This window comes from Nocardioides sp. Root682 (assembly GCF_001427795.1).
GTDB lineage: Bacteria > Actinomycetota > Actinomycetes > Propionibacteriales > Nocardioidaceae > Nocardioides.
The window spans coordinates 172,920-228,893 of record NZ_LMHJ01000005.1 but is presented as its reverse complement, the minus strand read 5'-3'; the positions used below and the strand labels follow the sequence as shown (position 1 = coordinate 228,893).

Genomic DNA, 55,974 nt, shown 5'->3' with positions numbered 1-55,974 from the left:
TTCGACTCGGTGGCCAACGAGCGCGCGAACCGGATGCGCTGGCCGAAGGGCCAGATGCGCTACAACCTCGCCACGATGGCGGAGCTGCGGGTCTTCGAGCCGCTGCACTACGTGCTCGACCTCGACGGCGAGGAGCGCCAGGTCGACGCCATGCTGGTAGCCGTCGGGAACGGGCCGTCGTACGGCGGCGGACTGCGGATCACGCACGGTGCGGTGCTCGACGACGGCCTCCTCGACGTCGTCCTGATCAAGCCGATGGGCCGCATCGAGCTGGCTCGCACCTTCCCCAAGCTCTTCAACGGGACCCACGTCACCCACCCCCAGTACGAACGGCACCGGGTGCGCCGGGTGACCGTGGCGAGCACCGGAATCGTCGGCTACGCCGACGGCGAAAGGTTCGGTCCGCTACCCCTGACCGTCGAGTGCGTTCCCGGAGCAGTCAAGGTATGGGTATGAGCAGCCATCCCGTGTTCGACCAGTTCTCGGGCACCTTCCCCTTCCCGCTGGACGAATTCCAGGTCGAGGGCTGCAAGGCGGTCGAGGACGGCGACGGCGTCCTGGTGGCCGCGCCGACGGGTGCGGGCAAGACGGTCGTGGGGGAGTTCGCGGTCCACCTGGCGCTCGAGACCGGTCGCAAGTGCTTCTACACGACGCCGATCAAGGCCTTGTCGAACCAGAAGTACCACGACCTCGTCGCCCGTCACGGTGCTGACAACGTCGGCCTGCTGACCGGCGACACCTCTGTCAACGGGGAGGCGCCCGTCGTCGTGATGACGACCGAGGTGCTGCGCAACATGCTCTACGCCCGCTCGCGCACCCTCGTCGGGCTCGGGTTCGTGGTCATGGACGAGGTGCACTACCTCGCCGACCGCGCCCGCGGCGCGGTGTGGGAAGAGGTGATCATCCACCTCCCTGAGTCGGTGTCGGTCGTGTCGCTGTCGGCGACCGTCTCCAACGCCGAGGAATTCGGTGAGTGGCTCGAGACAGTGCGCGGCTCGACCCGCACCATCGTCGCCGAACGGCGCCCCGTACCGCTGTTCCAGCACGTGATGGCCGGGCGACAGCTGCACGACCTGTTCGCCTCGTCCGACGTCGACGCAGCAGCCGGTTTCGTCCGCGAGGGCGCGCCGGTCAACGAGGAGCTGGTCAAGCTCGCACGCGACGACTGGGCCTCGACCCGCCTGAAGGGTCATCGCACCCCGAAGTCCGGCGGCAAGGGTGGGCGGCCCGGTGGTCCGGGGAGCCGATCCGTCGGCAACGGTCGCCGGATCTGGATTCCCGGTCGCCTCGACGTCCTGGAGCAGCTCCAGCGCAAGAACCTGCTGCCCGCCATCGACTTCATCTTCAGCCGGGCCGGGTGCGACGCCGCTGTCCAGCAGTGCCTCGATGCGAACGTCCGCCTCACGACGTCGGAGGAGCGTGACGAGGCGATCGCCTACGTCAAGGCCACCCTCGGCACGATGCCGCCCGACGACCTCGAGGTCCTCGGCTACGCCGACTTCCTCGACGCGGCCTCGCGCGGCGTCGCGTGCCACCACGCCGGCATGCTGCCGGCGTTCAAGGAGTGCGTCGAGGAGCTCTACCTGCGCGGACTGGTGAAGATCGTCTTCGCGACCGAGACCCTCGCCCTCGGCATCAACATGCCCGCCCGCACGGTGGTCCTCGAGAAGTTGAGCAAGTGGAACGGCGAGACGCACGCCGACATCACGCCGGGGGAGTACACCCAGCTGACCGGCCGGGCCGGCCGTCGCGGCCTCGACATCGAGGGCCACGCCGTCGTGCTCTGGCAGCCCGGCATGAACCCACGCGACCTGGCGGGTCTGGCGTCGACGCGGACCTATCCACTGCGTTCGTCGTTCCGGCCGTCGTACAACATGGCCGTGAACCTGGTGCACGCCTTCGGCCGGCACCGCGCTCGCGAGCTCCTCGAGATGTCCTTCGCCCAGTTCCAGGCCGACCGCGCCGTCGTCGGACTCGCCCGCCAGCTGCGCAAGGCCGAGGACGCGCTGGAGGGGTACGCCGAGTCCGCGCACTGTCACCTGGGCGACTACATGGAGTACGCCGGCCTGCGTCAGAAGATCTCCGAGCTGGAGAAGGAGTCCAGCAAGGTACGACGACAGGACCGCCGCGGCGAGGCGGCCGCGTCGCTCGAACAGCTCGTCCCCGGTGACGTGATCGTGGTGCCGGTCGGGAAGTTCGCCGGCCCCGCGGTGATCGTCGAGCCCGGGCTGTCCGAGCAGGGCCACCGACCGCTGGTGGTGACCGCCGAGCGCCAGGGCCGCCGGCTCGCGATGATCGACTTCCCGGTGCCGGTCGAGCCCGTCGCGAAGATCCGGCTGCCCAAGCGGGTCGACACCCGCAACCCCCAGCAGCGCAAGGACATCGCGCAGGCGGTTCGCGCCGCCGTACGCGCTCTTCCTGCGTCGGTGACCCGGCCTCGGCCCGAGCGCGGGCCGGTCGACGAGGGGGTCGCCCGACAGATCGCCGACCTGCGCGAGCAGGTCCGGGCGCATCCGTGTCACCGGTGCGACGACCGCGAGGACCACGCACGCTGGGCCGAGCGGCACAACAAGCTCGGCAAGGACGCCCAGATCCTGGCAGAGCGGATCGAACGGCGCACCAACACGGTCGCCCGGACCTTCGACCGTGTCTGCGAGGTGCTGACCGCACTGGGCTATCTCGACGAGGACACCGTCACCGAGCGCGGCCGGGCGCTCATGCGGATCTACTCCGACCTCGACCTGGTCGCCGCCGAGGCCCTGCGCCTCGGCTTGTGGGACGGGCTGACGCCCCAGCAGCTCGGTGCCGTGCTGTCGTCGCTGGTCTACGAGGCTCGTCGCCCCGAGGACGGTCCGGGGAACGTCCCCGGCGGCGCCATCTCGGAGACGATCGACGCGATGACCCGGCTGTGGTCCGAGCTCGAGCAGCTCGAACGCACCCACCGGCTGGACTTCCTGCGCAAGCCGGACCCGGGCTTCGCCTGGACCGCCTACCGCTGGGCGGGTGGCCAGGAGCTCGATGAGGTGATCACCCGCAACGACCAGACCGCGGGCGACTTCGTGCGCCAGATGAAGCAGCTGATCGACTTCGCCGGCCAGATCGCCAACGCAGCAGCCGGGACCCCCGTCCGGGACACCGCGCGTGACCTGGTCAAGCTGCTGCGCCGCGGCATCGTCGCCGGCGGCTGACAGGCGCATGGCAGTGCACGCGCTTTCGGCACAGGCGTCCGACGCCCTTCGGGCCGCTCCCTTCACCTACGAGGAAGTGGGCGCGACCGCCTCCGGACCGCAGCCCGGATACGGCTGGTTGGAGCGGTCGGCACCGTTGATCCGTCGAGACTTCGAGGGAGCGGCCAACGACCTCTTCATGTGGCGCCTGCACGAGCGGTCCGGCCTCCGGGTGCAGGCATCGGAGTCGCCGCTCGAACATGGCACCGTCGTACTCATGCGACTCGGCCTCGGCCCAGTTGCCCTCAGCATTCCCTGCCGTGTCGTCGACGTGATCAACGAACCCACGCGGCGCGGGTTCGCCTACGGAACGCTCGATGGTCACCCGGAGTGCGGCGAAGAGCGATTCGTGCTGGAACGTGGTGCCGACGGGACCATCACCCTCACCATCACCGCGTTCTCACGCCCGGCGTCCCACCTCGCCAGGCTTGGTGGACCTCTCAGCCGCAGGGTGCAGCAGGCGATGACCACGCGCTACCTGCGCGCGCTGGATCGTCCCTGAACAACAACGGACCTGCCTTGCGCGTTCGCGGACAGCGGCGTGACAGTGCCCCTGGGAGCGAGCGATGCGATCCCCTGTGATCGGGGTGGTTTGCTGTCACTCAGTGGCAGCAAACCACCCCGATGACGGACGATCACGGGGACCGACGCTCGGCTGGAACTGCGCCGGGCCTCGGCCTGAAAAGTTGGCGGGGTCGTTCAGGTGCCCAGGGGCTCGGGCACGTTGACGGTGCGCTCGACGTCCCTGACGCGGGCGGCATAGGTCTGGCCGCGCGGAGACAGCGCCACGACCGCTCGCCGGCCGTCCTCGGGATCGGCGCGCCGCACGACGAGGCCGCGTTCCACCAGCCGGTCCATGTGGCGGGTGAGGCTGGCAGCAGGGACGACCGCAGCGACCGCGACCTCACTCATCCCGAGTCCGGGCTCGTCATCGATCACGGCGATGATGCGCCAGTGCTCGAGCGTGAGGCCGTGCTCGTCGAGGAGCGGCTGGAGTGCTTCGCGGACGGCCGCTTCGGCCTGGCGGATCCGGACCGCAACGCTGGAGGAGACGCGGTGCTGGGTGGTGGTGTTGCCCACTGCGATCTCCTTCGGGCCAGTGCCTTCGGACAGTTTCGTGACAATCGCGTTAACGCCGGGGCCGTGCCGCGGAGTCGGCTCTATCGTAGGCATTGCCCCACCAGATCTGGTTGCACCGCGTGCCCGCAGCGTCGCTGGCCGAGACAGCCCATGTCCCGCACGGAGGTCCCGTGCCCGAGCTGCCCAGCGAAACAGGAATCGGCGCGGGAGCCGAGGACGTCCTGTCGATCGCCTTCGTCGTCCCGCTCCAGGGACCGACCGGCATCTATGGACCGTCCTGCCTGGCCTGCGGCGAGCTCGCCGTGGAGCAGCTCAATGCGCGCCAAGGGATCGCAGGGCGCCAGGTCGAGCTCGTGGTGGTCGACGGCGGCCGTGAACCGGCTCTGGTCGCGGACGAGGTCGGTCGCCTGGTCGACAGTGGCCGCGTCCAGGCGGTCGCGGGCTGGCACATCTCGGCCGTCCGCCAGGCGATCACGGCCCGGGTCGGCGGCCGCGTCGTCTACGCCTTCGCGGCGATGCACGAGGGTGGCGATGCCACACCTGGGGTGTTCATGCTGGGCGAGCGGCCGATCAACCAGCTGTTGCCTGCAGCGCGCTGGATGCGCGAAGAGCTCGGCATCGGTCGGTGGGCGATCGTGGGCAACGACTACGTCTTCCCCCGCGTCACCGGCACCACAGCCCGACTGGCGCTGCAGGACACGCCGTCGCAGATCGTCAGCGAGACCTACGTGCCCCTCGGGACGAGTGACTTCAGCACCGTCCTGACCGACCTCGCGCGGCAACCCATCGACGGCGTGATCATGCTGCTGATGGGGCAGGACGCGGTGCACTTCAACCGTCAGTTCGCCCGCTCCGGCCTGTCGGTGGAGCTGCCCCGGCTCAGCCCGGCGGTCGAGGAGAACACCCTGCTCGCCGGCGGAGCGGCCGCCAACGAGAAGCTCTACGCCGCTGCGGCGTACTTCGACGGACTCGGCACGTCGGAGAGCACCGAGCTGGCGCGTGCCTACTACGCCCGCTGGGGCCGCTGGGCGCCTGCGCTCAACGCCGTGGGCGAGTCCTGCTACGAAGCCCTGAGCTTCCTGGCCCGGGTGGGTGAAGTGTGCGGCTCGCTCGACGTCCGCGCCCTGTCCAGCCTGGAGACCGGCCACTTCTATGCCAGCCCCCGTGGCCTGATGCGGCTGGACGGCAACCTGCTCGACCAGGACGTCTACCTGGCCGCCGCCGACGGCCTCGGCTTCCGGGTCGAGCAACAGATCGCCCGCGCCCACTAGGAGCCCGCTCCCCACGCGGCCGTCAGACCGGCTTCGTGAGCATGCACCCCGAGCCGACGCCACAACGTGCCGCCGCCATCCAGGTCGTACCGGTCCTCGGCAGGCCCGTCCGCGGGCCCGTCGCCGCCGACAGCAAGCACCGACGAGACCACCCGGTGCCCGCCCAGCAACGCAGGCGTCGTCGTCGGATCCAGGGGCAGGTCCTCGACCAGGACCGGATTCCGGTCCACGCTGACCTCCGTCCGCTGGCGCACGGTTCCGGGGAGCTCGCCGTACCGGCCCAGGACGAGGGACTCCCGCAGGTGCAGCCGTGCGCCGCCGGCCAGCCTGGCAACGGTACGGCGCTGCACGTCGCCTCCGGCCGAGACGACGAACGGCTCACCGGCCCAGGTCAGGGTCGCTCCGGGCCCCAGGGTGATCAGCACCGACCACGAGGCTGATGCGCCCCGCATGTCGAAGGCAACCGTGCCGCCGGGCTCGATCAAGTCGAGTCGGGCGCCGGCGTCGACAGCGACGTCGATCTCGATGGCGTCGCCAGCGAGCAGGAGCGCGCCTTCGGGCACCAACGACACCCGTGCTCCGGTCCGGCTGTGGTCGACGAGCATGGGCCTGATCGACGCCGCCGTGGGATCGGACAGCGTCACCGCGCTGCGCACGCTGCAGCGCGCGAGACCGTCGCCCCGGCTGACCCGGATCCGGGTCCGCGCCAAGCGCTCAGTGCTCGTGAGCATGCCCGTGCGCATGTGCGTGGGAGTGGGCGGCCATCGGGCCCGGGTCGACCGGGATCAGGGCGCCGGACAGGTGGTGGTCACGGACTCCGTCCAGCCAGCCCACGAGCGCATCGATGCTGGACCGGTCGCTTCGCGACAGCCCGATCACGGGTCGTTCCCCGCGGGCTGCGGTCGCGTCGGCCACCATCCGGACCACGTCGACGCCGACGTACGGCGCCAGGTCGGTCTTGTTCACCACGAGCAGGTCCGCACGCTCGATGCCCGGTCCACCCTTGCGGGCCACGTCGCCACCGCCGGCGACGTCGAGCACGAAGATCTGCACGTCGACGAGAGCGGGGGAGAAGGTGGCCGTCAGGTTGTCGCCCCCCGACTCGATCAGCACGACGTCCAGCTCCGGGTAGTCGAATTCGAGGTCCTCCACCATCATCAGGTTCGCACTGATGTCGTCCCGGATCGCCGTGTGCGGGCAGGCACCGGTCTCGACGGCGCGGATCCGGTCGGACGCCAGCACTCCGGCCGACCGGAGGAAGCGGGCGTCCTCGTCGGTGTAGATGTCGTTCGTGACCACTGCGAGCTCGAGGCGCTCGGCCAGCTCCCGGCACAGCAGCGCGATCAGGGAGCTCTTGCCGGTGCCCACGGGACCGCAGACGCCGAGCCGCAACGGCCGGTGCGGCCCGACTGGTTGGGGAAGAGCGGCGAGTTCAGGCACGGAACAACCTCCTTGAGGAACCGGCGTGGGCCTGTGCCCATGCCTCGATCTGGGGTGACGCGACAGCGGGAATCTCGTCGGGGGTCTGCACGTCGGCGACGGCTCGGACCACGTCGTCGACGTGGTCGAGCGCGTCGTGCACCCATCCCGTCACGACGACGGGATCGAGCGGCACCAGCTTGAGCGCCGCCGCGCAGACCGTCTGCACGTCGTCGTACGCGACGAGGCGGGCGAGCGAGGCGGCGCCGATGTCGAGGTGGCCCGCGAGCGTGCCGAGAACCGTCGACCGGCTGGGCCGGGTGACGACCTCCAGCGCGCCGACGGCTCCTGGCCAGACGCGCACCGCCAACCGCAGGAGTGCTTGTCCCTGCAGCCGGGCGGCGTCGCGCAGGGCGGGGGAGACCGTGCGCGCTGCCCAGGCACGGTCGACCCCCGCCAGGTCCGCCCCACCCCGCGCTGCATGGCGCGCGGCGACGGCGGTGCCCGCCTCCACCCGAATCGCCCCCCACAGGCGACTGCGGAGGTAGGCCGGCACATCGGCGGGATCCAGCCCGTTCGCCAGCGCGCCCTCGAGGGTGCCCGACTGGGTGTGGCCGGCAACGGGAAGCCGTGCGTCGGCCAGCATCAGCATCAGCAGCTCGGGATGGGGCACGGGCGCTCAGAACATCGAGTAGAGCTGCGCGAGCGGCAGCTCCTCGGCCGGGGCGGGGACGACTCGTTCGCCGTCGACGTCGATGGCGAAGGTCTCCGGGTCGATGTCGATCCGCGGCAGCGCCGAGTTGTTGACCATCGACGTCTTGGTCACCTCCCTGGTCGGGAGTACGGCGGCCAGCCGGCGTCGTAGCCCGAGCCGGTCCGCGAGCCCGTCGGCCAGCGCTGCCGGAGCCACGAAGCTCACTCCGTAGGGACTCCCGTCGTCGACGAGCGTGGGCCGCATCAGGACGGGCTGCGGGGTCGGGATCGAGGCGTTCGGATCGCCGAGCGCGCCCCACACGAGCGCGCCCGACTTCATCACCACGTCCGGCCTGATCCCGAAGAAGCGCGGGTCCCACAGCACGAGGTCGGCGAGCTTCCCGGGTTCGATCGAGCCGACCTCGTGGTCGATGCCGTGGGCGATCGCCGGGTTGATCGTGTACTTCGCGACGTACCGCTTGGCCCGGATGTTGTCGGCTGCCCCGCCGCCGAGGTCGGCGTGGTTGCCGAACTGGCGCTTCATGACGTGGGCGACCTGCCAGGTCCGGCAGATCACCTCCCCGATGCGGCCCATGGCCTGCGCGTCGGAGGAGGTGATCGACAGCGCGCCGATGTCGTGCAGGAGGTCCTCGGCAGCAATCGTGGTGGCCCGGATCCGCGACTCGGCGAAGGCGAGGTCCTCGGGCACCTGCGGATTCAAGTGGTGGCAGACCATCAGCATGTCGAGGTGCTCGGCGACGGTGTTGACGGTGTGCGGCAGCGTCGGGTTCGTGGATCCGGGGATGATGTGGGGGAGCGAGGCCACCGTGAGGATGTCCGGGGCATGGCCGCCTCCGGCGCCTTCCGCGTGGAACGCGTGGATGCCACGCCCGGCGATCGCCCCGACGGTGGACTCGACATAGCCCGCCTCGTTGAGGCTGTCCGAGTGCAGCGCCACCTGCAGGCCGAACTCGTCGGCCGCCCGGAGCGAGGCGTCGATGGCCGCCGGCGTCGAACCCCAGTCCTCGTGCACCTTGTAGCCGGCTGCGCCGCCCAACGCCTGCTCGGCCAGTCCTGCCGCGCTGACCGTGTTGCCCTTGCCGAAGAGCAGGACGTTGATGGGCACCGTGTCGAGGGCTCGGTGGACGGCGGCGAGGTGCCAGGCGCCGGGTGTCACGGTCGTGGCCTTGGAACCCTCGGATGGCCCGGTGCCACCGCCGGCAACGGTGGTGATGCCGGTGGCCAGTGCCTCGACCAGCTGAGAGCGCGACAGGAGGTGCACGTGGACGTCGATGGCTCCCGCCGTCAGGATCCGCCCCTCGCCGGCGATCACGTCCGTGCCCGGGCCGATCACGAGGTCCGGGTGCACCCCGTCGGCGATGTCCGGATTGCCGGACCGACCCAGCGCGACGATCCGGCCGGCCCGGATGCCGACGTCCGCCTTGACGATGCCCCAGTGGTCGAGCACGAGGGCGTTGGTGATGACGGTGTCGAGCGCACCCTCGGCGGACGACCGGATGGACTGGGCCATCGACTCACGGATCGACTTGCCGCCACCGAACACGGCTTCCTCACCCCCGACGACGTGGTCGCGTTCGACCTCGATCCAGAGGTCGGTGTCGCCCAGGCGGACCTGGTCACCGACGGTCGGACCGTAGAGCGCTGCGTACGACGCCCGGCTGATCTCAACCATCGAGGGATCCACCTTCGGGCTTGATCTGGATGCCCGGCACGAGCCGGAGCCCGCCCAGCGCGACGATCGCGACCTCCTGGGAGGCTCCCGGCTCGAAGCGCCGCGACGTGCCCGAGGCGATGTCGAGCCGGAAGCCGAGTGCTGCCGTCCGATCGAACGACAGCGCACTGTTCACGTCCGGCAGGTGCACGTGCGACCCGATCTGGATCGGGCGGTCGCCGGTGTTGGTGAACACGACGACCGACCGCTGGTCCGGCGCGCGGTAGCCGTTGAGCACCACGGTCCCGGCGCCGGTCCGGGTGGCGCCGGGTCCTTCGGTCACGATCCCCACGGCAGTCTCCTCACGCGATCGGGTGGTGCAGGGTGACGAGCTTGCGCCCGTCCGGGAAGGTGGCCTCGACCTGGACGTCGCGAATCATCTCGGCGACGCCGGTCATGACCTGGTCGCGGGCCAGCACCTCGCGTCCGCGTTCCATCAGGTCCGCGACCCGGGCCCCGGCGCGGGCCTCCTCGATCACCCAGCACGAGAGCAGGGCCACCGACTCGGGGTAGTTGAGACGGACACCGCGGGACAACCGGTCGCGGGCAACCATCCCGGCAACGCTGAGCAGGAGCTTCTCCGTGTCGGCCGGAGTCAGATGCATCTCTCAGACCGCCATCGCCGCACGGACGGCTTCCAGGGCACCCGCGCCACCGGTGCCGTTGGACGTGATCCGACCCGACTCGAGGACGTAGTAGGACCCCGTGCTCCGCAGCGCGAAGCCGACGTGCTGCTCGACCAGGAGCACTGACAGGTCCCCCCGGGTCGTCAACGCAGCGATCACCGCCTCGATCTCGGCGACCACGTTGGGCTGGATCCCCTCGGTCGGTTCGTCGAGGATCAGCAGCCGCGGCTTGGTGAGCAGGGTCCGGGCGATCGCCAGCTGCTGGCGCTGGCCGCCGGACAACAGACCCGCACGCCGGGAGAGCAGCTCGACGAGGGCCGGGAAGGTGCCCAGGACCCCGTCGATCTCGACTCGGTCGGTGCTGACCAGCTGCAGGTTCTCCAGGGTCGTCATCTGCGGGAAGCACAGCTGACCCTGCGGCACGTAGCCCACACCGCGTCGTACCCGCTTGTTCGGACGCAGCCTCGTCACGTCCTCACCGTCGAGCAGCACCTGGCCGCTCATCACCGGCAGCAGACCGACGGCCACCCTCAGGAGAGTGGTCTTGCCCGCACCGTTGTGGCCCATGATGGCCACGGCGCCCCCTTCGGGCACCTCGATCGACACGTTCTCCAGCACTCTGGTCCGGCCGTAGCCGGCCGTGACGTCACGCAGCTCAAGCACGGTTGGCCTCTGCTTCCACGGTGCGGCCCAGGTAGACCTCCTGGACCCTGGCGTTGGCCTGGATCTCGGCCACGCTGCCCTCGGCGAGGACCTTGCCTGCGTGCATCACCGTGACCAGCTGGGCGTAGTTGCGCACGAAGTCCATGTCGTGCTCGATGACGACGATGGTGCGCTCGGTACCGATCCTGAGGAGAAGCTCGCCGGTGGCGTCCCGCTCCTCGGCACTCATGCCTGCGACGGGCTCGTCGAGCAGCATCACCCGGGCGTCCTGGACCAGCAGCATGCCGATCTCGAGCCACTGCTTCTGGCCGTGGGCGAGAACGCCCGCCGGCTTGTCGCGCAGCGCAGTCAGGCCGATCGTCTCGAGTGCCTCCTCGACGTACGACGGCGTGCCGCGCCGCGCGCGCAACATGCCCCATGCCGAGCGGTGGATGCCGCCCGCGATGTCGAGGTTCTGCAGCACCGAGAGCCCCTCGAAGACCGACGCCGTCTGGAACGTGCGTCCGATGCCTGCTCGCACGATCCGGTGCGACTTCATCCGCAACAGGTCCTGGTGGCGGTACCGGGCAAGACCGGTGCCCGCGACGAGGCCGGTCACCGCGTCGACCAGCGTGGTCTTGCCGGCGCCGTTCGGGCCGATCAGGAAGTGCAGCTGTCCCTGGATGAGGGTCAGGTCGACGCCGTCGATGGCCTTGAAGCCGTCGAAGTCGACCGTAAGTCCGCGGATCTCCAGATAGTCGTCGTTCATGAGACCGCCTCGCTCCTTCGGAACCGGGTGGTGACCTGCGACCAGGCGTTGCCGAGGCCCGCGGGGAAGCACAGGATCACGATGATGAACAGCAGGCCGAGGCCGTAGGTCCACTGGTCGGGGAAGGACTCCGACAGCGTGGTCTGGCCGAAACCGACGGCGATCGCGCCGAGCGCTGGCCCCAGGAGCAGTGCCCTGCCACCCAGAGCGACGCCCGCGATCAGGAAGATCGAGGCCGTGGCGTCCACGTCGGACGGCGAGATGATGCCGGTGATCGGGGTGAACAGTGCCCCGCCGATGCTCGCCATCACGGCAGCCACCACGAACGCCGCGAGCTTGATGTTCGCCGGGTCGTGGCCGAGGAACCGCACCCGCTCCTCGGCGTCGCGGGTCGCGACCAACAGCTCGCCGAACCTGCTGCGGTACAGCTGCCACACGACCACGAGGCACACGACCAGCACCGCCGCGGCGATCGAGTAGATCATCTTCTTGTTCACCGGGTCGTACAGGTTGTAGCCGAAGAACAGGGTGAACTGGTTGAGCCCGTTGAAGCCCCCGGTCTGCTGGATGGTGGCGATCAGCAAGGTGGCGAAGGCCACCGCCAGGGCCTGGGTGAGGATCGCGAAGTAGGCGCCCTTCACCCGCCGCTTGAAGATGGCGAACCCGAGGATCGCGGCCACGACGGCAGGGACGACCACGATCGCGAACAGCGTGAACGGTCCGCTGCGGAAGGGCTCCCACCAACCCGGCATCGTCCCGTCGCCGTACAGCACCATGAAGTCCGGTACGGCGTCCGGCCCGCCCGTCGCCATGGAGGCCTCGAGCTTCAGGTGCATCGCCATCGCGTAGCCACCGAGCCCGAAGAAGACGCCCTGGCCCATCACGAGCATGCCGCCACGACCCCACGCCAGCCCGATGCCGACACCGGCGATCGCCCAGCAGACGTACTTGCCGAGGTTGTTGAGCCGGAACGGGCTGAGCACGGCGGGCGCGACGACCAGGAGGGCGATGGCGACCAGCGCGATGGCCAGCAGCGGACCCCACGTCCGCCCCCACTTCTGCACGTTCTTCATGCCAGCCCCCTCGTCCGCACGGTGAACAGGCCCTGGGGCTTGAGCTGGAGGAAGATCACGACCAGCGCGAAGGTGAACACCTGCGCCATGCTCGAGCTGAACCAGTCGGTGAAGAACGCCGTGACGATGCCGACGGCGAAGGCGGCGATCACGGTGCCCTTGAGCTGTCCCAGGCCTCCGGCGACGACGACGAGGAACGCCGAGATGATGTACGTCGTCCCGAGGTTCGGGTTCGTACCGGAGATCAGCGAGACCGCGACCCCGCCCACTCCTGCGAGGCCGGATCCGACGAAGAACGTGACCCGGTCGATCGTGCGGGTCGAGACCCCCATCGTCTCTGCGAGGTCGCGGTTCTGGACCGTGGCGCGGATCTGCCGGCCGTAGGCGGTGTACTTCAGCAGGAGACCGAGCCCGACAAGTGCCGCGACGGCCAGCAGGATCGTGAACATCTGCCGGTACGGCCAGTGGTACCCGAAGACGTCGATGAAGCCGTCGAGCCAGCCCGGCGTCTGCACGGGGTCGCCCTGGGCGCCGAAGACGTCCTTGGCCAGCTGCTGGAGCAGCAGGCTCACGCCGACGGTGACCAGCAGCGTGTCGAGCGGTCGGCGGTACATCCAGGAGATGATCGCGACCTCGAGCAGGAGGCCGAGGCTGCCGGCCACCAGGAAGGCGGCCGGAAGCGCCACGAGGATCGAGACATCGGTGTTGGTGACGACCTGCTGCGTGAGATAGGTCGTGTAGGCCCCGGCCATGAGGAACTCGCCGTGCGCCATGTTGATGACGCCCATCTGGCCGAACGTGAGGGCGAGGCCGAGAGCGGCGATGAGGAGGAGCGCGCCGGTCGCTGTGCCGGCGAGCAGGGGAGTGGTGAACGCGTCCAAGACGAGGTCTCCTGGCTGGGGGGAGAGCCCCGGGGCGCCGTACCGCGTAGGCACGACACCCCGGGTGGTGAGGGATGAGCTGGTCGGGCTGAGCCCCTCAGGTCACTTCTTGCTCGGGTCCCACCAGGCGTAGCCCTTGAGGAACGGGTCGGGCTCGATCGGCGTCTCCGACGACCAGACCACGTCGAACTGGTTGTCGGAGTTGATCTGGCCGATCAGTCCGGTCTTGGCGATGTGGTGGTTCTCCCCGTCGATCGTGACGGTGCCTTCAGGGGCGTCGAACGACACTCCGTCAGCAGCGTCGTTGATCTTGTCCACGTCGAAGGACTCGGCCTTCTCAACCAGGTTCTTGTAGAGGTACAGCGAGGTGTACGCCGCCTCCATCGGGTCCGAGGTCGGGCGGTCCTTGCCGTACTTGTCCTGGAACGCCTTGATGAAGGTGTCGTTGACCGGCGACTTCACCGACTGGAAGTAGTTCCACGCGGCGTACTGGCCGGTGACGTCCTTGCCCATCGCCGGCGCCTCCTCCTCGGCGATCGAGACCGAGATGATCGGCGTCTCAGCAGCCGTCAGTCCCTGCTCGTAGTAGGCCTTGATGAAGCCCACGTTGGAGGATCCGTTGATCGTGTTGAACACGAAGTCGGGCTTGGCGGCCACGATCTTGGCCACCTGGGTGGTCCAGTCGTCGTCATCGAGCGGGACGTACTCCTCGCCGACGATCTTGATCCCGAGCTCCGCGGCGTACTGCTTGATGATCTTGTTCGCCGTACGCGGGAACACGTAGTCCGAGCCCGCCAGGAACAGCGTCTTCACGCCCTTGGTCTTGAGGAAGTCCATGGCCGGGATGATCTGCTGGTTGGTCGTGGCGCCGGTGTAGTAGATGTTCTTCGACGCCTCCAGGCCCTCGTACTGGACCGGGTAGAACAACAGGCCGTTGTTGGCCTCGACCACCGGGAGCATCGCCTTGCGCGAGGCCGAGGTCCAGCCGCCGAAGACGGCGGCGACACAGTCACCCGTCAGCAGCTTCTCGATCTTCTCGGCGAAGATGGCGGGATCGCTCGCGCCGTCCTCCTCGACGAACTTGATCTCCTTGCCGAGGATGCCGCCGTCGGCGTTGATCTCCTCGGCGGCCATCGAGAGCGAGTCGCGAACGGTCTGCTCGCTGATCGCCATCGCGCCGGAGGTGGAGTTGAGGAACCCGAGCTCGATGGAGTCACCGGAGGTGTCGACGCAGCTCTCGACTGCGCTCTTCTCTCCGGACTTGGTGCCACCACAGGCGCTCAGGCTGAGCGCTGCGGTGAGCGCGAGGACGGTGCCTGTCGCAAGGCGGGTGCGGGAATGCAACACGTGGGTGAACCCTCTCGGTCATCGGCCTGCAGTCTCGGGCTGCGGGCTCGGAGCCATGGGGCACGGCATCGTGCCCCGGTGCGATGAACCTAGGAAGGGCTGATTTCGAACTACTACCAAATGGAATGAAATCGGTGTTACGAAGTGCTCCCGGAAAGAACATTCGTGAGTCGGGTGACCGGAGACGCAAGCGACCACCGCTCCGCGAGCTCCACCAGCGCGTCGGGATCGACGGGCGTACGGGGGAGGGCCAGCGCGTCGCCGCGGGGGAGATCGATGTCGCGAGCAACGGCGACGACCTTCGGCGCCACGTCGAGGTACGACGCCGCTTCCCGGATCTTCAGCCGCGGCCCCGGGCCCAGGTCGCTGCCCGGGTCCTCGACTGCCGCCCGGACACCCGCGATGTCGTCGTACTTCTGCAACAGGGAGGCCGCCGTCTTGTCGCCCACGCCCTTCACGCCGGGGAGGCCGTCGGAGGCGTCCCCGCGCAGGGTGGCGAAGTCGGCGTACTGGTCGGCGCGCACGCCGTACTTCTCGAGCACCCAGGCCTCGTCGACGCGCTCGTGCCGCCCGACGCCCTTGCCGATGTACAGGATCCGGACACCAGCCGCGTCGTCGACGAGCTGGAACAGGTCGCGGTCGCCGGTCACTGCGTCAACGGGCATGCCGGCGCCGGTGGCCAGCGTGCCGATGACGTCGTCGGCCTCGTAGCCCGGCGCACCGATCACCGCGATACCGAAGGCCGCGAGCACCTCGCGGATGATCGGCACCTGCACCTCCAGCGGGTCGGGCACCTCCTCGACATCGGGGGCGCCCGCGACCTCGACGACGACCCGGTGCGCCTTGTAGGTCGGGATCAGGTCGACCCGCCACTGCGGACGCCAGTCGTCGTCCCAGCAGCAGACCAGGTGCGTCGGTTCGTACTGCTCGACAAGGCTCGAGATGTAGCCCAGCAGGCCACGGACGGCATTCACGTTGGTCCCGTCGGGCGCCAGGATCTCGGGCGCACCGAAGTACGCGCGGAAGTACATGCTGGCGGTGTCGAGGAGCATCAGTCGATCGGTCATCGCGGGCAAGCCTAGGGCCGTGACGACGTGCGGGACGAGGTGTGGGACGAGATGTGGCCGGTTCGGCGGCGGATCTGCCCTAGTCTGGGCCCGTGAGCCAGAGCATCAATCCAGCGGTCGAGGTCATCGATCGGCAGATCCTGGAGCTCCTGGCCAAGGACGGGCGGATGTCCTACACCGATCTCGGGCGGACCACGGGCCTCTCCACCTCGGCCGTGCACCAGCGCGTCAAGCGCCTCGAACAGCGCGGTCTGATCCTCGGCTACGGCGCGACGGTCAACTACGCCGAGATCGGCCTGCCCCTCACGGCGTTCATCGCGATCCGCCCGATCGACCCCTCCCAGCCCGACGACTGCCCCGAGCGCCTCGTCGGCATGCCGGAGATCGAGTCGTGCTGGTCGGTTGCCGGCGAGGAGTCCTACATCCTCAAGGTGCGGACCACGTCGCCCGCTCAGATGGAGGGTCTCCTCGGTCGGATCCGGACCGTGGCGAACGTCTCGACGCACACCACGATCGTGCTCTCGACCTACTACGAGAACCGTCCCGTTTCCGGCTGACATCCCGCTGACAGGTCGTCGCCGCGCACCGCTCTCGGCGTGCCGTCTGCGACACGCCGGTGCTTCCGATGTTTTCTCGAGTTTTTTCCGGGGGATTGAGCCCGCCCTGACCTGCGAGAACACGTATCAGTGCAGGTCAGCGGGCGGTTGACAGGCGCGGCGCGGCTGACCAGAGTACGGATTCGTTCGCTCGTGCAGGTCGTGGCAGGCGGACCGACGTCCGAGTGGCCGCGCGTCGGGGGAGTAGCACCAACTCCGTCCGACATCGGTTCGCGGAGGTCGGTTCGCTCCTCGAGAGCGAACCGGAAGGGTCCGGGCCTCCCTAGACAACGTCGCGCACGTCGGCCGCCAGTCGAAAGTCGCGATGGCCCGACGGTGACCCGGCCCCTTCCGTACCTGATTGCCCGAGCGTGTCTCCGGCGACGCTGCGGGCGAGCAAGCTCGCCGGAGTACGCCTCTCGCCACGCTGCCGGGCGTACCTGATTGCCCGAGCGTGTCTCCGGCGACGCTGCGGGCGAGCAAGCTCGCCGGAGTACGCCTCTCGCCACGCTGCCGGGCGTCCTGACAGCCCGCTCCGGGCTGCTCGGACATGCCGACTAGGCTCACCGGGTGCTGCAGCGCTCCTTCTTCGCGGTGTTCGGCGGGGTCCTGCTGGCCGCGTCGTTCGAGCCCATCGCGCTCGCCTGGCTGCTGCCCTTCGCCGTGGCCGGCTTCTCCGTCGTGACGAGGGACGTCACCGTGCGCCGTTCCGGCGTGCTCGGCCTGCTGTTCGGTGTCGGCTTCATGTTCAGCCACCTCGCGTGGATGCGCACCTCCGTCGGTCCCGACGCCTGGTTGGTGCTGTCCGCGTTCGAGGCCCTGTTCTACGGGCTCCTCGGCCTCGGCGTGCCGGTCCTGCGCCGCCTCCCGGCGAGTCCGCTGTGGCTCGCGGCAGCGTGGACGACGATGGAGACCTTCCGCGGGGGCTGGCCCTTCAGCGGCCTTCCGTGGGGACGGTTGGCCTTCGCGGCGATCGACACCCCCGCTGCTCCTGTGGTCGCGTACGTCGGCATGACCGGACTGACCTTCCTGCTCGCGCTGAGCGGCTTCCTGCTGGCCCATCTCGTCGAGCCCGGGGCAGGACAGCGCCGCGTGCGTGCCAGCGCTCTGGTCGGCGTCCTCGCACTCCTGGTCACCCCTGCTGTCCTGTCGTACGACGTCAGCCGGACCGGCACCACGACGGTGGCCGTGGTCCAGGGCAATGTCCCCGGCCCGGGCAACGACATCCTGTTCGACCCGCGAGGAGTCACCGAGAACCACGTCGACGCCACCCTGCAGCTGGCGGCCGATGTCGCTGACGGGTCACAGCCTGCACCTGACTTCGTGCTCTGGCCGGAGAACTCCACGGCTGTCGACCCGTTCCTCGACGCGCCCGTCAACCGGGGGATCCATGACGCCGTGACGACCATCGGGGTGCCGGTGATCGTCGGCGGGATCGTCGACGACGGGGAGGAGCACATCCTCAACCAGGGCATCGTGTGGGACCCGGTGAGCGGCCCGGGCGATCGGTACACCAAGCAGCACCCGGTTCCCTACGGCGAGTACATCCCGCTGCGCCGCTACTGGGACCCGAAGTTCGGTCAGCTCGCCCTGGTCTCGCGGGACATGAAGAGCGGGACCCGGACCGAACCCCTGCACGTCGCAGGCGTCGAGCTCGCCGACGCGATCTGCTTCGACGTCGCGTACGACGACGTGCTGCCGGAACAGGTCCGTGACGGCGCCGAGCTGCTGACGGTCCAGACGAGCAACGCCAGCTTCATCTTCACCAACCAGATCGAGCAGCAGTTCGCGATCACCCGGTTGCGGGCCATCGAGGCCGGACGCTGGCTCGCCGTCGCCTCGACGAACGGGCGCAGCGGCGTGATCGCACCCGACGGCGCAGTCGTCGCCTCCGCGGAGCCGCGCACCACGACCGTCCTCGTCCAGGAGGTCGGTCTGGGCACCGACCTGACCCCCGCGATGCGCCTGGGGCCGTGGCCGTCCCGGTTGTTCACCGTGATGACCCTTGCTGCTCTCGTGGCTGGCGTCTTCGCGTACCGTCGTAGGCAAGAGTCGGCCGGGTCCACGGAGGAGGAAACCGTTGCCTGATCACATCCCAGACCTGGGCCGCACCGTCATGGTCGTACCGACGTTCAACGAGGCAGAGAACCTCGCCTGGATCGTCGGACGAGTTCGTCAGGCGCAGCCGGGCGTCGACGTCCTGGTCGTCGACGACGGGTCACCCGACGGCACCGGCCGGATCGCGGACGAGCTGTCTGCTGACGACCCGCAGGTCCACGTCCTGCACCGCACCGCCAAGGGCGGGCTGGGCGCGGCGTACCTCGCCGGCTTCGGCTGGGCCATCACCCAGGGCTACGACGTCATCGGCGAGATGGACGCCGACGGGTCGCACCAACCCGAGCAGCTCCACCGCCTGCTCGACGCGCTGCACGACGCCGACCTGGTCATCGGGTCTCGCTGGATCCCCGGCGGCTCCGTCGTCAACTGGCCGTGGCAGCGCGAGGCGCTGTCGCGCGGAGGGAACCTCTACGTCCGGGTCCTGCTCGGCATCTCCGTGCGCGACGCGACGGCGGGCTACCGCCTCTTCCGGCGCGCCACCCTGGAGAAGATCCGCCTCCAGGAGGTCAGGTCGACCGGCTACGTCTTCCAGACCGACATGGTGACCCGCACCCTGCGCGGCGGGATGACCGTGCGCGAGGTTCCGATCGAGTTCGTCGAGCGTGTGCGCGGCGAGTCGAAGATGAGTGGCCAGGTCGCGATCGAGTCCCTCAAGCGGATCACCGCCTGGGGCTTCCGGGAGCGCTGGCACAACCTCAAGGCCCGGCTGCGTCGATGAGGTGCCCGTGAGGTGGTCATGGTGAGGCGACGCGGACGTCGGGCAGCGTTGCTGCTGTTCCTGGCGTTCGTCGTGATGCCGATCCTGGAGATCTTCGTCCTCATCCAGGTCGGTCAGGCGATCGGCCCCTGGTGGACGATCCTGCTGCTGGTGCTCGACAGCATCATCGGGGCCTGGCTCATCAAGCGGGAGGGCCGGCGCGCCTGGCAGGCGCTCCAGGCGAGGCTGCAGACCGGTCAGATGCCGGCCCGCGAGCTCGCCGACGGCGTCCTGGTGGTCCTGGGCGGCGTGTTCATGCTGAGCCCGGGGTTCGTCACCGACATCCTCGGCATCGTGCTCATCCTGCCAATCACCCGACCGGTGTTCCGCGGCCTGCTGACGTCGTACGCCGTGAACCGGGTGGTGACACGAACAAGCCCCGGATCACCGCCGCAGGGCGACGTGGTCCGGGGCGAGGTCATCGATCCCGAATAGGGCCCGATGGCACGTCCGTCAGGCCTTGGCGGCCTTCCGCTTGCGGGCGTTGGCCCGGTGCAGGTGCGCCGGACCGATCTCGCCGCCGCGCAGCAGTTCGAGCCGCTCGGTCAGGATCTCCTCGAGCTCCTTCTCCGAACGCCGCTCCAGCAGCATGTCCCAGTGCGTGCGCTGGGGCTTCTCGACCTTCACCTCACGCTCGATGCCTGAGGTGCTCTCGCCCTCGGCGCCACAGCGCGGGCACTCCCACACCGCGGGCACGTCGGCCTCGATCGACATGGTGATCTCGAACTCGTGTCCCTGCGTGCAGCGGTAACCGACTTGCTGGCGAGCCGCAAACTCGATTCCGCGCTCGTCCTCGAACGACTGGCCCCCCAGTCGGGCGCCGCGCAATGTCCGCTCAGCCATGAGAACTCCACCTCCCGTGTTTCGTCTCTGATCTGTCAACGCTACCCGCCGGTAAAAAGTTCCAACCCTCTCGCGGGCCGACGGTGTCCGCCGTCACGTCAGATCACGGGCGGTGGGGTGTTGCCAGCCTCTCGGATGCCTCGCTCGGTGTCCACCCGCAGGAGCAACAGACCGCCGATCAGGAAGAACGCGATCAGCGCGAAGATCGCCGGGCGGTACGAGCCGGAGAACTGGTGGACGAGGCCGAAGGTCAGCGTCCCGAGCCACGACGTACCCCGGTCCATGGCGTGGTAGAGGCTGAAGTACTCCGCCTCCCTGCCCCTGGGGATGAACAGCGAGAAGTACGACCGGGCGAGCGCCTGGGTGCCGCCGAGGACGACACCGATCGCGACGGCGAGCACCAGGAAGGGCACGAGGGTCTTCTCCGGGACGAAGACAGCCGCGGTGACGATGAGCATCCACACGACGAGTCCGACCAGGATGACGTTCTTGGCACCACGCTTGCGGGCCATCCGGCCGAAGCCGATCGCGCCGAACACCGCCACGAACTGCACGACCAGGTAGATGCCGAGCACCACACCCGGGTCGAAACCCAGCTCCTTCTCCCCGTAGATCGCCGCCGACGAGATGACCGTCTGGATGCCGTCGTTGAAGAACAGGAAGGCCAGCAGGAAGGTCAGCGTGACGGGGTAGTTCCGCAGGTCCTTCAGCGTCGCCCACAGCTGTCCGAAGGACCGCGCGAAGACGCCGCCCTCGACGTGCTCGACCGCCACGGGCGGATGGTTGCTGATCCCGCGCCAGGGGATGATCGTCCAGGCCGCCCACCATGCGGCGCCCGACAGCATGCACAGCCGGACCGCCGTCCCCTTGTCCAGTCCGAGGGTGTCGTGGAAGTTGACCACCGCGAAGTTGGCCGCGAGCAGGAGTCCGCCCCCGGCGTAGCCGTAGGCCCACCCGATCGACGAGACGCGGTCTCGTTCGGACTCGTCCGAGATCGTCGGCAGGATCGCATCGTTGATCACCAGCGACGCTCCGAAGGCCAGGTTGGCGACCAGGAACACGACGCTGCCGAACAACCAGTGGTCGTCGACCAGGAAGAACAACAGGCCTGCAGTGGCCGCACCCGACCACGCGAAGCCGGCCAGGAGGGCCGGCTTGCGGGCCGTCCGGTCGGCAAGAGCTCCGATCAACGGGTACAGCAGCGCGCCGAGCAGCGTCGAGAGCGTGATGACGTACAACGGAAGCGATCCGGGGGCGATCGCCAGTCCGAGTACGTCGAGACTCTCCCGGCACTTGCGGTCCTCGTCGCCGACGAACCCACAGGCCGCCTCGTCGGCGATCGAGATGAGGTACGGCGCGAACAGCACGCCGGCGATCGTGGTGGCGAAGGCCGAGTTGGCCCAGTCGTAGAAGAACCAGGCGCGCTGTTCCTTCGCGCGGTTCAGTGGCGCCAGATCGGCGATGCTCATGTGGTTGTCCCTCCCCGGACGTTCAGTCGGGCGCGGACAGCCATTGGCCGCGCCCCTGGAGCACATCCTTGAGCACGTCGGTGCGGTCCGTGAAGAGGCCGTCGACTCCGCGGTCCAGGAGGTCGTTCATCTCCGCCCGATCATCGATCGTCCACACGTGCACCTGGTGCCCCGCAGCATGGGCCCGACGCACGAACCCGGGCGTCACCACTACGAAGCGCCGTCGCCGGTGCGGCACCTGGAAGGCAGCGAACTCACCACCAGCGAGGCGATGGGCGATCGCGGCACTGGGGGAGAAGCGGAACGCGACGATCTGCCACAGGCCTGCAGCGGTCGGCACCCGCCCGTCGGTCAACCTGCGGAATCGGCTGGTGCGCCGCCGCGAGAAGGATCCGACCAGCACCCGGTCCCAGAGGTCGCGCTCGCGGACCAGCGCAGCGAGCGGCTCGACGGCACCGTCCGCCTTGATGTCGATGTTGAACCGTGCGGTGGGGAAGGCGTCGAGCAGGTCGACGAGGGTCGGCACCTGCTCACGCCCGCCGATCCGTGCTTCGCGGATCTTGGTCAGGGAGAGCTCGCAGACCGCGCCCGTCCGGTCCGTGACCCGCTCCAGGACGTCGTCGTGGAACGCGAGCAGCACCCCGTCGGCGGTCAGGTGGACGTCGGTCTCGAGGTACTCGTAACCCAGGGCAGCAGCGTGCCGGAACGCTGCCATCGTGTTCTCGAGGCCCTCGATCTCGGGGTGGTAGGCCCCGCCCCGGTGGGCGAAGGCCAGCACCCGACCCGGCTGCAGGTAGGTCTCGACAGGCTCGACCATCGGGGCCTCAGATGTCTCGGAAGGTCTCGATGTCCGCGCCGAGTGAGCTCAACCGCTCCGCGAGGTCCTCGTAGCCACGGTGGATGACGTAGGTGCCGCGCAGGACCGACGTGCCCTTGCTCGCGAGCATGGCCAGCAGCACCACCACCGCGGGACGCAGGGCGGGCGGGCAGATCAGCTCGGCGCCGGTCCAGGAGGTCGGTCCCTCGATCTGAACGCGGTGGGGGTCCAGGAGCGTCACCCGGCCACCGAGCTTGTTGAGCTCGGTGAGGTAGATCGCGCGGTTGTCGTAGACCCAGTCGTGCAGATAGGTCTGGCCCTCGGCCACGGCACCGATCACCGCGAAGAAGGGCAGGTTGTCGATGTTGAGGCCCGGGAACGGCATCGGGTGGATCTTGTCGCGCGGTGCGACCAGGTCCGAGGGATGCGTGGTGATGTCGACCAGCCGGGTGCGACCGTTGGCCGCGAGGTACTCCTCGGTCAGGGTGTAGCGGAACCCCATCTCCTCGAGCACGGCCAGCTCGATCTCGAGGAACTCGATCGGTGCGCGTTCGATGGTGATCTCCGAGCGGGTGACGATCGCCGCGGCGAGCAGCGACATCGCCTCGATCGGGTCCTCGCTGGGGGAGTAGTCGACGTCGACGTCGATGGACTCGCAACCCGTCACGGTCAGGGTCGTCGTACCGATGCCGTCGACCTGGACCCCGAGGGCCTGCAGGAAGAAGCAGAGGTCCTGGACCATGTAGTTGGACGATGCGTTGCGGATGACGGTGGTGCCGGGGTGGAGCGCGGCTGCCATCAACGCGTTCTCGGTGACCGTGTCGCCTCGTTCGGTGAGCACGATCGGGCGCGTCGGGACGATCGCGCGGTTGATCTGGGCGTGGTACCAGCCGTCGGTGGCCTTGACCTCGAGGCCGAAGGGCCGCAGCGCCGACATGTGCGGTTCCACCGTGCGGGTGCCGAGGTTGCAGCCACCGGCGTACGGCAGGTCGAAGTCGTCGGAACGGTGCATCAGCGGGCCGAGGAACATGATGACCGACCGGGTGCGGCGGGCCGCCTCCTCATCGATCTTGGTGAGGTCGAGGTCCTTGGGCGGGATGATCTCGAGGTCGTTCTCCGCGTTGATCCAGCGGGTCTGCACGCCGAGGCTGTCGAGCACCTCGAGCAGCCGGTTGACCTCCTCGATCCGGGCGACCTTGCGCAACGTGGTCCGGCCACGGTTGAGCAGGGAGGCGCAGAGCAGCGCCACACCGGCGTTCTTGGACGTCTTCACGTCGATGCTGCCGACGAGGGTCGTGGGTCCCTTGACCCGCAGGTGCGTGGGCCCGGCACCGACCGCGACGATCTCGGAGTCGACGGCACTGCCGATCCGGGCCAGCATCTCGAGGGAGAGGTTCTGGTGGCCCTTCTCGATGCGGTTGATCGCACTCTGGCTGGTCCCGAGCCGGTCGGCGAGCTGGGCCTGGGTCAGGCCGCGGTGCTTGCGTGCGTCACGGATCAGGTTGCCGATGCGACCCTTGTAGTCGTCGCCGGAGTCCTCGGAAGTCATACGAACGACGGTAACTCATATATGAGATAACCGGTACCCGCGACGCACGGTCGCACCTCACTGGTTCGGGAGCCATGACAGGATCACGCCATGCGTGCGACGACGATTCACGGTAGCGGGGACATCAGGGTCGAAGAAGTTCCGGACCCGGTCCTGAGGAAGCCCACCGACGCGATCATCAAGGTCACCGCCGGCTGCATCTGCGGCTCGGACCTGTGGCCCTACCGCGGCGAGAACCCGATCCGGCCCGGCTCGACCATCGGCCACGAGTGCATCGGCGTCGTCGAGGAGGTCGGCAGCGAGGTCGCCTCCTTCAAGGCGGGGGACTTCGTGGTCGTCCCGTTCTGCCACTGTGACAACACCTGCGCGCACTGTGTCGCGGGCGTGCAGTCAGCCTGCGTGAACCTCGGCATGACCTCCAGCGGGCAGGCGGAGTACGCCCGGGTGGTCCAGGCTGACGGCAGCCTGGTCTCGACCAACGGAGTGCCGGACGCCGACCTGGTCGCCTCGATCCTCGCGCTCAGTGACGTGATGCCGACCGGATGGCACGCCGCGGTGGCTGCGGGGGTCAAGGCGGGCGACACGGTCGTCGTCGTGGGTGACGGCGCGGTGGGACTGTGCGGGGTGCTCGCTGCGTCCGTCCTCGGCGCCGAGAAGATCATCGCGATGTCGCGCCACGAGCCTCGGCAGGCGATCGCTCGCGCGTTCGGCGCGACCCACGTCGTCGCGGCCCGCGGCAAGGAGGGCGTGGCCGAGGTGCTGGAGATCTCCGGAGGCATCGGGGTGGATGCGGCCCTGGAGTGCGTCGGCACCAACGACGCGATGTCCACCGCGATCAACGTGACCCGGCCCGGCGGCGGTGTCGGCTTCGTCGGCGTCCCGCACGGTGTCGACCTCCCCGTGGGCACCCTGTTCGCCAAGAACGTCGGTGTTCGGGGCGGCATCGCCCCGGTCCGCAAGTACCTGCCCCACCTCCTCGACCTCGTCGTCGAGCGGACGATCGACCCCGGCCAGGTCTTCGACCTGACGCTGCCGCTGGACCAGTCACCCGACGGCTACCGGGCGATGGACGAGCGTCGCGCGGTGAAGGTGCTGCTGCAGCCGTAGACCGGGATGCGGTTCTTCAGGGGCGCTGCTGGGCCTTGCGGCCGGACTTGCCGGCGAAGAAGACCACGCCGAAGAGCACGGCGATGAACGCGATGACTGCAAGGACGGACGCGAGAAGGATCACCAGTGCCAGGCCGCTCATGGGCACAGCGTGGCATGACCTGAGTCACAAATCACGGATGTCCTGTCCGTGGAACAGGCGGGTCAGGGTTTCTCGGCGACCAGCTGCCACATGCCGCCCATGCGCAGGAACGGCTCCCGGTCACACAGCGCCAGCTCGAGTCGAACCAGGTCCGCGAAGTACGCCGGATCGTGCTTCGGCCGGTCGTCGGCCAGGCAGTCGTTCGCGATCCGGGCGCCGTAGCGATGGACGACGCGGAGACCCGCAGCGATGAGCTCCTGGCCCATCTCCTCGGCAGCGACCTTGCGGGCCGTCTGGTCGAAGGTGTTCGACGGCATCGTGTCCGCATCGAGCTCGGCCAGGGCTGCGGCCGGACCCTTGCGGGTCAGCGCCATCACGACGCGGCCGTGCGGGTTCGGCGCCATCACCGACACCCGGCCACCGGGACGGACCAGGGCGGCGAGCCGCGCCGCATCGGCGGGGCCGGGGGAGCGGTAGTGCACCACGTTGTGGCACAACACGAGGTCGAAGTCGCGGGCGAGGCCGTCGACCGCGTCCAGCCCGTCCAGTGATCCGGTCCGGGTCGCGATCCCGTCGCCGACACCCGCCGCTTCCGCACGGTGTCGCGCCTCCTCGAGCCACTGGGGCGCTGGATCGACGATCGTCACGTGGTGCCCCGCCGTGGCGAGCGGTACGGCGTCCCGCCCGTCCCCGCCGCCCACGTCGAGGACGCGCAGCGGCCCTCCACCGAGCTCCAGGACCTGGCGCCGCAGCGTCTCCTCGACGACGGCGAACCGGATCCGCCCCCAGGGCGCCTCGGCCCACGCTCGCCAGTCGGCGAGCTTGTCGTCGAACACGTCGGCAGCGCTGTGACCCGTCACTCCTTCGAGGCTAGCCCCGGGCTCAACACTCGATGACGTTCACGGCGAGGCCGCCGCGCGAGGTCTCCTTGTACTTGGTGTGCATGTCGCGGCCGGTGTCGCGCATCGTCTTGATGGCGCGGTCGAGGCTCACCGTGTGGAGTCCCGTGCCGACCAGCGCCAGTCGGGCGGCGTTGATGGCCTTCACGGAAGCGATCGCGTTCCGCTCGATGCACGGGATCTGGACCAGCCCGCCGACCGGGTCACAGGTCAGGCCGAGGTTGTGCTCGATCCCGATCTCGGCAGCGTTCTCCACCTGCTGCGGGCTGCCACCGATCACCTCGCAGAACGCACCGGCCGCCATCGAGCAGGCCGAGCCGACCTCACCCTGGCAGCCGACCTCGGCTCCGGAGATCGAGGCGTTCTGCTTGAACAGGGCACCGATCGCGCCGGCCGTCAGCAGGAACCGCACGATCCCGTCATCGGTGGCACCCGGGACGAAGCGGACGTAGTAGTGCAGGACCGCGGGGATGATCCCGGCCGCGCCATTGGTCGGCGCAGTCACCATCCGGCCCCCGGCCGCATTCTCCTCGTTGACGGCCAGCGCGAAGAGGTTCACCCAGTCCATCGCCCGCAGCGGGTCGTGGTCGTCGGGTGACTCGGTGAGCCGAGCCAGCAGCGCAGGCGCCCGCCGGGGCACCTTGAGCCCACCGGGCAGCACCCCCTCGCTCGCACAGCCCGCGCGCACGCACGCGGCCATCGCCTCCCAGATCTCGAGCAGCCCGGCCCGCACCTCGTCCTCGGTCCGCCACGAGAGCTCGTTGGCCAGCATCACGTCGCTGATCCGCAGCCCGTTCTCCGCGCAGGCCGCCAGCAGCTCACCCGCGTTGTTGAACGGGAAGCGGACCGGTGTCTCGTCGGCCACCACCCGGTCGGCTCCGATCGCGTTCTCGTCGACCACGAACCCGCCACCGACCGAGTAGTAGATCCGCTCACGAAGAACGGCCCCGCTGGCGTCGTACGCCGTGAAGAGCATGCCGTTGGGGTGGCCGGGCAGGGACCGGCGCCGGTGCATGACCAGGTCGTCCTCACCGAAGTCGACCTCGTGGACACCCGCCAGGGACAACCGCTTCGCTGTCCGTACGGCGGCCGCCCGGTCGTCGTACGTCGCGATGTCCACGGTCGCCGGCTCGGCACCCTCGAGGCCCAGGACGACCGCCTTCTCCGACCCGTGCCCGTGTCCGGTGGCGCCGAGGGAGCCGTACAGCTCGGCCCGCACCCGGCCCACGGACGCGATCGACGCGTCGGCGACGAGCCCGTCCGCGAACTGCTTCGCCGCCCGCATGGGACCGACGGTGTGCGACGAGGACGGGCCGATGCCGACCGAGTAGAGATCAAAGACGCTCAGCGCCATACGGCCACCCTAGGCCGGTCACCCCAAGGGCATGTAGGACTTGACGGTGTCGGCGAGCCGGATGACCGGGTTCCTCTTGCCGGGAGGCGCCTCGCCGAGCTGCGGCCACGGCGCGAAGACGCGCTCGACGTCGCCGACCACCGTCTCCAGCTCCGGGTAGTGGCGCAGCATGACGTCCTTCATGCTCGTGTTGTTGACCCAGTCGAGCCCGACCTGCGTGTAGACCTCGGGGCGGTAGTCCTCGGTGAAGAACCGGTCGCTCTTCAGCCGACGCGACGCCATCAGGATGAAGATCCGGAACGCCGTGTCGGAGAAGCCGAAACCCTTCGGCGGCTTCTCGGCCTGCATGCCGATCTGCAGGTCGACGGCGTTGACGTCACCCTTGTAGATCTCGGCGAGCTCCTTGGCCCAGGCCTTGTTCGGGGTGATGTCGTCGAACGACTTGCGTCGCGGCATCCGCAGCACCTCACGGAAGTCGTTGTAACGCGGGATGCCACGCTCGCGGTCACGGACGATGTCGAGCGTGGCCAGGTCGGTGACCTGGCCGTCGACCCGGGTCAGCTTCCGCAGCGCGTTGGGGTAGTTCTTCAGGCACACGGCGCCCGCTGAAGCGAGACCGAAGGAGTACCACATGTCTCCCATCTCCATGGTGTCCATGAAGTCGCGGGTGTACATGCCCTGCAGCTCGGTGAAGTCGCGGTGCTCGAGGAACTCGCCGGACTCGAGGGAGTAGAAGTCCCAGTCGTCGGCGATGAGCGGGTGCATGCGGTAGACCGACACGAACTCCTCGGTCAGCGAGAAGGGCGCGGAGTGGTGGTCCGCGGACGACCCGATGATCCCCGAGAGCGTCTCGCTGTCGCCGATCCGGCCGACCTTGCTGCGGAACGTCTCGCCGAGGGCGCCGTACCAGTTGGCGTACATCCCGATCTGGAGCGCGGGGTGCCGGAGCACGCAGGGCGTCCACTCGACCGTGTGGATCTTCGCGATCAGGGCCGATACGACCAGGACGCCGAGCTCGAACAGGCGCTGGTCGCTCAGCGACGGGTAGGCCTTCTTCAGCTCGTCGCACACCGCGTTGTGCTCACGGGAGAACATCGTGTGCAGCAGGCCGACGCCCACCCAGTAGTTCTCCTTCATACCGGTCAGGTCGATGCCGGGGATGCTGCTCTTGAGCAGGCGCCCGTCGTCGCCGACCTTTATCTTGCCGTCGACGAACGTCCGCATCTCATCCTGGCGGTCCTTGCCGCTGCCGTAGATCTGCGAACCGTCCCACCAGTGGGTCTCCTGGTTCGCGAAGACCGGAGCCGGGCACCCGCTGGCGATCTCCCCACCGTTGATCGGGATCGTCGAGCGGATCCGCATCGGGTTCTCGGGGAAGTCGTCACCCTCCTGGAGCGGGATGTCGATCGTCCGGTCCGGGACACCGTCGCCGTGGAAGAACCAGTTGTGGTTCTCGAACTGCAGCCACGCGGCAGCCAGCCCGTTGATGATCCCCGCGGGCTTGAACTCGTCACGCGCCATCAGCCGCTCGCTGATCACCCGCGGGTCGGGGTCGAGCAGCCGCTTCAGGTCCGGGGAGGTCTTCTCGATCGGCGCGTTGCGGCCGAACCCGGTGCCCTTGGCCCCCATGTGCTTGCAGCCGAGGTCGTTCCAGGTCCCGTCCGCCGTACGCGCACGAACTGCTTCCTCGGGTGGTGCCTCCGTCGCGTCCTCGGGAGGCCTGACCTCATCGGCCTCGAACAGGTTCTTCTCGCGGAGGTCCTTGCGTTCTTCGGCAAGTCCCTTGAGCTGGAGGAGGAGGGAGGGGTTCTGGTGCCACTGGACCATCGGTTCCTGCTTTCTGGAGTACGGCGGCTGTCGTCAGGCGGCTGTGGTGAGGCGGGGTCGTCAGGGAGTGCGCAGCGCGAAGTACCCGATGCGCTCGAAGCGGCCGTCCCCGGTGAGCTTCGGCATCTTGAAGAAGATCTTGCCGAGGTAGACGCCGGGCAGCAGCTCCACCAGCTCGTCCCGGATGCTGCGGATGACGAGCGTCGGGTTGTCCGGGATCCCGGCGTAGTCGATGACCATGACGGTGACGTCGGGATCCTCCACGCCGGGCTCGGGGTAGGTCTCGAAGTCGAAGGCGTTCTTGCCGTCGGCGTCGGTCCGCATCCCGTACAACGGCCAGAGCAGCTTGCCGACCAGGCTCGAGGACTCCGTCATCCGGTTGTCGCCGGAGCCGGCGTCGTTGTCGAAGCGCTTGCCGCGCCAGGGCATCCACACGCTCGTGAGCGCCTTGACTGCCGTGTCGAGCACCCGGTTGGTGGTGGTGGCCACCAGGATCCCCTCGGTGGCACCGTCGAGGCCGCTGGGCGTGCTGCCCTCAGCGAAGAGTGCGTTGAGCTCCGGCTCGGCGGCGGCCGCGTCCTTGCGCGCGACGCCGCGCAGCTCGTCCAGCCAGCCCCAGGCTGCTTCCGCGGCGGCGGCCGCGTCGGTGCCTGTGCGTTCCCTCAGCTCGGCCAGTCGCGCTACGGCCGCTGTTCCTGCGTCCACATCTGACATCGAACCCCCCTACGTCGATGGCCGGGTACCGCTGGTTGGCTGCGCCCGCACCACCCGCTCAAGCGCTCAGTGTGACGAGCAGCACGCACCGGCGTCTATGTGCCGGGCGACACTGATTGGCCCGGAAGACGGTGAGTGAACACATCACGATGGCCGGCCGTCGGCCCTACTATCGGGTCCATGCGCGTCGACGGAGACGGCCGGGCCCACGGTTCGGGAGCAGACGTCCAGTCAGGCGTCGCTGCGCTGGGCCGCGCACTGCTGACCAGGGTCGACGCCCTGGGGGACGATCTCGCCAGGGCCGTCGTGGCGCAGGTGCCGTTCTACGACGAGTCCTCCACGGTGCCGGCCGCCGACCTGCGGGCGAGCTGCGTCGACCATCTCCGCTTCGTCTTCACGGCCCTGGCCGGTGACGAGCACCTGGATCCTTCCGCGGCGGTGACCACCGGTCGCCAGCGCGCGGACGCAGGCGTCCCCCTCGTGTCGCTCCTGGCCGCGTACCGCGTGGGCTTCCGCCACCTGTGGGAACACGTGGTCGCTGAGGGACGCGCAACCCACGTGGACACCGCGACCCTGCTGGCCGCGACCGAGCTCGCGGTCGTCGCGCACGACTCCTTCGCGCACGAGGCGTCGGCGGCACACGGCGCAGTCGTCGCAGCACAGCTCGTCCGGCACGGCGAACGGCGGGCCGCGCTCGTCGACGCGCTGCTCAGCGGACGGGTCGGGGAGCGAACCGCGGTGTGGGAGCTCGCCGGCGCTCTCGGTCTCGGTGTTGCCGGACCGTACGTCGCCGTGTCGATCTCGGTCGCCACCCTCGGCCAGCCCGCGATCGTGGGCATCGAGGAACACCTGCTGTCGCGGGACCTGGCCTCCGTGTGGTTGCTCCGGCCCGAACGCCAGCTCGGCATCGTCGAGCTCCGCCAGTCCGATCGCCTGCCGATGCTCGCCGACCGGCTACGGGGGTTGGCCACCACTCCTGTCGGGGTGAGCGCGCCGTTCGACGACCTGAACGAGGCACGGGAGGCGGTGGTGATGGCCGAGATCGCCCTGCAGAGCGCCCGCGCGGGGGCCGGCACCCTGGTCCGGGTCTTCGAGGACTCGCCGCTCGCCCTGGCCGCCTCCGGGTCGCCCGAGATGCTGCAACGCGTCGCCCGCACGGTGTTCGCGCGTCTCGACGAGCAGCGTCCCACCGACCGCGACCTGCTCATCGAGACCCTCGGAGCGTGGCTGGACGCCGGCGGTTCGACGGCGCAGACCGCCGAGGCCCTGTTCCTCCACCCGAACACGGTGCGCCAGCGGTTGCGCCGGCTCGAGGAGTACACCGGCCGGTCGATCTCGGACCCGCGCCAGGTGGCCGAGCTCTGTCTTGCTCTGGAGGTACGACGGCGCTGGGCCGTCGACCCGAACGTGAACCAACCGATGAAGGAGCAACACCGTGGGGGACTGTGATGGCTAGGACGACCGAGTTTCCGCGCGCATCGGTGATCGAGGGCGTGCGCTTCACGGCCCAGGTCGGCGTCCCGAACGTGATCCAGGGGTTGTTCCGGAAGCGGGAGCTCCCGACGAAGGTCGCCGGGGTCGCGCGGGCAGACCTGTTCGGCTTCATGCTCATCCAGGGCTTGGTCCGCAAGTACGGACCCGGCCCGTTCTACGTCCGCGTGGCCACGGACGAGACGCTGCTGATCAGCGATCCCGCCGACATCGAGCTCGTCCTCGGCGGATCACCCCAGCCGTTCGCCTCGGACCCGCCGGCGAAGAAGGCCGGCATGACCGCCTTCCAGCCCGATGCGCTGACGCTGTCGCGCGACGACCTCTGGCGCAACCGCCGAGCCTTCGCCGAGAGTGTGCTCCAGACCGGCAAGCCGATGCACTCGCTGGGCGCCCGGATGGTGCAGGTCGCCGGCGAGGAGGCAGCAGTTCTGACCGGCGAGATCGGGTACGCCGAGCTCAACGCCTCCTTCCAGCGACTCACCCGGCGCGTCGTGTTCGGCGACGCCGCCGCAGACGACACCGAGCTCACCGACCTGCTGGGCACGCTGATGTCGGCCGGCAACCGGACGCCCGGCAAGGCCGCGAAGGGGTACGACGAGCTCGTGGAGCGGATCTCGGCGTACGTCGACGCGGGTGAGAAGGGCTCCCTGGCCGCCCTGGTGGCGAAGGCCCCGCACGACGAGGAGACCGCGGTGCCGGGGCAGCTGGTGCACTGGCTGTTCGCGATGGGCGACACCCTTCCGGCCAACCTGGCCCGCACCCTTGCCCTTCTCGGCAGTCATCCGGAACAGCGCCGCGAGGTCTACGCAGAGCTCGAGGGCGTCGACGTCAGCGACGCCAAGGCCGTCGCCGCCCTGGACTACCTCGGCGGGACCATCCAGGAAGCGATGCGGTTGTGGCCGACCACGCCGATGTTCGGGCGCGTCGCGACCACCGACGTCACGTTCCCCGACGGCCGCGTCCTTCCGGCAGGCACCCAGGTGCTGTTGTCGAACCTGTTCAACCACCGCGACCCGGACCGGGTGCCGTATGCCGACCGGTTCGCGCCGGGGGAGTGGGCGAGCGGAGACGCCGCGAAGTCGTGGTCGTTCAACTTCTTCAGCCATGGCCCGCAGGGTTGTCCGGGAGCCGGCATGTCGGTCTTCCTCGGCCAGGCGTTCCTGGCAGCCCTGCTGCGGCGCGCCACGCCCGCGCTGGTCAGCCCCTCGCTCAACCCCACCAAACCGCTCCCGCACGGGCTGGACCTCTTCGCGATCCGGATCGGACTCACCGCATGAACGACCTGACCGGCCGTACCTTCCTGGTCACCGGCGCCAACACCGGCATCGGCAAGGAGACCGTTCGTTCGCTCGCGGGCTGTGGCGCCCGTGTGGTCCTGGCCGGCCGGTCGGAGGAGAAGACGAAGGCGGCGATCGATGAGATCGCAGGGGAGACCGGCAACACCGACCTCGACTTCCTGGCGCTCGACCTGGGTGACCTGACGTCGGTCCGCAAGGCCGCCACCACCTTCCTCGAGTCCGGTGAACCGCTGCACGTGCTGATCAACAACGCCGGGCTCGCCGGCGCGAAGGGCCTGACGGACAGCGGCTTCGAGCTCGCCTTCGGGACCAATCACGTCGGCCCGTTCCTGTTCACGGAGCTGCTGCGTGAGCACCTGATCGAGAGCGGTCCCGGCCGGATCGTCAATGTCGCGAGCACCGGGCACTACCGGGCCAAGGGCATCGACTGGGACGCCGTACGACACCCGGCGGTCTCACGGACGGCGTTCGACGAGTACTGCGTGTCGAAGCTCGCAAACGTGCTCCACGCCCAGGAGCTCGCGCGGCGACTGCACGGCACCGGCGTGACGACCTACTCCCTCCACCCGGGCGCGATCGCGTCGGACGTGTGGCGGGAAGTGCCGATCGGTCTGCGCCAGGTGCTCAAGCTCTTCATGAAGTCGACGGCCGACGGCGCTCGCACCTCGTTGTACTGCGCGACGTCGCCCGACGTCGCCGGCGACTCGGGGCTCTACTACGACAACAGTCGCGAGAAGGCACCGTCGAAGTACGCCACTCCCGAGCTCGCCGACGAGCTGTGGCGCCGCAGTGAAGCCTGGGTCATGGCCTGAGGGGTTCTTGAGCGGCGTGGAATCATGTCGGACGTGAGCAGCGGACCGGACGCCGAGCACCTGCGCCAGCTGGCTCGCCTGCGACGGGTCCGCGACCGGATCGACCGGGAGTACGCCAAGCCGCTGGACGTCGAAGCGCTGGCACGTGACGTCCACATGTCGGCCGGGCACCTGAGCCGCGAGTTCAAGCGCGCCTACGGCGAACCGCCGTACTCCTACCTGATGACACGTCGCATCGAACGGGCGATGGCGCTGCTGCGCCGGGGCGACATCAGCGTCACCGACGTCTGCTTCGAGGTCGGCTTCTCCTCGCTCGGCACCTTCAGCACCCGGTTCAGCGAGCTCGTGGGGATCTCACCGAGTGCCTACCGGGACGAGGCGGCCGCCGAGGCCGCCGGCCAGACACCCACCGAACCCCCCTCCTGCGTGATCAAGAAGGCCACCCGGCCGGTACGCAGGGGAGGGTCGGTGACGTCCTAGAGGATGCCCTGGTACTTCGACCCGGCCAGCAGGTTGCTCGTGCCGGTGAACCGCGCGGTGTAGCCGGAGAGCTGGATCTGGGTGAGCACCAGGCCCGCCACGCTGCACGAGGCCTTGCCGTCAGCTCCGGTCACGGCGGTGCAGGCAGCCGTGTTGGAGGAGCCGATGGTGAAGTTGACCGTCGCGCCCACGACCGGCGTGTTGGCCGCTCCGTAGGTGATCGTCGCCGAGAGCACGCCGCTGGCCTGCTTCTTGGTGGTGATCGTCGCCGGCCCCGTGGTCACCGTGAGCGTGCTCGGGTTGAACCCGGCGAACGAGTAGTTCTGTGCGTCGAGCGTCCCCTTGGCCACGGTCAGCGGGTAGCTGCCCGCGTCCGACGAGACCGTCGCGGTGGTGCTGAACGCCGGAGCGCCGCTGAGCACCGCTGCCGTCTGGCCGTTGCGGAAGCCGGTGAAGGTTGCCGAGTAGGCGGGCGGCTCCGCGCCGAACGCCCTGGTCGCGGGGTCGGCCGACACGATCAGCTGCTGCTTGGTCACGGTGAACGTGCCGGGCTGGTAGCTGAACGTGTAGTTGGCGGCCGTCAACGTGCCCGCGGTCGCGGTGATCGGGTAGGTGCCGACGTTGCTGCTCACTGCTGCCGTCGTCGTCACCGCCGGAGCACCGTTGATGTCCGAAGAGTCGTCGTCGTTGCGGAACCCCGAGAACGTGTAGGCGAGCGGCAGGTTGCCGAACCCGTAGACCCGGCTCGTGTCGCTCGGCGTCACCGTCAGCACGGCCTTGAACACCCAGAACGACTGCGACTTGTAGCCGCCGATCGCGTAGTTGGCGTTCGACAGGACGCCGCCGCTGCACGAGGCGGGATCGATCGCGTACCCGACACCGGCGGCGAGCGTCGGCGCGATCGCGGCATCGGTCAGCGCCGTGCAGGTCACGCCGGAGACGGTCACTCCCGAGACACCGGAGTTGCCGGCGAAGGCGGGCTGGCCGCCGTAGGTCTGCGCACCAGCGACCGACACGGTCACCTGCTTCGGGGTGACGGACAGCGTTCCCGGGGCGAACACGAACCGGTAGTTGGTGGACGTCAGGGTGCCGACGGCCGGGGTGATCGGGTAGCTGCCGACGTTCGAGCTCGCCGTCGCGGTGGTGGACAGCGCGGGCGTACCGCTGATGTCGGAGGCGTCGTCGTCGTTCTGGTAGCCGGTCACCGTGTAGCCGAACGTGGGGTTCGCGGCGCCGTAGCTTCGGCTGGTGTCGGTGCCGGTCACCGTCAGGACGGCCTTGAGCACCCAGAAGGACGTCGACGAGTAGCCGGCGACCTCGTAGTTGGAGCTGGACAGCTGGGCGCCGCTGCAGGTCGCCGGGTCCAGCGCGTAGGAGGTGCCGACGGTCAGGGTCGGCGCGATCGCGACGTCGCCGGTCAGGCCGGTGCAGGTCACGCCCGAGACGGTGACGCCGGCGACTCCGGACTTGCCGGAGAAGGCGGGGGCGCCGCCGTAGTTCTGGGCGCCGGCGACGGCCACGGTGACCTTCTTCGGCGTCACGGCGAGCGCACCGGGCGTGTAGACGAACCGGTAGTTGGTGGACGTCAGGGTGCCTGCGGCCGGGGTTATCGGGTAGCTGCCGACGTTCGAGCTCGCCGTCGCGGTGGTGGACAGCGCGGGCGTGCCGCTGATGTCGGAGGCGTCGTCGTCGTTCTGGTAGCCGGTGATCGTGTAGCCGAGGGACGGGTTCGCGTCGCCGTACTCACGAGTCGCGTCCGAGGCGGTGACGGTGAGGGCCGCCTTGAGCACCCAGAAGTACGACGACTGGTAGGACCCGATCGCGTAGTTCGAGCTCGACAGCACGCCACCGCTGCAGGTGGCGGGGTCGACGCCGTACTCGGTGCCGACGGTCAGGGTGGAGGAGATCGTCGAACCGCCGAGCAGTCCGGTGCAGGTCACGCCCGTCACGGTGACGCCGGCCACGCCGGTCTTGCCGGAGAACGCCGGCTGACCGCCGTAGAACTGGGCGCCGTTGACCGTGACGTCGACGAGCTTCGGGGTGACCGACAGGGCGCCCGACGAGAAGGCGAACGAGTAGTTGTTGCCCGTGGCAGCCAGGGTTCCGACAGCAGCCGTGATCGGGTAGGAGCCGACGTTCGACGACGCGGTGGCGGTCGTCGACAGCGCCGGAGCACCGGTCAGGACGGACGAGTCCTGGCCGTTGACGAAGCCCGTGATGGTGGCGCCGAGCGACGGGTTCGCGTCGCCGTAGACCTTGGTCCGGTCAGCAGCCTTGACGGTCAGCGGTGCCTTGTAGTTGTTGAAGGTCGAGCCGGTGTAGCCGGCCACCGTGTAGTTGGAGTTCGAGAGCGTGCCGCCGCTGCAGCTGGACCCGAGGATCGTGTAGGCGCCCGCGGAGACGGTCGGCGCGATGGTGGCGCCCGTGGTCAGCTTGGTGCAGGTCACGCCCGAGGCGGTCAGGCCGGCGACACCGGTCTGCGCGACGAAGGCAGGCTGCCCACCGTAGAACTGGGCCCCGATGACGGTCAGCGTCACCGGGATCGGCGCCGCCTGGGCTGGCGTTGGCAGGCCCAGCACCGCGAACACCATCGCGGCAGGCAGGAGCAGCTTACGGAGCAACATCGCAGATCTCTTTTCCCCATGGCGTGCGACAGACGGCGCGGCTGAACCTAACACCGCTGTCGGTGCCCCGTCCGGGAATCGGCGATGTATTGATCAGGAATGGAGAAGCGGCTGCCTGGAGGCCGGCACTAGCGTGAAGCACATGGACATCAGCATTCAGCACAGCTTCCTCCCGCACACCGATGCCGAGGCATCGCTGGCCTTCTACCGTGACGTTCTCGGCTTCGAGGTGCGCAACGACGTCGGCTACGGCGACATGCGGTGGATCACCGTCGCGCCGACCGGCCAGGACGCGCCCTCGATCGTTCTCTCGCCGCCCGCCGCCGACCCCGGGATCACCGAGGACGAGCGCCGCACCATCGCCGAGATGATGGCCAAGGGCACCTACGCCACCGTGGTGCTGAGCTCCCCTGACGTGGACGCCACCTTCGAGAAGATCCAGGCCACGGGCGCGGAGGTCATCCAGGAGCCCATCGACCAGCCGTACGGCGTCCGTGACTGCGCGTTCCGCGACCCTGCCGGCAACCACGTCCGCATCAACCAGGCAGGCTGACCAGATGACCAGTTCCCCCCACGCAGCAGACAGCCACGACCTGATCCGGGTCCAGGGCGCGCGGGAGAACAACCTGAAGGACGTCAGCGTCGAGCTGCCGAAGCGGCGCCTGACGGTGTTCACCGGCGTCTCCGGCTCCGGCAAGAGCTCGCTGGTGTTCGCGACGATCGCCGCCGAGTCGCAGCGGATGATCAACGAGACCTACAGCACCTTCGTGCAGGGCTTCATGCCAAACCTTGCGCGACCCGAGGTCGACAACATCGAGGGTGTCACCACCGCGATCCTCGTGGACCAGGAGCGGATGGGGGCCAACGCCCGCTCGACCGTCGGCACTGCCACCGACGCCAACGCGATGCTGCGCGTGCTGTTCAGCCGGATCGGCGACCCGTTCATCGGCCCGCCCACCGCGTTCTCGTTCAACGTGCCGACGCGGAAGGCGAGCGGCGTGATGAGCACGGAGAAGGCGGGCGGCAAGGTCGAGAAGAACGTCGTCCGCCAGGCCATCTACCTGGGGGGCATGTGCGCCGAGTGTGAGGGCCGGGGGAGTGTGTCCGACCTCGACCTCACCCAGATCTTCGACGAGGAGAAGTCGCTGATCGAGGGTTCGATCCTCGTGCCCGGCTACACGGCCGACGGCTGGATGGTGGCTGCGTTCAAGGAGGCCGTCCCGGCCGACATCCCGATCAAGAATTTCACGGCCGCCCAGCGTGAGGACTTCCTGTACGCCGAGCCGCGGAAGGTGAAGGTCGACAAGATCAACATCACCTACGAAGGCCTGATCCCCAAGATCCGCAAGTCGATGTTCAGCAAGGACGTCGACTCGTTGCAGCCGCACATCAAGGCCTTCGTCGAGAAGGCTGCGGTCTTCGCGCCCTGCCCCGCGTGCGAGGGCACCCGTCTCAACGAGGCGGCCCGGTCCTCCAAGGTGAACGGGCTGGGGATCGCGGACGTGTGCGCCATGCAGATCACCGACGCCGCCGACTGGGTGCGCGCCATCAAGGACCCCTCGGTGGCGCCGCTGCTGGGCAACCTGCTGCACCTCTTCGACTCGTTCGTCGAGATCGGCCTCGGCTACCTGTCGCTGGACCGCCCCGCCGGGACGCTGTCGGGAGGAGAGGCGCAGCGCACCAAGATGATCCGCCACCTCGGATCGGCCCTCACCGACGTCACCTACGTCTTCGATGAGCCGACCATCGGCCTGCACCCGCACGACATCCAGCGGATGAACAAGCTGCTCCTCGAGCTGCGCGACAAGGGCAACACGGTGCTCGTGGTCGAGCACAAGCCCGAGACCATCAAGATCGCCGACCACGTCGTCGACCTCGGACCTGGCGCCGGTACGGCGGGCGGCATGGTCACCTTCGAAGGTGACGTCGCCGGACTGCACCGGTCCGACACCCTCACCGGCCGGCACCTCAGCTACCGGGCCGAGCTCAAGTCCGAGGTGCGCACGGCATCGGACCAGCTGGAGATCAGGGATGCGTCGATGCACAACCTGCAGGACGTCTCGGTCGACATCCCGCTCGGCGTCCTGTGCGTCGTCACCGGCGTCGCCGGGTCCGGCAAGAGCTCACTGATCCACGGGTCGGTCGCGGGCGGCGAGGGCGTGGTCGTGATCGACCAGGGCGCCATCAAGGGCTCGCGCCGGAGCAACCCGGCGACGTACACAGGACTCCTGGAGCCGATCCGCAAGGCGTTCGCCAAGGCCAACGGGGTGAAGCCCGCACTGTTCAGTGCCAACTCCGAAGGTGCGTGCGGGAGCTGCAACGGCAACGGCATGATCTACACCGAGCTGAGCTTCATGGAGACGGTCGCGACCCTGTGCGACGAGTGCGGCGGCAAGCGGTTCCAGGCCTCGGTCCTGGAGCTCACCTTCGGCGGGCTCAACATCGCCGAGGTCCTCGACCTGCCGATCACCGATGCCCACGCGTTCTTCGCCGAGGGTGACGCGAAGACGCCCGCGGCCGCGTCGATCCTGGGTCGGCTGGAGGACGTCGGACTGGGCTACCTCAAGCTCGGCCAGCCCCTGAACACGCTGTCCGGCGGCGAGCGCCAGCGGATCAAGCTGGCCATGCGGATGGGGGAGAAGGGCGGCGTCTACGTCCTCGACGAGCCGACGACCGGGTTGCACCTCGCCGATGTCGCCAACCTGTTGGGGCTGCTCGACCGCCTGGTCGACTCCGGCAAGTCCGTCATCGTGATCGAGCACCACCAGGCCGTGATGGCGCACGCCGACTGGATCATCGACCTCGGACCCGGCGCCGGCCACGACGGCGGTCGCGTGGTGTTCGAGGGAACACCCGCCGAGCTGATCAAGGACGGGTCCACGCTGACCGGCGAGCACCTGGCGTCGTACATCAGCGGGTAGACCCGCTCAGGGGCGGTGGGGCGGGCAGAGCTCGTCACCCTCGGCCCAGCCGATGCTCCGACCGTCCATCGCGTCGGCGGCCCGGCTGCGGCCGAGGTTCCACTCGAGCAAGTCTCCGTCGGGCACCTCGCGGCCGACCAGGGCACAGCTGCGCAGCCGGTCCGGCAGCTCGGCGAACGCGGGAACAGCGTCGGAGGAGAGCTGTTGGAGGTAGGTCCAGTCCATCCGGCCGCTCTCCTCGTAGCGGTCGATGTTGCGCGCCGCGATCCAGGCGTCGGGGTTGACCACGGCCAACCCGACGATCGCGCACGCCCCGCTGAGCAGGGCGAAGCGGGCGAACCACATGGCGCGCAAGGACGAACCGGCAACCAGGACGGCGAGGAGGAGCAGTCCGAGCCAGCCCTCGAACACGTCGACCAGCAGGCGCATCCGGGTGAGGCCGTAGGCGTCCTGGTAGAGGCTGAGACGGTGCAGTGCGGACCCGACGACCACCATGGCCTGGAGGCAGAGCAGGCCCAGCGAGACACGCAGCCAGAGCCGGTCGGACGCGTCCTCCCTCCGCGCCTTGCGCGCTGCCGCCCAGATCACCATCAGGGTCAGCGCCGTCACGACGGTGAGCTGACCGAAGCCCTGGTGGACGTATTCGGCGTAGGTCAGCCCGGTGGTGCGGCGCAGGTAGGCGTGCCCCCCGAAGACCACCGTGGCCTGGGCCACCAGGAAGGCAGCGAGCACAGCGTTGACCACCAGCACCGGCGCCAGCCACTCGAATCGGTGGATCGTGGTCCGGACAGGCCTGGGACCGCCCCCGACACGGGGCGGGTTGAGAGCCAGGTAGGCCGCGGCGAGCACTGCCCCGCCGACAGCGACTCCGACGAACACGCGGAGCACGAAGGTGTCGATGGTCAGGTCCGGCACGAGGTCCTCGACCCAGGAGGCGAGCAGCGCGTCCGCCGACCCCAGCAGGGCGCCGAAGACCAACAGGCCCAGAGCGGACCAGACCAGGGTGCGCAGCAGAGCCGGCCCGCGACCGAGGTTGGTGACCCCGACCAGGCCGGTGAGGGTCCGACCGAGCCAGGGAAGTCCACGCAGGCCGGACAGCGGCCAGGCGAGGCCGGAGAGCACGAAGTCCGGCATCGAGCGCCCACGGGTCACGCCGCACAGGCAGACGACACCGCCGACGAAGAGGCTCAGCACGACCACCCACTCGGCATCGCGGATCACCGTGGTGGCGGCGAGCAGCACGCACAGCGCAGCGCAGGCGAGGGTGAACGGATCCCGGCGGTGGCGGCTTGCGAGCAGGACGACGCCGCCCGCTGCGAGCAGCACGATGAAGGCGGCGAGGCCGAGCTCGCGGAACGGCAGGAGCAGTGCGGCCAACAGTCCGGTGCCGGCTGCCCCGATCAGCAGGCGGCTGCTCGTCGGGACGTCCCGTTCGGGCCAGAAGGAACCGAAGAGGTCATCGAAGATCGGCCGCGGCGCGGGCGGAGACGCTGGGTGCTGCGGCGGCAGGGCGACCTGGGCGACCCGGGCGTACGGGCCCGGACCAGACGTCTCGGGTGTCGTTCCCGGCTCGGGCATGGTGCTCTCCTCGGTCTCTGTGGGCAGGGAGTGGCGATCGGCAGGTTGCAGGGGGAGGGACACCCGCACGCGGGCTCCTCGGCGACCGGGCTCGGGATCGACGAACCCGATCGTGCCGCCGTGCAGGTCGGTGACCCACCGGGCGATCGCGAGGCCGAGGCCGGTGCTGCCGCCCTCGTCGCCGCTCAGGGTGCCGAAGGGTTCGAACGCGCGCTCGCGGTCCGGTGGTGCGACGCCCAGGCCCTCGTCGTGGACCTCGAGGAGGTAGCGCTCTCCGGTCGTGACCACGCTGACGAGAACTGTGCCGCCCGACGGGCTGTGCCGGCTGGCGTTGTCGAGCAGGTTGGCGACCAGCTGGCGCAGCCGGGCGGGATCGGCGTGGACGGTCAGGTCGGCGGGGGCGACCCGCACGTCGTACCGCACGTCCCGACCGAGGACCTGCGCCTCCGCGACCGCCTCGTCCAGCAACGGAGCCAGTGCCACCGGCTCTGGGGTCAGCGGTGCTTTTCCGGCGTCCACCCGGGCGAGGTCGAGGAGGTCCTCGACGAGTCCGGCCAGACGCTCGGCCTGGCCCAGCGCACTCGCGAGGGTCTCCGGGTCCCGGGGAGCGACGTCGTCGACGAGGTTCTCCAGCACGGCGCACAGCGCGGTCAGCGGGGTGCGGAGCTCATGGCTGACGTTCGCCACGAGCTCGCGGCGCTGCCGGTCCACGGAGGCGAGGTCGCGCGCCATCGTGGTGAAGGCCCGGGCGAGCTGGCCCACCTCGTCGGTGGACGGCGTGGTGATCTCGACGCCGTAGTCTCCCGTCGCCATGCGGCGCGCTGCCTCGGTCATCTGGCGCAGCGGCGAGGTCATCCCGACGGCGAGCAGCTGGGTGACGGCGAGAGCGAGCACGATCGTGACCGGCAGGCCGAGCCAGACCGGCACGCCGGCCGCGCGGCCGATGCTGGCCACGACTGCGGCGAAGGTCACGCTCGCTGCCACGAGCAGGCCGAGCTTGACCTTGATGGACGTGATGCCGGCCAGCGGCTCGGCACTCATCGAGCGGTCTCCGGCACAGGAGGTGTCCCTGGCGTCCTCGGCGTCTCCAACGCGTAGCCGACGCCGTGTGAGGTCCGGATCCGATCCGCCCCGATCTTGGCCCGAAGTGCCTTGACGTGACTGTCCACGGTGCGGGTCCCGGAGCCGCCCGGCCACCCCCAGACCTCGGCGAGCAGGCGCTCGCGGGTCACGACCGCGCCGGGGGTCGCCGCCAGGCAGACCAGCAGGTCGAACTCGGTCGGGGTCAACGCGACCTCGTCGTCGCCTCGCCACGCCCTCCGGGCCGCCGCGTCGATCCGCAGGTCGCCGAGCCGGACCTCCCCACGACCGGCACGGTCCGCGGCGAGGTCCGCCGCCCGCTGGACGCGGCGCAGCAGTGCGGCCACCCGGGCCACCAGCTCCCGCATCCGGAACGGCTTGGTGAGGTAGTCGTCGGCGCCGACGCCCAGCCCGACGAGGACGTCGGCCTCGTCCACGCGAGCGGTGACCATCAGCACCGGTACCGGTCGGTCGGCCTGGATACGGCGACAGACCTCGAGGCCGTCGTACCCCGGCAGCATGACGTCGAGCACCACCACGTCGGGGGAGTGCTCGGCGTACGCCGCGACGGCGCCGGGGCCGTCCCAGGCGCGCACCACGTCGTACCCCTCGGCGACCAGCCGGTCCGTGACCGCCTGGTTGATCACCGGGTCGTCCTCGACGACGAGGACTCGCGACATGCTCATGCGAGGAGGCTACGAGCGTGGACGGTCCGAAGTGGTGTGCGACGTGTGGAGATTCCGTGCAGATCGGGGCGAGCGCTCCGACCGGTCAGCCGCGACCGGGCGTTCGCGCGGCCTCGACCACCCTGACCAGTTCGTCGGCGACCCGCACCATCGGCTCGCTCGAGCGCTGCGCGAGGCCGACGATCACAGCGCCTTCCACGGCCGACAGCAGGAGGCTCGCCAGCGAGGCGGTCCGGTCGGCCGGGACACCGGTGTGCACCAGCCAGGCCGCTACGGCGTCGGTCCAGTCGGTGAAGGCGCGGGCAGCGATCTCGCGGGCTCCGGGCTCGACCTCGCCCCCGAGAGCCGCCGCGACGACCGGGCACCCGGCTGCGTAGTCGCTCGCCTCCGCCTCGGACCGCCAGACCGCGACGATCAACGGAATCGCGTCACGGGGCTCGAGGTCGGCGAGGGCGAGCAGTCCCTCGGTGTACTCCGCGACTGCTCCACGGACAGCGTCCTCGACCATCTCCGACCGGCCACCCGGGAAGTAGTGGTAGAGCGAACCGCGGGACGTACCGGCCTCGGCCACCACGTCGAGCATCGTCGTCCCCGCGACGCCGCGACGGCACAGCAGGTCCCGGGCAGTGCGGACCATGCGCTCCCGCTTCGCCGGATCAGACCGTCGAGCCACGGCGGCCTCAGAGCCCCCGGCGACCGACGCGGACGCTGTCGCGGCCGTTGCGGACGAGGTACTGCGCCACGTTGAACGCCGGGTGCCGGCGCGGAGCAGGCTCCTTGCCGTCGGCCATCCGCCACATCTGGACCGTGTACGTCGTCAGCTCGGTGAGACTGTCGATCAGCCGGATCCCGCTACGGCGCGGACGGACGTGGCTGGTCGTCGTCGTGCCGTCGAGGAGCTGGCCGGGCACGTCGGGCTCGACCGTCAGCGGACGCCCGAGCCCCACGACGTCGATGGCGCCACTGGTGACGGCGTCGTTCATCGCCTCGGCGCTACGGAAGCCGCCGGTCAGCATGAGGGGCAGGTCGGGGAGCTCCGCGCGGACGCGCTCGGCGTAGTCCAGGAAGTACGCCTCGCGCTTGCGCGTGCTGTCCTTCAGCGACGGGTCGACACCGAGCATCGCGGCCGAGGAGTAGGTCCCACCCGAGATCTCGAGCAGGTCGATCCCCTCAGCGGCGAGAGCGTGGACGACGGCGATCGACTCGTCCTCGGTGAACCCGCCTCGCTGGAAGTCCGCGGAATTGAGCTTGATGCCCATGGCCGCGTCGGGACCGATCTCCGCGCGGATCGCGCGGGCGACCTCGATCACGAACCGGCGGCGCTTCTCCGGGGTGCCGCCCCACTCGTCGGTCCGCTGGTTCGCGAGGGGAGAGAGGAACTGGCTGACGAGGTAACCGTGGGCGCCGTGGATCTGGACGCCGTCGAACCCGGCGCGGACCAGGATCCCGGCGGTCGTGGCGAACCGGCGGATGATGTCCTCGATCTCTTCGTGGGTCAGCTCCCGCGGCTCGGCGAACATGCCGGCGCTGCCGGCCACGGCCACCGCTGACGGAGCGACCGGCTTCGGGGTGAGGCTCCGCGGGGCCTGACGGCCCGGGTGGTTGATCTGCGCCCAGGCCACGGCGCCGTTGGCCTTGATGATCTGCGCCCACTCGACGACGTCCTCGAACGCGCGGTCGTCCTCGACCACCACGTTGCCCGGCTCACCGATCGCCCGACGGTCGACCATCACGTTGCCGGTGATGACCAGCCCTGCACCGTTGTCCGCCCAGCGCCGGTAGAGCGTCTTGATGCGGGTACCGGGGGTGTGGTCACGACGCGACAGGCTCTCGCTCAGGGCGGCCTTGGCGATCCGGTTGGGGAGCACGGATCCGTTGGGCAGGGTGAACGGCTGGTCGAGGGCGTCGACGGTGGTGGTCTGCGTCATGGCGTTGACTATGCAGGACTGCATAGGAAATGGCCAGCGGCGAGCCGCGAGACCTGGCTCACCACCGTCGACGGCGGATGGTGCTCAGTGCTCCTCCTCCGCGGCTCAGCGGCTGGCGAACCACGGGTGGTGCAGGTCGTAGAAGGTCGCTCCCTTCATGGCGTACTCGAGCTCTCCACGGACCTCGGGAGGTGGCTCGACCTGTTCGCCCGCACGCGCGGCGTCCTCACTGGCGAACGCGACGGTCTCGGTGAAGGTGCCGTCAGCCTCGATGGCAAGGGTCGCCCCGAGGATGTCGGGCCGCATCTCGTGCAGGCTGGTCGCGTCCGCGAGCAACGCCTTGAGCCGGTCCGGGTCGTCCACACGCCCGCGGATGACCTGGACGAAGCCGGCCTGGTCCGAGCCGCCGTCCATGAGCAACGTGACGTCATCGCAGTCGTGGAACTCGAGCGGGCCGTCCATCAGTGCATTCAGCCGTTCGGCCCATTCGCCCTGCTCGGGCCGGGCCGAGTTCTCTGCCGCGGCGTCGCGCGACTCGAAGCGGACGATCGCCATCAACTGGTCGTCGTCGGTGAAACCGTAGGTGCCACCGAGCCAGCCGGGTGCACCGGGGGAGAAGTCGCTACGCCACTCGTCGAGCAGCGCGTGGACCTCGTCCTGCCGTGTGCACGCGCCCTGGATGATCTGGATGAACACTGCTGCCTCCTCGGTCGATGGGTGTGAAGAAGACCGGTCGAGGCGTCCCGGACCCCGGCCGGGCCCATCTCGCAACGTACGCCGATCGCTCGGCTCGCACCATGGCGAAAGCGGGGGATTCCTGCCGTAGAGCCGATTGTCGGCGGCGGCGAGTAGAACGGAGTCATGAGCCGTGACCTCCAGATCACCTTCGACGCCCACGACCCGCGCGCGCTGTCCACCTTCTGGCGCGACGTCCTCGGCTACGTCCATCCCGGCCCACCCGGCGTCGTCGTGCCGGACGGTGGCGACCCCTTGGCCGCCTGGGACGAGTTCCTGGCGCAGATCGGAGTCCCGGAGGACCAGCGGAACTCCCGGTCGGCGCTCGATGACCCCGACGGCGTCGGACCGCGGCTGTTCTTCCAGCTGGTACCGGAGGAGAAGGTCGCCAAGAACCGGGTCCACCTCGACGTCCGGGTGGCACCGGGCTTGCTGGGAGACGAGCGGATGGCTGCACTCGAGGCCGAGTGCGAGCGACTGGTGGCGCTGGGCGCGATCAGGGTCCAGCGCCACGAACCGGCGCCGCCGATGGAGACCGGCTTCATCGTGATGACCGACCCTGAAGGCAACGAGTTCTGCCTCGACTGAACCTCAGGTGCCGGTGAGCACGACCAGCCGCTGCGTGGCACGCGTCATGGCGACGTACCGGTCGACCGCGCCCTCGACGCCGGTCCCGAAGGTCTCGGGGTCGAGGAGCACGACGAGATCGAACTCCAGGCCCTTGGAGTGCTCCGGAGACAAGGCCCGCACCCGCCGCCGGCCGTCGTACTGCCCGTCCTCGCTGCCCGCCGCGATGACACACGCCGTCCCGTCGGCGTGCTCGGTCAGCCAGCGGTCGAGGACCTCGTTGATGTCGGCCGTCGATCCATGGAGGACGGGGATGCCGCTCCGGCGAATCGACGTCGGCACGTTGGCGTCCGGCAGGACGGCCCGGATGACCGGTTCGGCCTCCGCCATGACCTCCTCCGGAGTGCGGTAATTGATGCTCAGTGACGCCATCTCGATCCGGTCGAGGCCGACCTTCCTGAGCCGCTCCTCCCACGTGTCGGTGAACCCGTGCCGGGCCTGCGCGCGGTCGCCGACGATGGTGAAGCTGCGGGACGGACAGCGCACGAGCAGCATCTGCCACTCCGCGTCGGTGAGCTCCTGCGCCTCGTCGACGACCACGTGGGCGAACGGTCCAGCCAGCAGGTCGGTGTCGGCCTGGGGGAGTGCACCCTCGTCCACGAGGGCGTCGCGGATGCCGTCCTGACGGAGCTGGGCCATCATGCCGTCCTCGTCGTCGAGCTGGAGCAGGTCGTCGACCACGTCGTCCATGCGCTTGCGTTCGGCGGCGACCGCCGCTTCGTGCCGGCGACGGCGCCGCGACTCCTCCGGGTCTCCAAGCCGCAACCGCGCCGCGTCGAGGAGCGGCAGGTCGGAGACCGTCCAGGCCTTCGGGTCGGCGCGTCGCAGGAGCTTGACCTCGTCGGGCTCGAGCCACGGCGCACACATGCGGAGGTAGGCCGGCACGCCCCAGAGGTCGCCGACGAGGTCCTCGGGGTCGATCAGCGGCCAGGCCTTGTTGAACGTCGTGACGAGGTCGCTGTTCTGCAGGAGCGCCCGGCGCAGCATGTCAGGCGTGACGTCGTCATCACCCTCGAACTTGTCGACCAGGATCGTGACGAGCTCCTCCCACACCTCGTCGCGGGCCTCGTTGTGCGGCGTGCCGGCGTCAGGCGCCTCGAACGCCTCGGCCCAGTCGTGCTTGCTGAGCCACAGGTCGGCCCACGGCGTCTCCACCTCGCTGCCCACGCCGGGTGGTTCCTCGTACAACCGGACCGCCGGCTCGATCGCCGCCACCATCGCAGCGCTCGCCTTGAGCCGGGCCACCTCCGGATCGGTCTCCGGCTTCGCGGCCGCGCCACCGGGCACGAGGTCCAGCACCGTGCAGGTCTGGACGCCGTCCTCGCCCAGGCTGGGAAGCACGTCGGCGACGTACGCGAGGTACGGCTGGTGCGGTCCGACGAACAGCACCCCGCCGCGTCCGTCCCCGAGATGGGGGTCGGAGTAGAGCAGGTACGCCGCACGGTGCAGCGCGACCACGGTCTTGCCCGTGCCGGGACCGCCGTCGACAACGAGCGCACCGCGCGACGACGCGCGGATGATGGCGTCCTGATCGGCCTGGATGGTGCCCAGCACGTCGCGCATCTGGGGCGAGCGACTGCTTCCCAGGCTGGCAACGAATGCGGACTGGTCGTCGAGCGCCGCATTGCCCTCGAGCCCGTCCGGCGTGAACACCTCGTCCCAGTAGTCGCCGATCCGGCCGAGCGTCCATCGGTAGCGCCGGCGACTGACCAGCCCCATGGGGTTGGCATGGGTCGCGCCGAAGAACGGCTCCGCAGCGGGGGAGCGCCAGTCGACCAGGAGTCGGCCGCCGCCCTTGTCTGTGAGGCCGAGCCGGCCGACGTACAAGGCCTCGCCGTCCTCACCGACCATTCGACCCAGGCAGAGGTCGAGCGTGTAGCGCCGAAGCGTGCGCAGTCGCGCGGCCAGGCGGTGCACCTCGAGGTCGCGATCCATCGCTTCCTGGCCGATGCCGCCCGGCGCCTTCCGCTCCTGGTCGAGGCGCTCGGACAGGTCGGCGATCGCCTCGTCGAGGCTGGTCCGGATCGCCTGGAAGTGGCGTTCGTCGTCGGCGATCAGCGCAGGGGCGTTCTTGGCGGCAAGGTGGTCGGGAAGGGCGAACGCAGTGGTGATTGCGTCGGTCAAGTGATCAGCTCCGGGGCAGTTTCGTGGCGTGGAATCGGGGATTCTGCCCTGACAGGAGGGCCTTGCCGCAAGCCCCCTGGTGCGTTATACCTTGAAAACGGAGGGACCGTTGAAACCCAGGTCCGCCACCGTCTCGCTGGCACTCACGGGTCTGCGCTCACGGGTCTGCACTCACGGGTCTGCACTCACGGGTCTGGCCTGATCCACCCGTTGGCCAGGCCCTGCTCGACCAGGCTGTTGGTGGCCTCGCCGAGGGCGGTCGACGCTGCGACGACCCCCGCTTCCCGGGCCCGGACCGTCGACTCCGTGGCGCCGGGCATCTGCCACGTCCCGCCGCGGTTGAGCCAGTTGAGCAGCATCGGCTCGAGCCGGTCCATCGCCTTGCAGAAGCGGCCTTCCGGAGTCTGGCCGGCCTCGAACTCATCCCACAACGCCCGCACCCAGGCCGCCTGGTCGTCCGGCAGGAGCGCGAACAACCTGTCGGCCGCTGCCTCCTCGCGTTCCTGCTGTCCCACCACGGCGGCCGGGTCGAAGACAGGGCTGTCGCCGGCGTAGATCTCGACCAGGTCGTGGATGACGACCAGCCGGGTCGCGTGACCGACATCGATCGGCTCGTCGGCGTACTCCGACAACAAGATCACCATGAGCGCCAGGTGCCACGAGTGCTCGGCATCGTTCTCGCGACGATCGGCGGCAGCCAGGGGAGAGGCGCGCAGGATCGTCTTGAGGCGATCAGCCTCCGCGATGAAGGTGAGCTGGGCCCTCAGCCGATCGTCGATCCTGGCGGGCAGCGGGCTTCGCTCGATGACCAGCTCGTCGTCCTCCACGGGAGCCACCCTCTCAGGCGACGCAACGTCGTGACACAGGCGGACCAACTTCTCCTCGCAAGTTGTCGGATCGACGTGGTGCCATACGTGGTGGAGGTAGAGAGGCGGTCATCGGGACCGCCGGTGACTGAGGAGAAATCAGATGACGAACTACCTGTTGTCCGTGCACGGCCCGACCGACCTGGATGAGACGAACAACTACGGCTACGCCTCCAAGGAGGACATGGAGCAGTCGTTCGCCGAGACGGGTGCCTTCAACGAGAAGCTCAAGGCCGACGGCTACTGGGTGTTCGCCGGCGGCCTCGCCCCGGTGGAGACGGCCACCGTCGTCGACGGACAGGGGGAGAAGCCCGTGATGACCGACGGCCCGTACCTCGAGACCAAGGAGGTCATCGCCGGCTTCTGGGTGATCGACGTCCCCGACCTCGACGTGGCCATCAAGCTCGCGGCCGAGGGGTCGAAGGCGTGCCGCGGCACGGTCGAGGTCCGTCCCTTCGACGGCCTGGCCTGAGACATCGTTATGTCAGGTACGGCGGGCGAGCGGGACGTGCTGGAAGCGAAGTGTGCCTCCGCGCGGACCCGGCTCGCCCGCCTGACCGACGACTTCGACGGCGTGGTCGCAGCGTCGCGCGACACCAACGCCGACGACGAGCACGACCCCGAAGGCGCGACGATCGCCTTCGAACGTTCCCAGCTCAACGCACTGATCCAGCAGGCTCGGTCACAGGTCACCGAAGCCGACGCTGCACTGACGCGTTGGGATGTTGGCCTGTACGGCGTCTGTGAGTCCTGCGGGGGAGACATCGGGGCAGAACGTCTCGAGGCCCGGCCAACCGCGCGCACCTGCATCACCTGTGCCCGCAGCAGCGTCTGACGTCTCAGGTCAATCGCGACGATCCAGTGACCGAAGGATCACGAACAGCGTCCAGCACTGCTTCCGTAGCGCCACGAGAAGCGGACCACCACCACGCCTTCCGGGCCTCGCCCGACCAACCGCACGCGATAGGTCCCTCGATAGCGCGGCGGCGCGAGGTCGAAGCGTTGCGCACTGGCCGCCACCGGAACACGTGCCACGTCGCAACCTGCGCGACCAGGGTGGGCGAAGCTCACCAGCCGCGCACCCCAACGCCAACCGGGGCGGCCGAACCAGAACCGGATCTTCCCGGTCCGCGCCACTTTGACCAGGTCAGCAGCCGCCGGAGCGGACTGGCGGGCACAGACGGACGAGCCGATTCCCGAGCCGTCGTCGTTGACGATGTCCGGTGCCGTCCAGCAGTAGGTCTTGGGACGCAACCGAACGGTCCGGTTCGGCAGCAGGAACACGACGGGTGACGGTGTCGAGGACCAGATGTAGGTCGGATCCGCCATCCGTTGCTCGACGACTGCGTGGCCGTCCGGCATTGGCAGGGCGACGAGACCGAGCAGGAGAAGGAGGAATGCGGGCATCATCGAGCGCGGGAGCACAGCATCAGCGTAGGACCCCACCCCGGCACTCGAAGCGAGATCGAACCGGCTCAGCGGATCTGAGGACACCCCTTCTCCGAAGGACGTGCCATATCGCCGATAAGTGACATTATGTCAGACTACCTCGACGGAACCCTCTCCCGGGGACGGTGCAGACCTCAGGGGCGCAGGGCGAAGGCGCTCACGATCGCCGCCGCCAGGTCGGCTTCCTGGCGATCGAAGAAGAACCCGACGTGCCGGCCGAGTGATCGCTTGTCGATGGTGATGATGTTGTCGCAGCTCACGACGCTGGCTTCTTCGAGGCCGTTGTCCGGACCGACCTGCACTTCGGTGCTCAGCCCCTTGGCTGTCGACGTGATCGGTGCCACCGTGACCCGGCGCATCGCACCTCGGACCGGCTCACGCGTCAGGACCAGCACCGGACGTGCCTTGTCGAGATGGGCGATGTGGATGTCGCGCATCAGTCGCCGACAGCGACGTGACCGACCAGGTCGTCGAAGTCGTCGTAGTCCCCCGATGCCTCGAGGATCCGCGCATCACGTTCTGCACTGAGCTGCTGCTGGTACAGCCCCAACGCACGCGCCACCACAGCCGCCCGCGAGCCGCCACCCTCGCTGACGAGGGTGTCGACGTACGCGACCAGCTCGTCAGGCAGTCGTACGGCGATCTGGACACTCATCCCAAGATGGTACCACTTTGGGATCCACCGCATCGGATCAGGAGACGTAGTCGCTGTACTCCCTGGTCCCCCGGAACGGCATCAGGTGCTGGGCGACGAACCCGTTGGGGACCGTCTCGGGCTTGAGCACGCCGTATTCCTCGGGCCAGCTTCCGTCGCGAGGAAGCTTGAACGAACCCATGAGCATGTCGACGACAGGCAGGTGGATGGCGTAGTTGCGGTCCCAGTAGTCGATGTGGCGGGCGTGGTGCCAGTGGTGGTAGCGCGGCAGCGTGATGACGTACTCGAGCCAGCCGAACCTGATGCCGATGTTCGCGTGCGCGATGACGGCCTGGAGGCCGACGAGGACGGCGTACGCGTTGACGGCCTCCTGGGAGAAGCCCAGCAGGAGCAGCGGGAGCAGGACGGTGGAACGGGTCAGGATCGTCTCGATGAGGTGGACCCGTGAGCCCGCCAGCCAGTCGAGCTCGGGGCTCGAGTGATGGACCGCGTGGAAGCGCCACAGGACCACGATCCGGTGGTAGCCGCGGTGCAGGCCGGCCTGCGCGACGTCGGCCGCGAACACTGCGAGGAAGAACTGCGCCACGAACGGCAGGCCTCCCACCCAGTCCTGGATGCCGCCGATCTTCACGGATTCGACGACCACACTGGTGGAGGCCGTGACGGTGATCAGGATGAACTGGACCAGCACGTGGGACATGAAGAAGTACGCCGCGTCGGTCCGCCAACCGGGCCGCAGCACGGCGAGCGGGCGCCGTGCGAAGTGGTGCTCGAGCGGGATGAAGACCAGGGCGGAGAAGAACAGCGACAGGACGAACCAGTCGAGGCCGAGCGAGTACGGCGTCTTGCCGATGGTCTCGAACTGGACATCAGATCCCCCCGCCAGCACCGCGATGGTGGCGGATCCGACCCCGATGAAGGCCAGACGCTTGTGCTGGTCGCGAAGGATCGCGAACGTTCCCGCGACGAACGCAAAGGATAGTGCGATGAGCAGCAGCCGCCGCGCGAACCCTTCGCTGTAGACCGCGCGGAACTCCTGGCTGGTCAGCAGCTCCGGGAAGTGGAAGCAGAGCACGGCCACCAGGCTTCCCAGTCCCAGGACCATGGATGTGGCCGGTGCCAGCAGCGGGTGCCGGTACAGCGGAATGCGACGGTACTTCTCGGTGGACTTCTCGGTGGACTTCTCGGTTGACGAGGTGTCCCCTGCCGTTTCGCCTGACGTCATGTGTGCAGTATCGGCTCCACGACGGATTGCCAAACGAGCATCCGTGCTCAGGCCCGATCGGAGTTACGGTGAAGGCATGAACGCTCCCGACAACCTCGCCAGCGTGCGGTACCTGGTGGACGACGTCGAAGAATCGATCACGTTCTACACGACGCACCTGGGCTTCACCCTCAACATGAGCGCCGCTCCGGCCTTCGCCGACGTCACCCGCGGTCCGTTGCGGCTCCTGCTCTCCGGCGCCGCGAGCTCCGGCGCGCGGGCAACTCCCCCGGACCTCGCCTCGGGTCCCGGTCGCAACCGGATCCACCTCGTCGTCGACGACCTCGAGGCCGAGATCACCCGTCTCGGCGACGCCGGGCTGGCCTTCGTCAGCGACCTCGTTTCCGGGCCGGGCGGGAGCCAGATCCTCCTGGCGGACCCGTCAGGGAACCTCGTGGAGCTGTTCCAGCCCGCCGCCCGCCGGGGCTGAGCGGCGTCGTGGTCCGGCCCTTCCGTCAGGAACGCTCGATGACCTGACCGTTCTCGACGTGCAGCTCCCGGGTCGTGGACACCGCCGCCAGCATCCGCCGGTCGTGGGTCACCAGGAGCAGGGTGCCGGGATAGGTCTCGAGCGCAGCCTCCACCTGCTCGATCGCGGGCAGGTCGAGGTGGTTGGTCGGCTCGTCGAGCACCAACAGGTTCACTCCCCGGGCCTGCAGCAGCGCCAACGCAGCGCGGGTCCGCTCCCCCGGCGACAGCGTGGAAGCCGACCTCACGACGTGATCGGTCTTCAGTCCGTACTTGGCCAACAGGGTTCGTACGGGTTCGGGCGCAAGGTCGGGCACGTGCCGCTGGAACGCATCCACCAGCGGCTCGTCACCCTCGAAGAGCCGACGAGCCTGGTCGACCTCACCGACGACCACACCCGGTCCGAGGTGTGACTGTCCCTCGTCGAGCGGAAGTCGTCCGAGCAACGCGGCCAGCAGGGTGGACTTGCCGGAACCGTTCGCACCGGTGATGGCAACCTTCTCGGCCCACCCGATCTCCAGGGTCACCGGTCCGAACGTGAAGTCGCCCCGTCGTACGACGGCCTCCCGGAGCGCTGCCGTGACGGCGCCCGAGCGGGGTGCGGCGGCGATCTCCATCCGCAGGTCCCATTCCTTGCGGGGCTCGTCGACCTCCTCCAGGCGCTCCAGCGCCTTCTCGGACTGGCGCACCTTCGAGGCCTGCTTCTCGCTGGAGTTCACGCGGTACTTGCGCACCGACTTGTCGGGTTCGTTGTTGATGCTGCGGCGGGCGTTGCGCACGCCCTGCGCTGCCCAGTTGCGCTGCATGTTCGCGCGCGCCTGGAGACCGGAAACGGTGTCGGCGTACTCGTCGTAGGCCTCACGGGCGTGGCGACGCGCGATCTCGCGCTCCTGGAGCCAGGCGTCGTAGCCGCCGCCGTAGATGTTGATCGCACGCTGATGGAGGTCCAGCTCCACGATCCGGTTCACGGTGCGCGCAAGGAATTCGCGGTCGTGGCTGACGATGACGGCAGCCTCGCCGAGATCTGCGACGAAGCGTTCCAGCCGGTCGAGACCGTCCAGGTCGAGGTCGTTGGTCGGCTCGTCGAGCAGGAACACGTCGTAGCGCGACAGCAGCAGGCTCGCGAGACCCGCCCGGGCCGCCTGGCCCCCGGAGAGCGACGTCATCAACTGGTCCAGGTCGACGGCGAGGCCGACGTCGGCTGCAATCGCATCGGCACGCTCGTCCAGGTCCGGCGCGCCGAGGGCGAGCCAGCGCTCGAGAGCGTCGGCGTACTCGTCATCCGCGCCGGCCTCCCCCGCTTCCAGTCGCGCGGTCGCTGTGTCGAAGGCCGCCTGCGCGTCGGCTACACCCGTACGACGAGCAAGGAAGCCGCGCACTGTCTCGCCCGCGCGACGTTCGGTCTCCTGCGGCAGGTAGCCGATGATCGCCGAGGCGGGCGTGACCGTCACGGTGCCGTCCTCGGGCGGGAGCTCGCCGGCCAGGGTGCGCAGCAGCGTCGACTTGCCCGCTCCGTTCGGGCCGACCAGACCGACCACGTCACGCGGTCCGATCACCAGGTCCAACCCCGAGAACAGCGCCGTGGCGCCGTGTCCAGCCGCCAGCCCTGCAGCCTTGATCGTCGCACTCACCCAGTGAGGTTAGCCGGGAGCCGCCGCACGAACGTGACCAACCCTCAGAGGGCAGCCACCCGAGGCAGGGCCCTCTCGACGAGCTCGCTTGCCCAGCCTTCCGGATCGGTCGCCGGCGCCATCATCGCGGCGAGACTGACACCGAGGGCGGCGTACTCCTCCATGTCGCGAACGAAGGCATCCGGGTCCGCCACCGGGTCGCCGAAGTACAGGATCGTCTTGCGGATCGCGTCGTAGTCGCGGCCCAGGTCGTCACAGTGTCGGCGCAGCACGTCGAGCTTGTTGGCGACGCCCGCCACCCCCTCCCCCGTGAACAGGTTGCAGGCGTCGGCGTACTGGGCGACCAGCCGCAGGGTCTTGCGCTCCCCCTGGCCACCGATCATCAGCGGCACCCGGCCCCGCACCGGCTTCGGCAAGCAGATCGTCTCGGCCAGCTGGTAGTGGTTCCCCTCGAACGGGCCGTCGTCGTCGCTCCACATCTGCTCGACGATCCGGATCGTCTCCTCGAGCCGTTCGAAGCGCTCCGCCAGCGGCGGGAAGGGTACGCCGAGCCCGTCGTGCTCCCGGTCGTACCAGGCAGCACCGATGCCGAGCTGCGCCCGGCCGCGCGAGAGCACGTCCAGGCTCGAGACCACCTTGGCCAACAGACCCGGATGGCGATAGGTCACCCCCGTCACGAGCAGGCTGAGGTTCACCCGTTCGGTGGCCGCCGCGAGGTAGCCCAGGGTCGTGTACCCCTCGAGCATCGGCTCGAACGGGCCGCCGAAGTCGACCATCTGGAAGTAGTGGTCCATGAGGGTGAACAGCGAGATGCCGCCCTCGTCCGCGACCTTCGCAGTGGCGGTCAGCCGGTCGACCAGCGTGGTCTCCCACGCCGGGGTGGTGAAGGTCGCGTAGTGGATGCCCAGGTCCATGACCACAACCTACGCGGACTGCGCACAGGTCGTCTGCGTACCATCGCGCCCATGCGTTCCCGACTGCTCGCCGGTGTCCCGGCCCTGCTCCTGCTCGCCAGCCTCGCCGCCTGCGGTGACGACGACACGAAGGCTGCGGACGACAGCTCGACCACCGACCCCTCGAGTGACACCACGACCGAGTCCACCGGCGCGGCGTCAGGTTCCTGCGACTTCGTCGAGACGGGCGGAGCAGCCCGCGAGGTGAAGCTCCCGAAGGCGGCCCCGTCGCGCTCCGGCCAGGTCCCGGCCGTCCTGCACACGACCGTCGGTGACCTCAAGCTG

The 55,974-nt window shown here is 69.2% G+C and carries 56 protein-coding genes (2 of these 56 running past the window's edge); 20 read left to right on the top strand and 36 right to left on the bottom strand.

Features of this window, described 5'->3' with window-relative positions; genetic code table 11:
• The 3 genes in view from ASD84_RS23835 to ASD84_RS23825 are tightly spaced (at most 13 nt apart) and all read left to right on the top strand, a layout consistent with a single transcriptional unit that may run on beyond the window.
• Positions 1–456, top strand: partial view of a diacylglycerol kinase gene (locus tag ASD84_RS23835; RefSeq protein WP_082574226.1) — the 3' portion only. The gene continues 414 nt to the left of window position 1, outside the view; the window shows 456 of its 870 coding nt (coding positions 415–870); the start codon falls outside the window, past its left edge; its stop codon occupies positions 454–456.
• Positions 453–3,188, top strand: a complete 2,736-nt coding sequence (locus ASD84_RS23830) for a DEAD/DEAH box helicase (protein WP_235531245.1) — start codon at positions 453–455, stop codon at positions 3,186–3,188. The genes ASD84_RS23835 and ASD84_RS23830 overlap by 4 nt, the downstream gene beginning before the upstream one ends.
• A gap of 13 nt (positions 3,189–3,201) precedes the next feature.
• Positions 3,202–3,729 (top strand): DUF1990 family protein, encoded by a 528-nt coding sequence (locus tag ASD84_RS23825; protein ID WP_235531244.1) that lies wholly within the window; start codon positions 3,202–3,204, stop codon positions 3,727–3,729.
• A 197-nt stretch (positions 3,730–3,926) separates the two neighbouring features.
• Here the strand turns inward: ASD84_RS23825 and ASD84_RS23820 are convergent, their stop codons facing one another.
• Positions 3,927–4,307, bottom strand: coding sequence for a MarR family winged helix-turn-helix transcriptional regulator (locus ASD84_RS23820; protein ID WP_056716696.1), 381 nt, complete (start codon positions 4,305–4,307; stop codon positions 3,927–3,929).
• Between the two features lie 170 nt (positions 4,308–4,477).
• Between ASD84_RS23820 and ASD84_RS23815 the strand changes: the two genes are divergently transcribed.
• The gene (locus ASD84_RS23815; RefSeq protein WP_235531243.1) at positions 4,478–5,578 is read left to right on the top strand and encodes a substrate-binding domain-containing protein; all 1,101 of its coding nucleotides are present in this window, start codon (positions 4,478–4,480) and stop codon (positions 5,576–5,578) included.
• Here the strand turns inward: ASD84_RS23815 and ASD84_RS23810 are convergent.
• The 12 genes from ASD84_RS23810 to ASD84_RS23755 form a co-directional block, all read right to left on the bottom strand.
• Entirely contained in the window at positions 5,575–6,309 is a 735-nt protein-coding gene (locus ASD84_RS23810; RefSeq protein WP_162251591.1) for an urease accessory protein UreD, read from the bottom strand. The two genes, ASD84_RS23815 and ASD84_RS23810, sit on opposite strands and share 4 nt — an antisense overlap.
• Positions 6,293–7,018: an urease accessory protein UreG gene (gene ureG, locus ASD84_RS23805; RefSeq protein ID WP_056716693.1), complete on the bottom strand. Its 726-nt coding sequence runs from the start codon at positions 7,016–7,018 to the stop codon at positions 6,293–6,295. The genes ASD84_RS23810 and ureG overlap by 17 nt, the downstream gene beginning before the upstream one ends.
• Positions 7,011–7,670 carry an urease accessory protein UreF gene (locus ASD84_RS23800; RefSeq protein ID WP_200954708.1) on the bottom strand — a complete coding sequence of 220 codons (660 nt, stop codon included), beginning with the start codon at positions 7,668–7,670 and terminating at the stop codon, positions 7,011–7,013. The genes ureG and ASD84_RS23800 overlap by 8 nt, the downstream gene beginning before the upstream one ends.
• A 6-nt stretch (positions 7,671–7,676) precedes the next feature.
• Complete coding sequence (locus ASD84_RS23795; protein WP_056716692.1) at positions 7,677–9,383, bottom strand: urease subunit alpha; 1,707 nt, start codon at positions 9,381–9,383, stop codon at positions 7,677–7,679.
• Positions 9,376–9,708 (bottom strand): urease subunit beta, encoded by a 333-nt coding sequence (gene ureB / locus ASD84_RS23790; protein ID WP_056716911.1) that lies wholly within the window; start codon positions 9,706–9,708, stop codon positions 9,376–9,378. Before ureB ends, ASD84_RS23795 begins: the two co-directional genes overlap by 8 nt.
• Before the next feature lie 16 nt (positions 9,709–9,724).
• A complete protein-coding gene (locus tag ASD84_RS23785; protein ID WP_056716689.1) occupies positions 9,725–10,027 on the bottom strand; it encodes an urease subunit gamma in 303 nt (100 codons plus the stop codon).
• 3 nt (positions 10,028–10,030) lie between these two features.
• Entirely contained in the window at positions 10,031–10,711 is a 681-nt protein-coding gene (locus ASD84_RS23780; protein ID WP_056716688.1) for an ATP-binding cassette domain-containing protein, read from the bottom strand.
• Positions 10,704–11,459, bottom strand: coding sequence for an urea ABC transporter ATP-binding protein UrtD (gene urtD / locus ASD84_RS23775; RefSeq protein ID WP_056716686.1), 756 nt, complete (start codon positions 11,457–11,459; stop codon positions 10,704–10,706). Before urtD ends, ASD84_RS23780 begins: the two co-directional genes overlap by 8 nt.
• Positions 11,456–12,532: an urea ABC transporter permease subunit UrtC gene (urtC, locus tag ASD84_RS23770; protein ID WP_056716684.1), complete on the bottom strand. Its 1,077-nt coding sequence runs from the start codon at positions 12,530–12,532 to the stop codon at positions 11,456–11,458. Before urtC ends, urtD begins: the two co-directional genes overlap by 4 nt.
• On the bottom strand, positions 12,529–13,413 hold the full coding sequence (urtB, locus tag ASD84_RS23765) for an urea ABC transporter permease subunit UrtB (protein WP_056716682.1): 885 nt from the start codon (positions 13,411–13,413) through the stop codon (positions 12,529–12,531). The genes urtC and urtB overlap by 4 nt, the downstream gene beginning before the upstream one ends.
• 102 nt (positions 13,414–13,515) lie before the next feature.
• Entirely contained in the window at positions 13,516–14,760 is a 1,245-nt protein-coding gene (urtA, locus tag ASD84_RS23760) for an urea ABC transporter substrate-binding protein (RefSeq protein ID WP_156392276.1), read from the bottom strand.
• A gap of 137 nt (positions 14,761–14,897) precedes the next feature.
• Complete coding sequence (locus tag ASD84_RS23755) at positions 14,898–15,827, bottom strand: 5'-3' exonuclease (protein ID WP_056716680.1); 930 nt, start codon at positions 15,825–15,827, stop codon at positions 14,898–14,900.
• Positions 15,828–15,919: 92 nt separating this feature from the next.
• On the opposite strand from ASD84_RS23755, the gene ASD84_RS23750 reads away from it, so the two are divergent.
• The 4 genes from ASD84_RS23750 (at position 15,920) to ASD84_RS23735 (ending at position 19,733) form a co-directional block, all read left to right on the top strand.
• On the top strand, positions 15,920–16,384 hold the full coding sequence (locus ASD84_RS23750; RefSeq protein ID WP_082574222.1) for an Lrp/AsnC family transcriptional regulator: 465 nt from the start codon (positions 15,920–15,922) through the stop codon (positions 16,382–16,384).
• Positions 16,385–16,993: 609 nt separating this feature from the next.
• Positions 16,994–18,511: an apolipoprotein N-acyltransferase gene (gene lnt / locus ASD84_RS23745; protein ID WP_056716679.1), complete on the top strand. Its 1,518-nt coding sequence runs from the start codon at positions 16,994–16,996 to the stop codon at positions 18,509–18,511.
• Positions 18,504–19,259 carry a polyprenol monophosphomannose synthase gene (locus ASD84_RS23740; protein ID WP_321164049.1) on the top strand — a complete coding sequence of 252 codons (756 nt, stop codon included), beginning with the start codon at positions 18,504–18,506 and terminating at the stop codon, positions 19,257–19,259. Before lnt ends, ASD84_RS23740 begins: the two co-directional genes overlap by 8 nt.
• An 18-nt stretch (positions 19,260–19,277) precedes the next feature.
• Positions 19,278–19,733 (top strand): FxsA family protein, encoded by a 456-nt coding sequence (locus ASD84_RS23735; RefSeq protein ID WP_056716903.1) that lies wholly within the window; start codon positions 19,278–19,280, stop codon positions 19,731–19,733.
• A gap of 18 nt (positions 19,734–19,751) precedes the next feature.
• Here the strand turns inward: ASD84_RS23735 and ASD84_RS23730 are convergent, their stop codons facing one another.
• From ASD84_RS23730 to ASD84_RS23715, 4 genes are all read right to left on the bottom strand, one after another.
• Positions 19,752–20,141, bottom strand: a complete 390-nt coding sequence (locus ASD84_RS23730) for an RNA polymerase-binding protein RbpA (protein ID WP_056716677.1) — start codon at positions 20,139–20,141, stop codon at positions 19,752–19,754.
• A 98-nt stretch (positions 20,142–20,239) separates the two neighbouring features.
• Positions 20,240–21,610, bottom strand: a complete 1,371-nt coding sequence (locus ASD84_RS23725; protein WP_056716675.1) for an MFS transporter — start codon at positions 21,608–21,610, stop codon at positions 20,240–20,242.
• A 22-nt stretch (positions 21,611–21,632) separates the two neighbouring features.
• Positions 21,633–22,427 (bottom strand): glycerophosphodiester phosphodiesterase family protein, encoded by a 795-nt coding sequence (locus tag ASD84_RS23720; RefSeq protein ID WP_056716673.1) that lies wholly within the window; start codon positions 22,425–22,427, stop codon positions 21,633–21,635.
• Between the two features lie 7 nt (positions 22,428–22,434).
• On the bottom strand, positions 22,435–23,976 hold the full coding sequence (locus ASD84_RS23715; protein ID WP_056716671.1) for a UDP-N-acetylglucosamine 1-carboxyvinyltransferase: 1,542 nt from the start codon (positions 23,974–23,976) through the stop codon (positions 22,435–22,437).
• 90 nt (positions 23,977–24,066) lie between these two features.
• On the opposite strand from ASD84_RS23715, the gene ASD84_RS23710 reads away from it, so the two are divergent.
• The gene (locus ASD84_RS23710) at positions 24,067–25,083 is read left to right on the top strand and encodes a zinc-binding dehydrogenase (RefSeq protein ID WP_056716669.1); all 1,017 of its coding nucleotides are present in this window, start codon (positions 24,067–24,069) and stop codon (positions 25,081–25,083) included.
• Between the two features lie 16 nt (positions 25,084–25,099).
• On the opposite strand, the gene ASD84_RS26075 is transcribed toward ASD84_RS23710, so the two are convergent.
• The 5 genes from ASD84_RS26075 to ASD84_RS23690 all read right to left on the bottom strand — a co-directional run bounded on the left by ASD84_RS26075 (position 25,100) and on the right by ASD84_RS23690 (position 30,019).
• On the bottom strand, positions 25,100–25,225 hold the full coding sequence (locus ASD84_RS26075; protein ID WP_268788490.1) for a hypothetical protein: 126 nt from the start codon (positions 25,223–25,225) through the stop codon (positions 25,100–25,102).
• Positions 25,226–25,287: 62 nt separating this feature from the next.
• A complete protein-coding gene (locus ASD84_RS23705; protein ID WP_056716667.1) occupies positions 25,288–26,085 on the bottom strand; it encodes a class I SAM-dependent methyltransferase in 798 nt (265 codons plus the stop codon).
• Between the two features lie 22 nt (positions 26,086–26,107).
• Positions 26,108–27,478, bottom strand: a complete 1,371-nt coding sequence (locus ASD84_RS23700; RefSeq protein WP_056716665.1) for an L-serine ammonia-lyase — start codon at positions 27,476–27,478, stop codon at positions 26,108–26,110.
• 18 nt (positions 27,479–27,496) lie between these two features.
• Positions 27,497–29,305 (bottom strand): peroxidase family protein, encoded by a 1,809-nt coding sequence (locus ASD84_RS23695; RefSeq protein ID WP_056716663.1) that lies wholly within the window; start codon positions 29,303–29,305, stop codon positions 27,497–27,499.
• 60 nt (positions 29,306–29,365) lie between these two features.
• Positions 29,366–30,019 carry a hypothetical protein gene (locus tag ASD84_RS23690; protein WP_056716662.1) on the bottom strand — a complete coding sequence of 218 codons (654 nt, stop codon included), beginning with the start codon at positions 30,017–30,019 and terminating at the stop codon, positions 29,366–29,368.
• A gap of 180 nt (positions 30,020–30,199) precedes the next feature.
• Here ASD84_RS23690 and ASD84_RS23685 point away from each other — a divergent pair, with 180 nt between their 5' ends.
• The 4 genes from ASD84_RS23685 to ASD84_RS23670 are packed head-to-tail and all read left to right on the top strand — an operon-like array spanning position 30,200 to position 34,100.
• Positions 30,200–31,468: a PucR family transcriptional regulator gene (locus ASD84_RS23685; RefSeq protein ID WP_056716660.1), complete on the top strand. Its 1,269-nt coding sequence runs from the start codon at positions 30,200–30,202 to the stop codon at positions 31,466–31,468.
• Positions 31,468–32,787 (top strand): cytochrome P450, encoded by a 1,320-nt coding sequence (locus tag ASD84_RS23680; protein ID WP_056716658.1) that lies wholly within the window; start codon positions 31,468–31,470, stop codon positions 32,785–32,787. Before ASD84_RS23685 ends, ASD84_RS23680 begins: the two co-directional genes overlap by 1 nt.
• Positions 32,784–33,620: an SDR family oxidoreductase gene (locus tag ASD84_RS23675; protein ID WP_056716656.1), complete on the top strand. Its 837-nt coding sequence runs from the start codon at positions 32,784–32,786 to the stop codon at positions 33,618–33,620. The genes ASD84_RS23680 and ASD84_RS23675 overlap by 4 nt, the downstream gene beginning before the upstream one ends.
• 24 nt (positions 33,621–33,644) lie before the next feature.
• The gene (locus ASD84_RS23670; protein WP_056716654.1) at positions 33,645–34,100 is read left to right on the top strand and encodes a helix-turn-helix transcriptional regulator; all 456 of its coding nucleotides are present in this window, start codon (positions 33,645–33,647) and stop codon (positions 34,098–34,100) included.
• On the opposite strand, the gene ASD84_RS23665 is transcribed toward ASD84_RS23670, so the two are convergent.
• Complete coding sequence (locus ASD84_RS23665) at positions 34,097–36,724, bottom strand: MBG domain-containing protein (protein WP_056716653.1); 2,628 nt, start codon at positions 36,722–36,724, stop codon at positions 34,097–34,099. The two genes, ASD84_RS23670 and ASD84_RS23665, sit on opposite strands and share 4 nt — an antisense overlap.
• A 142-nt stretch (positions 36,725–36,866) precedes the next feature.
• Between ASD84_RS23665 and ASD84_RS23660 the strand changes: the two genes are divergently transcribed.
• Positions 36,867–37,277 carry a VOC family protein gene (locus tag ASD84_RS23660; protein WP_056716901.1) on the top strand — a complete coding sequence of 137 codons (411 nt, stop codon included), beginning with the start codon at positions 36,867–36,869 and terminating at the stop codon, positions 37,275–37,277.
• Positions 37,278–37,281: 4 nt separating this feature from the next.
• Entirely contained in the window at positions 37,282–39,645 is a 2,364-nt protein-coding gene (locus ASD84_RS23655; protein WP_056716651.1) for an ATP-binding cassette domain-containing protein, read from the top strand.
• A gap of 6 nt (positions 39,646–39,651) precedes the next feature.
• On the opposite strand, the gene ASD84_RS23650 is transcribed toward ASD84_RS23655, so the two are convergent.
• The 5 genes from ASD84_RS23650 to ASD84_RS23630 all read right to left on the bottom strand — a co-directional run bounded on the left by ASD84_RS23650 (position 39,652) and on the right by ASD84_RS23630 (position 45,613).
• Positions 39,652–42,264 (bottom strand): DUF4153 domain-containing protein, encoded by a 2,613-nt coding sequence (locus tag ASD84_RS23650; protein WP_056716648.1) that lies wholly within the window; start codon positions 42,262–42,264, stop codon positions 39,652–39,654.
• The gene (locus ASD84_RS23645; RefSeq protein ID WP_200954707.1) at positions 42,261–42,989 is read right to left on the bottom strand and encodes a response regulator transcription factor; all 729 of its coding nucleotides are present in this window, start codon (positions 42,987–42,989) and stop codon (positions 42,261–42,263) included. The genes ASD84_RS23650 and ASD84_RS23645 overlap by 4 nt, the downstream gene beginning before the upstream one ends.
• 85 nt (positions 42,990–43,074) lie before the next feature.
• Positions 43,075–43,626, bottom strand: coding sequence for a TetR/AcrR family transcriptional regulator (locus tag ASD84_RS23640; RefSeq protein WP_082574220.1), 552 nt, complete (start codon positions 43,624–43,626; stop codon positions 43,075–43,077).
• 43 nt (positions 43,627–43,669) lie between these two features.
• The gene (locus ASD84_RS23635) at positions 43,670–44,917 is read right to left on the bottom strand and encodes an NADH:flavin oxidoreductase/NADH oxidase family protein (protein WP_056716640.1); all 1,248 of its coding nucleotides are present in this window, start codon (positions 44,915–44,917) and stop codon (positions 43,670–43,672) included.
• Positions 44,918–45,022: 105 nt separating this feature from the next.
• Positions 45,023–45,613 (bottom strand): hypothetical protein, encoded by a 591-nt coding sequence (locus ASD84_RS23630; RefSeq protein ID WP_056716637.1) that lies wholly within the window; start codon positions 45,611–45,613, stop codon positions 45,023–45,025.
• Positions 45,614–45,778: 165 nt separating this feature from the next.
• Between ASD84_RS23630 and ASD84_RS23625 the strand changes: the two genes are divergently transcribed.
• The gene (locus tag ASD84_RS23625) at positions 45,779–46,240 is read left to right on the top strand and encodes a VOC family protein (protein WP_056716634.1); all 462 of its coding nucleotides are present in this window, start codon (positions 45,779–45,781) and stop codon (positions 46,238–46,240) included.
• A 3-nt stretch (positions 46,241–46,243) separates the two neighbouring features.
• Here the strand turns inward: ASD84_RS23625 and helR are convergent, their stop codons facing one another.
• Together helR and ASD84_RS23615 are read right to left on the bottom strand one after the other, a co-directional pair.
• On the bottom strand, positions 46,244–48,403 hold the full coding sequence (gene helR, locus ASD84_RS23620) for an RNA polymerase recycling motor ATPase HelR (protein ID WP_056716631.1): 2,160 nt from the start codon (positions 48,401–48,403) through the stop codon (positions 46,244–46,246).
• Between the two features lie 185 nt (positions 48,404–48,588).
• The gene (locus ASD84_RS23615; protein WP_056716628.1) at positions 48,589–49,230 is read right to left on the bottom strand and encodes an HD domain-containing protein; all 642 of its coding nucleotides are present in this window, start codon (positions 49,228–49,230) and stop codon (positions 48,589–48,591) included.
• Positions 49,231–49,372: 142 nt separating this feature from the next.
• Here ASD84_RS23615 and ASD84_RS23610 point away from each other — a divergent pair, with 142 nt between their 5' ends.
• Together ASD84_RS23610 and ASD84_RS23605 are read left to right on the top strand one after the other, a co-directional pair.
• On the top strand, positions 49,373–49,741 hold the full coding sequence (locus ASD84_RS23610; RefSeq protein ID WP_056716625.1) for a YciI family protein: 369 nt from the start codon (positions 49,373–49,375) through the stop codon (positions 49,739–49,741).
• 36 nt (positions 49,742–49,777) lie between these two features.
• Positions 49,778–50,104 (top strand): TraR/DksA family transcriptional regulator, encoded by a 327-nt coding sequence (locus ASD84_RS23605; RefSeq protein WP_235531241.1) that lies wholly within the window; start codon positions 49,778–49,780, stop codon positions 50,102–50,104.
• A 38-nt stretch (positions 50,105–50,142) separates the two neighbouring features.
• Here ASD84_RS23605 and ASD84_RS23600 read toward each other — a convergent pair whose 3' ends face one another.
• From ASD84_RS23600 to ASD84_RS23585, 4 genes are all read right to left on the bottom strand, one after another.
• Complete coding sequence (locus ASD84_RS23600) at positions 50,143–50,694, bottom strand: hypothetical protein (RefSeq protein WP_156392272.1); 552 nt, start codon at positions 50,692–50,694, stop codon at positions 50,143–50,145.
• Positions 50,695–50,852: 158 nt separating this feature from the next.
• Positions 50,853–51,155 carry a type II toxin-antitoxin system PemK/MazF family toxin gene (locus ASD84_RS23595; protein WP_056716615.1) on the bottom strand — a complete coding sequence of 101 codons (303 nt, stop codon included), beginning with the start codon at positions 51,153–51,155 and terminating at the stop codon, positions 50,853–50,855.
• Positions 51,155–51,373, bottom strand: coding sequence for a ribbon-helix-helix domain-containing protein (locus tag ASD84_RS23590; RefSeq protein ID WP_056716613.1), 219 nt, complete (start codon positions 51,371–51,373; stop codon positions 51,155–51,157). Before ASD84_RS23590 ends, ASD84_RS23595 begins: the two co-directional genes overlap by 1 nt.
• A gap of 37 nt (positions 51,374–51,410) precedes the next feature.
• The gene (locus tag ASD84_RS23585) at positions 51,411–52,598 is read right to left on the bottom strand and encodes a sterol desaturase family protein (protein WP_082574217.1); all 1,188 of its coding nucleotides are present in this window, start codon (positions 52,596–52,598) and stop codon (positions 51,411–51,413) included.
• Positions 52,599–52,674: 76 nt separating this feature from the next.
• On the opposite strand from ASD84_RS23585, the gene ASD84_RS23580 reads away from it, so the two are divergent.
• Positions 52,675–53,067 (top strand): VOC family protein, encoded by a 393-nt coding sequence (locus tag ASD84_RS23580; protein WP_056716610.1) that lies wholly within the window; start codon positions 52,675–52,677, stop codon positions 53,065–53,067.
• Between the two features lie 25 nt (positions 53,068–53,092).
• Here the strand turns inward: ASD84_RS23580 and ASD84_RS23575 are convergent, their stop codons facing one another.
• The gene (locus ASD84_RS23575) at positions 53,093–54,736 is read right to left on the bottom strand and encodes an ABC-F family ATP-binding cassette domain-containing protein (RefSeq protein WP_056716607.1); all 1,644 of its coding nucleotides are present in this window, start codon (positions 54,734–54,736) and stop codon (positions 53,093–53,095) included.
• 44 nt (positions 54,737–54,780) lie between these two features.
• Entirely contained in the window at positions 54,781–55,650 is an 870-nt protein-coding gene (locus ASD84_RS23570; RefSeq protein WP_056716603.1) for an LLM class F420-dependent oxidoreductase, read from the bottom strand.
• A gap of 51 nt (positions 55,651–55,701) precedes the next feature.
• Here ASD84_RS23570 and ASD84_RS23565 point away from each other — a divergent pair, with 51 nt between their 5' ends.
• Positions 55,702–55,974 carry the 5' portion of a peptidylprolyl isomerase gene (locus ASD84_RS23565; protein ID WP_056716600.1) on the top strand. Its footprint extends 477 nt past the window's final position, so 273 of the gene's 750 nt are visible here — the first part of the coding sequence; the start codon lies at positions 55,702–55,704; its stop codon lies beyond the right edge, outside the window.

What these genes read in the sequence shown, in the direction of transcription:
- ASD84_RS23810 (WP_162251591.1), bottom strand. Translation starts at nt 6,309, where the DNA reads ATGCTCACGAGCACTGAGCGCTTGGCGCGGACCCGGATCCGGGTCAGC.
- ASD84_RS23590 (WP_056716613.1), bottom strand. Translation starts at nt 51,373, where the DNA reads ATGAGTGTCCAGATCGCCGTACGACTGCCTGACGAGCTGGTCGCGTAC.
- ASD84_RS23625 (WP_056716634.1), top strand. Translation starts at nt 45,779, where the DNA reads ATGAGCCGTGACCTCCAGATCACCTTCGACGCCCACGACCCGCGCGCG.
- ASD84_RS23570 (WP_056716603.1), bottom strand. Translation starts at nt 55,650, where the DNA reads ATGGACCTGGGCATCCACTACGCGACCTTCACCACCCCGGCGTGGGAG.
- ASD84_RS23680 (WP_056716658.1), top strand. Translation starts at nt 31,468, where the DNA reads ATGGCTAGGACGACCGAGTTTCCGCGCGCATCGGTGATCGAGGGCGTG.
- ASD84_RS23715 (WP_056716671.1), bottom strand. Translation starts at nt 23,976, where the DNA reads ATGACTTCCGAGGACTCCGGCGACGACTACAAGGGTCGCATCGGCAAC.
- urtC (WP_056716684.1), bottom strand. Translation starts at nt 12,532, where the DNA reads ATGAAGAACGTGCAGAAGTGGGGGCGGACGTGGGGTCCGCTGCTGGCC.
- ASD84_RS23695 (WP_056716663.1), bottom strand. Translation starts at nt 29,305, where the DNA reads ATGGTCCAGTGGCACCAGAACCCCTCCCTCCTCCTCCAGCTCAAGGGA.
- ASD84_RS23720 (WP_056716673.1), bottom strand. Translation starts at nt 22,427, where the DNA reads ATGGTCGAGCCTGTCGAGACCTACCTGCAGCCGGGTCGGGTGCTGGCC.
- ASD84_RS23580 (WP_056716610.1), top strand. Translation starts at nt 52,675, where the DNA reads ATGAACGCTCCCGACAACCTCGCCAGCGTGCGGTACCTGGTGGACGAC.
- ASD84_RS23635 (WP_056716640.1), bottom strand. Translation starts at nt 44,917, where the DNA reads ATGACGCAGACCACCACCGTCGACGCCCTCGACCAGCCGTTCACCCTG.
- ASD84_RS23690 (WP_056716662.1), bottom strand. Translation starts at nt 30,019, where the DNA reads ATGTCAGATGTGGACGCAGGAACAGCGGCCGTAGCGCGACTGGCCGAG.
- ASD84_RS23655 (WP_056716651.1), top strand. Translation starts at nt 37,282, where the DNA reads ATGACCAGTTCCCCCCACGCAGCAGACAGCCACGACCTGATCCGGGTC.
- ASD84_RS23585 (WP_082574217.1), bottom strand. Translation starts at nt 52,598, where the DNA reads ATGACGTCAGGCGAAACGGCAGGGGACACCTCGTCAACCGAGAAGTCC.
- ASD84_RS23795 (WP_056716692.1), bottom strand. Translation starts at nt 9,383, where the DNA reads ATGGTTGAGATCAGCCGGGCGTCGTACGCAGCGCTCTACGGTCCGACC.
- ASD84_RS23670 (WP_056716654.1), top strand. Translation starts at nt 33,645, where the DNA reads ATGTCGGACGTGAGCAGCGGACCGGACGCCGAGCACCTGCGCCAGCTG.
- ASD84_RS23735 (WP_056716903.1), top strand. Translation starts at nt 19,278, where the DNA reads ATGGTGAGGCGACGCGGACGTCGGGCAGCGTTGCTGCTGTTCCTGGCG.
- ASD84_RS23595 (WP_056716615.1), bottom strand. Translation starts at nt 51,155, where the DNA reads ATGCGCGACATCCACATCGCCCATCTCGACAAGGCACGTCCGGTGCTG.
- ASD84_RS23650 (WP_056716648.1), bottom strand. Translation starts at nt 42,264, where the DNA reads ATGAGTGCCGAGCCGCTGGCCGGCATCACGTCCATCAAGGTCAAGCTC.
- ASD84_RS23610 (WP_056716625.1), top strand. Translation starts at nt 49,373, where the DNA reads ATGACGAACTACCTGTTGTCCGTGCACGGCCCGACCGACCTGGATGAG.
- ASD84_RS23725 (WP_056716675.1), bottom strand. Translation starts at nt 21,610, where the DNA reads ATGAGCATCGCCGATCTGGCGCCACTGAACCGCGCGAAGGAACAGCGC.
- ASD84_RS23665 (WP_056716653.1), bottom strand. Translation starts at nt 36,724, where the DNA reads ATGTTGCTCCGTAAGCTGCTCCTGCCTGCCGCGATGGTGTTCGCGGTG.
- ASD84_RS23710 (WP_056716669.1), top strand. Translation starts at nt 24,067, where the DNA reads ATGCGTGCGACGACGATTCACGGTAGCGGGGACATCAGGGTCGAAGAA.
- ASD84_RS23645 (WP_200954707.1), bottom strand. Translation starts at nt 42,989, where the DNA reads ATGAGCATGTCGCGAGTCCTCGTCGTCGAGGACGACCCGGTGATCAAC.
- ASD84_RS26075 (WP_268788490.1), bottom strand. Translation starts at nt 25,225, where the DNA reads ATGAGCGGCCTGGCACTGGTGATCCTTCTCGCGTCCGTCCTTGCAGTC.
- ASD84_RS23700 (WP_056716665.1), bottom strand. Translation starts at nt 27,478, where the DNA reads ATGGCGCTGAGCGTCTTTGATCTCTACTCGGTCGGCATCGGCCCGTCC.
- ASD84_RS23685 (WP_056716660.1), top strand. Translation starts at nt 30,200, where the DNA reads ATGCGCGTCGACGGAGACGGCCGGGCCCACGGTTCGGGAGCAGACGTC.
- urtD (WP_056716686.1), bottom strand. Translation starts at nt 11,459, where the DNA reads ATGAACGACGACTATCTGGAGATCCGCGGACTTACGGTCGACTTCGAC.
- ASD84_RS23660 (WP_056716901.1), top strand. Translation starts at nt 36,867, where the DNA reads ATGGACATCAGCATTCAGCACAGCTTCCTCCCGCACACCGATGCCGAG.
- ASD84_RS23675 (WP_056716656.1), top strand. Translation starts at nt 32,784, where the DNA reads ATGAACGACCTGACCGGCCGTACCTTCCTGGTCACCGGCGCCAACACC.
- ASD84_RS23785 (WP_056716689.1), bottom strand. Translation starts at nt 10,027, where the DNA reads ATGCATCTGACTCCGGCCGACACGGAGAAGCTCCTGCTCAGCGTTGCC.
- ASD84_RS23730 (WP_056716677.1), bottom strand. Translation starts at nt 20,141, where the DNA reads ATGGCTGAGCGGACATTGCGCGGCGCCCGACTGGGGGGCCAGTCGTTC.
- ASD84_RS23640 (WP_082574220.1), bottom strand. Translation starts at nt 43,626, where the DNA reads ATGGTCCGCACTGCCCGGGACCTGCTGTGCCGTCGCGGCGTCGCGGGG.
- ASD84_RS23830 (WP_235531245.1), top strand. Translation starts at nt 453, where the DNA reads ATGAGCAGCCATCCCGTGTTCGACCAGTTCTCGGGCACCTTCCCCTTC.
- ASD84_RS23755 (WP_056716680.1), bottom strand. Translation starts at nt 15,827, where the DNA reads ATGACCGATCGACTGATGCTCCTCGACACCGCCAGCATGTACTTCCGC.